Raw genomic sequence first — 57,671 nt, 5'->3', positions numbered from 1 at the left:
AGGATCTCGCCCAGCCACCCCACCGCTGCCGGGTTCGGGCCGGGTCTGGTCACGAACGAGACCCGACGCTGACCCAAATCCTGCTTGGCCGGCCTGAGGACGACGTCGAAGTCGGTGTCCACGGCCACCTCGGTGGTCAATGCGCATCCGAGACCTTCGGCCACCAGCCCGTGGATCATGTAGAGGTCGTCGCTGCGCATGAGTTCGCGCAGCTCGTATCCCAGTCCCCGGGAGATCCGCCGCAGCACCCGCACCGAGGCTTCCGATTCGTTTCGGCTGAGCACCCAGTCGACGTCGCCCATCGTGGCGAAGTCGAGGATCTCGTGTCCCGCCAGCTCTCCGTTGCCGGCGACCATGACCCGGTAGGGCTCGTCGAGGAGGGTGCGCAGCCGCAGCTCGGGGCCCGCGAATTCAGGCAGTTCGGGGATGTCGTAGATGAGGCCGGCGTGGACCTCACCGCTGTGGAGCATCCGCACGACCTCGCTGGGTTCGGCTTCGACGACCTCGACGCGCACGGACGTCCGCTGCTGGAGCTCTGCGATTGCGGCCGGGAGCAGTCTTGAGCCGATCGAGGAGAACGACCCGACGCGCAGGGACACCACTCCGGCATCGCGTTGTGCGGTGACGAGCTGCTCGGCCCGATCGATGCGTGCCAGCACCGGTTCGATCTCCTCGGCGAAGGACTCGCCCAAGGGCGTCAGTCGAGTTCCGTTCCGCGCCCGGTCGACCAGCTTGACCCGCAGATGGGATTCGAGGGTGCGCAGGTGATGGGTCACGGTCGGGACTCCGTGTTCGAGCACCTCGGCGGCCCGGTTGAGACTTCCCTCGTCCCTGATCGCTAAGAGCACCCGAAACTGCTGCAGATTCATCATGGCCTAGAGACTATGCCACTGTGAACGATTTCTTGCTATATCCTAGCTAGCTTTCGAGTCCTAGTGTGGGACTCATGCTCGCCGAAACTCATCTGCACCCGGACACCGCGACGACCTCTGCGACCGCGAACGACGCAACGTCAGCCGCCCGCGAAACACCAGTCTCGCGCCCCACCGCGGCCACCGCCATCGACCCTCGCCAATTCACCGCGCCGTATGCCGAGGCGCTGCGTTCCTTGGCCGCCGAGGACTGGCAGCGTCTGCACGTGCCCGCCCACCAGGGCAGCCGCGACCATGCACCGGGACTGGCCGAGGTCGTCGGCGAGGCCGGCATGAGCATCGACTTCCCCATGCTGTTCAGCGGTGTGGACCAGGAGGACTGGCGGATGATCAATCATGACCGCGTGACTCCGATCATGGCCGCCCAGCAGCTCGCCGCCGATGCCTGGGGCGCAGCCCGCACCTGGTTCATCACCAATGGCGCCTCCGGAGGCAACCACATCGCGACGACCGTTGTGCGCGGCTTGGGACGCGAATTCGTCCTCCAGCGCAGCGTCCACTCTTCGGTCATCGATGGCGTCACACACGCCGAACTGCGCCCGCACTTCATCCACGGTCGCGTCGATCCTGGCCTCGGCTCCTCCCACGGTGTGACTCCGGCCCAGGTCGAGTACGCCCTGAGCGAGTACCCGGAGTCCGCCGCCGTCTACCTCGTCTCCCCCAGCTACTTCGGCGCTGTGGCCGACATCGGCGCCATCGCCGAGGTGGCCCATCGCCACGATGTTCCCCTCATCGTCGATGAGGCCTGGGGCTCCCACTTCGGCATGCACCAGAAGCTGCCCGTCAATGCGGTCCGCCTCGGTGCCGATCTTGTCGTCTCCAGCACCCACAAGGGCGCCGGATCTTTGGCGCAGTCCGCGATGGTCCACCTCGGCCACGGACGGCAGGCACAGCGCATCGAGACCCTGGTCGATCGGGTCGTGAAGTCCTATCAGTCAACCTCGTCCAGTGCCATCCTCCTGTCCTCCCTCGACGAGGCACGTCGTCATCTCGTCACCCACCCGGAGGCGATCGACGAAGCACTGGCCACCGCCGAGGAGATCCGAACTCGAGTTCAGAACGACTCGAGGTTCCGCGACGCGACCCCTGACATCCTCGGCGGCCATGATGCGATCGCCAACGATCCGTTCAAGGTCGTCATCGACACCCGCGGTGCCGGGATCACCGGCGCTGATGCCCAGTACAAGCTCATCCGCGACCACCGGATCTACTGCGAGCTGGCGACGCCCTCAGCATTGCTCCTGCTCATCGGTGCAACCTCACCGGTCGATGTCGAACGATTCTGGACCGCGCTGCAGGAACTGCCGCGCTCTGAGTCCGAGCCGGAGCGTCCCATCGTTCTGCCCGGCAGCTGCGAGAAGCGACTGGAGATCAGCGATGCGTACTTCGCGACACCCCGGACGGTTCCCTTCGCCGAGGCGGTCGGCCAGGTCTCTGCCGATGCTCTTGCCGCGTACCCTCCCGGCGTGCCCAATGTTCTGCCTGGTGAGGTGCTCAGCGCCGAGGTGGTCGACTTCCTTCGTACAACAGCGGCCGCTCCCTCCGGCTATGTCCGCGGAGCCCAGGATTCGAGGATGGACACCTTCAACGTCGTGGCTGAGTCGGACTGAACCTCCTGCGGTAGCGTGAGGAGCATGCCCGCTGCCGAGGGTACAGGTTGGCGTCGAAGGCACAGCTCAGCGTCGAGAGCACACTCCCCAGAGTCTGCTCTCGACGCCAAAGTCGCCCCGCGATGCAACGCAGCGGCGCTGCGACCCGGCCCCGCTGACTCACCGCAGGACGACTGTGCGCTTCCCGGAGAGGAACACCCGGCCGTCGCAGTGCCATTTGACGGCATTGGACAGGGCCTTGCACTCGGCGTCGCGACCGGCGGCCACGAGGTCCTGTGGGCCGAAGGCGTGATCGACCTCGACGAGCTGCTGGGCGATGATCGGCCCCTCGTCGAGTTCGCTGTTGACGAAGTGCGCGGTCGCCCCAACGGTCTTGACTCCCCGCTCCCAGGCCTGGTGATAGGGCTTGGCGCCCTTGAACGAGGGCAGGAACGAGTGGTGGATGTTGATCGCCCGCCCCGTCAGCTCACGGGCCAGATCATCGGAGAGCACCTGCATGTAGCGGGCGAGCACGACAAGGTCGACCTCGAAGCGATCGACGAGTTCGAGCAGCTTCGCCTCCGCCTCGGGCTTGGTCTCCTTGGTCACCGGGATGCGGAAGAACGGGATGTGGTGCCATTCGACGAGCTCCCTGTGGTCGGGGTGGTTGGACACCACGGCCGCGATCTCGATGGGCAGTTCGCCGATCTGGGAACGGAAGAGCAGGTCGTTGAGGCAGTGCTCGAACTTCGAGACCATGATGAGTACCCGGCGCTTCTCCCCCTGCGGCCATAGCTGCCAGGTCGCATCGAAGTCTGTGCCGATGGTTTCGAAGTCCCGACGCAGGTCGTCGATCGCTCCGTTCGAGCCTTCCTTGATGCTGAAGTCGATGCGGAGGAACAGACGTTCGGCATACTGATCGTCGAACTGCTTGAGTTCCTTGATGTCACCGCCGTGGGTCAGGAGGGCGCCGGTGACGGAATGGAGAATGCCTGGTCGTTCGTCGCATTCCAGGGTGAAGATGTAGTCCTGCATATCCACTGCTTCCTTGCTCGATAGGGTGTACCTAATCATTGGGTGATTCGGCTCAGACGGTCAACTTCGACCCGCCGAGGTTGTCTGCTCGTTCGTCAGCACTCGATGACATTGACGGCGAGTCCGCCGAGTGACGTCTCCTTGTACTTCGACTTCATATCCGCGCCGGTCTGGCGCATCGTCTCGATCGCCTGGTCGAGACTGACCCGGTGACTGCCGTCGCCGTGCATGGCCAGTCTCGCAGCGTTGATCGCCTTCACCGAGGCAATGGCATTGCGCTCGATGCACGGGACCTGCACCAGGCCCCCGACGGGGTCGCAGGTCAGACCCAGGTTGTGTTCGAGTCCGATCTCTGCGGCGTTCTCAATCTGCTCGGGACTGCCGCCGAGCACGGCGCACAGACCTGCGGCAGCCATCGCACAGGCGGAGCCGACCTCGCCCTGACAGCCGACCTCAGCCCCGGAGATCGAGGCATTGCGCTTGAACAGGATCCCGATGGCCCCCGCGGTCAGCAGGAACTTCACGACGGCGTCGTCGCCGGCTCGTCCGTCATCCTCGGCACCCGCAGCATCGTCACCGGCCTCCCCGTCGCCGACGACGAAGCGATCCATGTAGTGCAGCACCGCCGGGATGATGCCGGCGGCCCCGTTCGTCGGTGCCGTGACGATGCGTCCGCCCGAGGCATTCTCCTCGTTGACGGCAAGTGCGTAGAGGTTGACCCATTCAAGCGCATCGAGGGAACCCGAGGCTCTGTACTCTGCGTCCTCGAGCCGCGCCCGCAGTTCCGGCGCGCGTCTGCGCACCTTCAACCCGCCGGGAAGCTCGGTCTCAGTGCGTGTGCACCCGTTGTGCACGCATTCGCGCATGACCGCCCAGATGTCGAGCAGCTGCTTGCGCAGGAGCTCGTCGTCCTGACGTTCGCGTTCGTTGATGGCCATGAGTTCGGCGATGGACACCCCATGCCGGCTGCACTGCTCGAGCAGCTCATCGGCGGTGGCGAAATCGAGGACGTCGCGGGAGTCCGCTGACTCGACTCCCATCTCATCGGCGGTGACGACGAAGCCACCGCCGATGGAGAAGTACTCGCGTTCGATGACCTCCCCGTCCACCTCGGCGCTCATCCGCATCCCGTTGGGATGCTGCGGCAGGGATTCACGCCGATGCAGCGTGAGGTCGGCCTCCGGATCGAAGGGGATGGTCCTGCGTCCGCCGAGGTTGATCGTCCCCTGCTCTCGCACCTCGGCGACCAGCGGACCCACGGCATCAGGATCGAGAGTCTCGGGCTCGCACCCGCTCAGCCCGGCGAGGACCGCGGAATCGGAACCGTGCCCGATTCCCGTGGCGGCCAGGGAGCCGAAGAGACCGACGCTGACCTTCTCGACTCGAGCGAAGTGACCATCAGCAGCCAGCTCATCGACGAATCGCACGGCCGCCCGCATCGGGCCCACTGTGTGCGAGGAGGACGGGCCGAGGCCGATGGAGAAGAGGTCGAGAACGCCGAGTGCCATCAGCCGGTGCTCTCGGAATCGTCGGCGGGCGCCCTGGCGTCGTCGGCGACGAACTCAGCCATTCCATCGAGCAGCCAGCGGACGGTGAAGTCCGCGAAACTCGCCCGCGGGTACACACGGTATTCACCCTCCGAGGAGTGGTGCAGGATGACCGGCACCGGCCCCAGCTGGGTGACGAGCGCCGTGCCCACGCCGAAGGCACGGGGGTGGAGATCGGCGCGGACACTCTTCTCAAGCACCTCACGGGCCTTCGACCCGGTCAGCTCGATGATCGTTCGGTTCGCGGACAGATCCACGGCCTGTCCGGGCAGTCCTTCGAGGGCCGCCTCGGCGACGAGGGTCTCGCCCGGACGCTGCTGGCGCGAGACATCGACGGCGAGGAATTCGTCGGGGCTCAGCCAGATCGTGTGCAGACCGGTCCCGTCCCCGGTGACTTCGCCGACCTGTTTGGGCAGCGTGATCCCGAGTGCGGACTCGAGGGCATCCGCCGAGGCGGTTCCCGGGGTGCATCTGAGACCGATCTGGACGGTGAACGCTCGTTCGCGCAGGCCCACGGCCCGCCCGCCCGCCTTGGTGGCGGTCGCCATCTCCTCGGTGAGGTGCGCTGCCGGGGAGACGCGGAGGGCATTGATCTCGTCAGTTGCCTCGAGCGTCTGTGTGCTCTGGGTGGTTTCAGCCATCGCGGCGGTTCCCTTCTGGATCGTAGAAGACGGGTGAGGTGATCTCGACGTCGACAAGCTCGCCGCCGACCGGAGACTGGGCGATCTCACCCATCCGGTTCCGGCCGTTCTCAACGAGCGCAAGGCCGAAGGGTCGGTCCATGCTCGGTGAGATATAGGACGAGGTGACGTGTCCGATCATCGGGACCGGGCCCGCCTCCGGGGTCAGAGCTGTGCCCGAAGTGATGAGCTGGGCACCTTCGGCAAGACGGGTCGTACCGTCGACGGGGAGGACACCGACGAGGTGCTTGCGGTCCTCACGTGACGTGTCGATCCGCGAGTACGAGCGCTTGCCGATGAAGTCCTTGAGCTTCGAGACGATCCAGTCCATGCCCGCGTCCTGCGGGGTGACGGTCCCGTCGGTGTCCTGACCGACGATGATGAAGCCCTTCTCGGCACGGAGAACGTGCATGGTCTCGGTTCCGTAGGGGGTGATGCCGAACTCTGCACCCGCCTCGGCGACGGCCTCCCAGACGGTGAGCCCGTAGAAGGTGTCGACGTTGATCTCGAAGGCGAGTTCACCGGAGAACGAAATGCGGCAGATGCGAGCCGGGATCCCGTTGGCCAGGGTGGTCTCCCTGAAGCCCATGAATTCGAAGGCCTCGTTGGACACGTCCAGATTCGGAGCGAGTTTGGCGATGACCTCGCGGGACTTCGGTCCGGCGACCGCGACGGTCGACCATTCCTCGGTCACCGAGGTGAAGACGACGTCGAGTTCGGGCCATTCGGTCTGGTGCCATTCCTCGAGCCATTCCAGTACGGTCGCTGCTCCACCGGTGGTCGTGGTCATGTAGTAGCGGTCCTCCGCCACACGCAGGGTCACCCCGTCGTCGAAGACCATTCCGTCGGGTTTGCACATGAGTCCGTAGCGGCCCTTGCCGACCTTGAGCTTGGCGAAGCCGTTGGTGTAGATCTGGCCGAGGAACTTGCCGGCGTCGGTGCCGCGGATCTCGATCTTTCCCAAGGTTGAGGCATCCTGGAAACCGACCGATTCGCGAACAGCCTTGCATTCGCGCAGCACCGCCGCGTCCATGTCCTCCCCGTCGGCCGGGTAGTACCAGGGCCGCTTCCACTGACCGACGTCTTCGAATTCGGCACCGTGGGCGATGTGCCAGGGGTGGATCGAGGTGACCCGCGCCGGGTCGAAGAGCTCGCCCTTGCGCCTGCCGGCCAACGCCGCGAACGGCACGGGCGCGAAGGGCGCACGGAAGGTCGTGTGGCCGACAGAGCCGAGGTCGGACTCGCCCAGCACCTGCGCGATGGCACCGATGGCGTTGACCGCGCTTGTCTTGCCCTGATCATTGGCCGTCGAGATCGAGGTGTAGCGCTTGATGTGCTCGACCGAGCGCATGCCTGCGTTCATCGCCCGCTGCACATCGGCAACGGACTGGTCACGCTGGAAGTCGATGAAATGCGTGGTCAGCTCGGCGTGATCGGCGCTGGCCGAGGTGACCAACCACAGTGGGCGGGCCTCGGCAAAGGGCACCGACGCCGCTCTCGGAACGCTCAGGGCAGCGGAGAACCCCGTGCGCTTGGCAGCCTCATGGCCAGCCTCCGAACCTTGTCTGAGGGCCGATTCGAGCGAGTAGTCGCCGGTGAGCGCACCGACGGTGAACTGGTCGCGCACGGGTGCAGTCGGAACGAAGGCAGCGATGTCGGCTCGCCAGGCGATTGGGCCCTTGCGCTGTCCGTGCAGATGGATGACAGGGGAGAATCCACCGGCCACGGCCAGCAGGTCCACATCGATGATCTCAGGGTCACCGATGGCCACACCGTCTTCGTCGAGACCGGAGACACTTATCGCGCTGACGCGCCCGGCAGGTCCCTCACCTGCAGTGTCGCTGACCGCGGACCCGAGGATGAGCCGAGTTCCGGTTTCCCGGGCAACGTACTCTGCCATCGCCGAGGCGGTTGTCCGCGAGTCGATGACCGCGGGCACCTCGATGCCTGCCGTGTGCAGATCGGCGAGCAGTTCGTATGCCGAGTCGTTCGTCGCAGCGATCGCGACGGACTGTCCTGCCGCGACGCCGTAGCGATTGAGGTAGGTGCGCACGGCCGAGGCGAGCATGATGCCCGGACGGTCGTTGTTGGCGAAGACGATCGGGCGTTCATGGGCTCCGGTGGCCAGCACGACCTGCTGGGCCCGGATGTGCCAGACCCGCTGGCGGGTGCCCGGGCGGGAAGTGCCGCGCCCCTGTGCACCCGATCCCCCGTTTTCGACGAGGTCGAGCGTGCGGTCCTCGAGCGCGACGAAGTAGTTCGAGTCATAGCTGCCGAACACCGTTGTGTTTCCTCGGTAGGTGAGCTCCTCCGCCTCGGCGAAGGAAGCCACGGTGGACTCGATCCACTTGGCGGCGGGCATGCCGTCGACGCTGTCGGTCGAACTCGACAGCAGTGACCCTCCGGGAGCGGACCTGTCGTCGAGCAGCAGCGTTCTGGCTCCCGACTTTCCAGCCTCACGGGCGGCGGCGAGTCCGGCGGGTCCGGCGCCGATGATGAGCACATCGGTGTGGACATGCTTGTGTTCGTAGACGAGCTCGTCCTGGCCCGGGTCGAGGATTCCGAGTCCGGCGAGGTAGTCGGCCTCGAGTCCTTCGGTGATGGGCACACGGGTGGCGGGCAGCATGGATTCGCTGACGTCGCCGGGGATGCGTCCCTTGACTCGGACGAGGGCGTTCGACTCCTCGATTCCGGCGCCGAGGATGCCACGGGCCCGGCCCAGGTAGGTCGAGTTGCCGCAGTCGATGCGTCCGGCGGCGATGAGGGCGCTGGCGATCGTGTCACCGGCGAAACCCGAGTACTGCCGGCCGTCGACTCTGAAGCGGATGGGACGCGTTCGGTCGATGCCGTTCGCGTTCTCGAGGCGGGAGTTCGTTTCTGCGGTGGTCATCGTGCACCCTCGCCTTCTGCTGGAGTCGGTGCCGGTTGTGCTGGAGTCGGTTCCGCGGTCGCCGGCTGCTTCGTCGCAGAGTCCGCAGTCGTAGGACGGGCCTCGCCCATGGGGTAGATGGCTTTGAAGTCATAGGTCACGGTGTCGCGGATGGCGTTGAACCATTTGCGGCACCCGAGGCTGTGACTCCACCGTTCGGCGTAGGCACCGCGGTCGTTGTCGCGGTAGAAGAGGAATTCGGCCCACTCTTTGTCGCTGAGCGCGTGGGGGTCGGCCGGGTAGGCGACGTGTGCCTGGCCGCCGTAGTGGAACTCGGTTTCGTCGCGTGGCCCGCAGTACGGGCAGCTGATGAGAAGCATGGCAGGTCCTTCTGTCTCGTATTCGCTCAGTGCGCAACGGCTGCGGCGCCGTGCTCGTCGATGAGGTGGCCGGTTTCGAACCGGTCGAGGGCGTAGGGGGCGTTGAGCGGGTGGGGTTCGTCGTTGGCGATCGTGTGCGCGAAGGTGAGCCCGGCGGCGGGCGTGCCCTTGAAGCCGCCGGTGCCCCAGCCGCAGTTGGCGTAGAGGCCTTGAACCTCGGTCTTCGACACGATCGGCGAGGCGTCGAGAGTGACGTCGACGATGCCGCCCCAGGTGCGCAGCACATGGGCCCGGGCGAAGATCGGGAACAGTTCGACAGCGGCGGCCAGCTGCTCTTCGATGACGTGGAAGCCGCCTCGTTGGCCATAGCCGTTGTAGGAATCAACCCCAGCACCCATGACGAGTTCGCCTTTGTGCGCCTGGGAGACGTAGACGTGGACATGGTTGGACATGACCACGGTCGGGTGCACGGGTTCGAAGAGTTCGGACACGAGCGCCTGCAGCGGGTGGGACTGGATCGGCAGACGGATGCCGGCCATGTCGGCGAGCACCGAGGAATCTCCGGCCACGCACATGGCGACCTTCTCGGTGGCGATGTGGCCGCGGGTGGTCTCGACACCGACGACCTTGTCGCCGATGCGCTCGATCCCGGTGACCTCGCAGTTCTGGATGATATCGACGCCCATCTCATCGCACTTGCGGGCGAATGCCCAAGCAACGTGATCGTGCTTGGCGATGCCGGCGCGCGGCTGATAGGTCGCGCCCATCACCGGGTAGCGCAGGTCGTCGCCGATGTTGATGATCGGGCAGACTTCCTTGACCTGCTGAGGGTCGAGCCACTCGGCATCGACTCCGTTGAGTGCGTTCGCATTCACCCGCCGCTGGGATTCACGCACGTCTTGCAGGGTGTGGGCGAGGTTGAGCACACCACGCTGGGAGAAGAGGAAGTCGTAGTCGAGCTCTTCCGGCAGCTGTTCCCAGAGTTTGAGCGACTTCTCGTACATGGCTGCGGACTCGTCCCACAGGTAGTTCGAGCGGATGATGGTCGTGTTGCGGGCCATATTGCCGCCGGCCAGCCAACCACGTTCGAGGATGGCGATGTTGGTCATGCCGTGATTCTTGGCCAGGTAGTAGGCAGTGGCCAGACCGTGCCCGCCTCCGCCGATGATGACGGCCTCGTAGGACTTCTTCGGTTCCGGGTTGCGCCACAGGAAGTCGGGGTGTTCGGGGAGTTGATCAGCCATCAGCGTGCTCCGATTTCGTTCATGGTGGGGTAGAGCGGGTGGGCGGTCGCCAGAGCCGACACACGGTCGCTGAGCTCGGCGATGACCTGCGGTTCGGCACCGGACTCGGCACCAGCTTCGGCAGCACCGGCCTTGAGCACCTCGGCGATGATGTCGGCCACCTCGGCGAAGGCAGCGGAACCGAACCCACGGCTGGCCAGGGCCGGGGTGCCGATCCGCAGGCCGGAGGTGACCATCGGCGGACGCGGATCGTTCGGTACGGCATTGCGGTTGACGGTGATGCCGATCGAGGCGAGCAGATCTTCGGCCTGTCCACCGTCGAGGACGGAGTTGCGCAGGTCGACGAGGACGAGGTGGACGTCGGTACCGCCGGTGAGGACGGTGATCCCGAGGTCGGCAACATCGGATTCGCCGAGGCGTCGAGCGAGTTCCGCGGCACCGGTCAGAGTCCGCTGCTGCTTCTCGACGAAGGTCTCGGAGGCAGCGAGACCGAAGGCCACGGCCTTGCCTGCGATGACGTGCTCAAGCGGCCCACCCTGCTGACCGGGGAAGACTGCGGAGTTGACCTTCTTCGCGATGTCGGCGTCGTTGGTGAGGATGATCCCGCCGCGAGGACCGCCGAGGGTCTTGTGCGTCGTCGAGGTCACGACGTGGGCATGTGGGACCGGAGAGGGGTGCAGCCCTGCCGCGACGAGCCCGGCGAAGTGAGCCATGTCGACCATGAGGTAGGCACCGACGGAATCGGCGATGCGACGGAATTCGGCGAAGTCGAGCTGGCGGGAGTAGGCCGACCAGCCGGCGACGATCAGTTTGGGCTGGTGTTCCTGGGCGAGGCGATCGACCTCGGCCATATCGATGCAGTTGGTGTCCTCGCGCACACCGTAGGCGGCGATGTTGTAGAGACGACCGGAGAAATTGATCTTCATGCCGTGGGTGAGATGCCCGCCGGCGGCGAGGTCGAGACCGAGCACGGTGTCGCCTGGCCGGATGAGTGCGTGCATGACAGAGGCGTTGGCCTGAGCACCGGAGTGGGGCTGCACGTTGGCGAATTCGGCGTCGAAGAGTGACTTGACACGGGCGATTGCGAGGCGCTCGACCTCGTCGACGTGCTCGCAGCCACCGTAGTAGCGACGCCCGGGGTAGCCCTCTGCGTATTTGTTGGTCAACACCGATCCCTGCGCGGCCATGACGGCGGAGGCGGTGTGGTTCTCCGAGGCGATCATCTCGAGCCCCTCGCGCTGACGAGCGAGCTCGGCATCGATGAGTCCGGCGATCTCGGGGTCGAGTTGCCCGAGGGGGGTGCTCAGTTCGACCGGCTCCCGGCTGGAGAAGTCCACGGACGAGGGCACGAGCGACTGAGCAGACGGCTGCGCCTGCGACTGGGTGGGCGACTCGAGAGGCTCGACGAGCTGTTCTGTCATGTGATCTCCTTCGACCATTTGATCGTCAACTAATATATCAGATGCGTTCCTGTAGTCTATGACGAGAAAACACGAAAGTGCAATGGGTGATTTCAGGAGATTGATAATGTCGTCGTCGGCTACCGTGAGCTCACCGAAGGTTTCCCTGGCCGAACGCGCCTATGAGATCCTTCGGCACCGCCTCATCATGCTCGACATCGCCCCGGGTGACCCCATCAACGAGGCTGCCCTGAGCGCAGAGCTCGAGGTCGGACGAACCCCGATCAGGGAAGCGCTCAAGCGTCTGGAGAGCGACCATCTCGTCGTCTCCTACTCCAGACGCGGAACCTTCGCGAGCAATGTCGACCTCAAGGACCTTTCGACGATCTCCGAGATGCGCGAGGTCCTCGAACCCATCGCCGCCCGCAAGGCCGCCCTCAACCTCACCCCTGAACGCCGTCGCGAGTTCGAAGCCACGATCGCTGACCTACGGTCGCTCAAAGAGACCGACGCACCGCGGGCCCTCATGGAGCGCGACCTCGAGGTTCACCGCCTCATCTATTCCTCGGTGGACAATCCGCATCTCATGGAGACCCTGGTGCGCCTCGATGACCTGGCGACTCGGATCTGGTGCCTGGTCATCCCCCGCATCCCCGACCTCATCACCCACATCCGCGAGCACATCGATCTGCTCGAAGCGATCCTCGAGGGCAAGGAGTCGGCCGTCGAAGCCCACGCCGCCGAGCACGTCCGCGAGTTCGACAAAACCCTGCGCGCCGCCCTGCGCTGAGTTGCGCTGAGTTGCGCAGAGTTGCGCAGAGTTGCGCTGCGTTGCGCAGAGTTGCGCTGGCGCTCGAGCGGTTGCGCTGCGTTGCGCTGAGTTGCGCTGGCGCTCGAGCGTCAGCGCCGAAGCCCTGACCCCAAGGGAGCCGCCGCCAACCACCCCGCGCCCCCGCCAACCGCCTCGCGCCAACGGTTGGTAAGTTCGCTTCGAAAAATCGGTCTTGATCGACACGAACTTACCAACCGTTGCACCAAGGCCGTGCCATAGGGCGCGAAAAAGGCCCTGCGGGGCATGATCGTCCCGCAGGGCCTTCGCCTATGCCGCGTTTTCCTGCCCGCGTGGCGCGCGACCCGATACCAGATTGCGCCGCCGGAGCCAGACCACCGGATTGCGCCGCCGGAGCCAGACCAGCGGAGCCAGCTTCGCTACCGGCTGGACACGCGGCCGAACATATTCGCGATCGGTGCCAGCAGCATCGGTCTGGCGGCGAACCAACCACCGACGACGACTGCCAGCGAGACCACGAACCAGATGAATCCGACCCAGTTATCCGCGTGCGTGCCTGCGAACATGTGGTTGAGATTCTGTAGGATCCCCGTCGTGAACACGAGGAACACATGGATGAGGACGAACACGACGAAGAAGATCATCGTCGGGAAGTGGATCGCACGAGCCAGGGGTGCAGGGTAGAACTTGTTGAGCTTGGTGGCGTCCTTCGGCCACCATTCGCTCATCCGCACGCCCGTGATCGCAGCCAGGGGAGCCGCGATGAAGATCACGATGAAGTACATGAGCTGCTGGAGCGAGTTGTAGTTGACCCACGCGTTCTCAGCGGGCCACTCGAGAGTCATGTACTGCAGCATCGCGGATACAGCATTCGGGAAGACTTCCCAGCTGGTCGGCACGATCCGCGCCCAGTGTCCGGAGATGAACAGCAGGACGACGAAGACAACACCGTTGGCCAACCACAGCAAGTCCAGGCTCGTGTGCAGCCACAGGTTGATGCTGACCTTCTTGCCACCCTTCTTCGGGGTGTAGAAGGCCGGCGGTTTCTGCTGGTGACGCACCTGCAGACCCGAACGGATGATGAGCACGATGAAGAAGATGTTGAGGAAGTGCGTCCAGCGTGCCCACGCTGGGAACCCTGGGTCGACGAACTCGGGCAGGTGGTATTCGCCCGGGTAGCGTTCGAGGAACTCGGGCACACCGGGCAGAGTCGTGACTCCCCGAGCCGCGAGGATGATGATCCCGGCAGCCACGATGAGTCCGCCGAGGCCAAGGCCACCGAGCTTCGCCCACTGACCCACGGACCTCGAACCGACCATCGTCGGTTCCTTCTTCTTCGCGGCAGCAGGCTTGGCTGCGGCCGGGCTCGGGGCAGAGGCCGATTTCGCCGGTGCGGAGCTCGACTTCGCGGCAGGCTTGGCTGCCGGCTTGGCTACTGGCTTCGCAGTCGGCTTGTCCGTGGCCTTAGCAGCAGGCTTGGCCATCGGCTTCCGCTGCGCCGGTCCTGTGGACTTCGGCAGTCCGGATCGGGAAGGCTTGTCGTCCGCCGAGGTGGCTGCTGGCTTCTCATCCGAGCTCGACGAGGCAGCCGCGGCACCGGCTGCACCTGCACCGACGGCCGCGGCTCCCGCTGCGGCGGCCGGAGCGGCCGAAGAGGAGTCGGAATCCGCCTGTGCGGAGGAATCCGCCTGTGCGGAAATGCTTGCCTGTGCAGACGAGTCCGTTGCTGGTTTTTCAGCCTGGGCAGCAGAGTCCGCGTCTTTAGCAGCAGGCGTCGAAGCGGCGCCGGTCGACGTGCTGTCGGCCGAGTCTGCGCTGGTCGAGGCAGAAGTCGACGCAGAGGTGGCACCGGCACTCGCTGGAGCAAAGCCCTCGGGCGGCCATGGGTCGCCACCGGCGACTCGCGGCAATCCGCGGCGAAGTGGTGTGTCACTGAGTTCGCCGGAGGACTTCTTCCCGGACGCGGCAACCGCCGCACCAGCGCCGACAGCAGCACCGGCGACACCGGCAGTTGCTGCAGCGGCTGGAACCGCCGACGACTTGTCCGCCTCAGCAGGCTGTTCACCTGCAGTTGGAGCTTCTTGATCTGTCGATGCGCTTGAGGTTTCGGCGGCCGGAGCAGCCGCAGCTGCCGGCGCCGATGAGGATGCAGATGTGGCCGAGGCGGCTTTCGCACCAGCCGGAGCCAGACCTTCTGGTGGCCACGGATCTCCCCCGGAAACGCGAGGCAGTCCCCGACGCAGAGGAACTTCGCCAGCAGGTGCAGGCTCAGTCCCTGCGGACTCGGTCGCTGCGGACTCAGCAGGTGCGGACTCAATCGGCGCAGGCTCAGCTGCAGCAGGTTCATCCGACGCGGCTGCGTCCTGAGCGCCGGAGCCTGATGCCACTGCGGCTGTGCCGACAGCTGCTCCTGCACCCGCGGTCGCGACAGCGGCGGCCGGAGCAGCAGAGGACTCAGAGTCGGACTGAGCTTCCGGTTCGCTCTCGGCATCCGAAGCGACTGGTACCTGCCCGGAGACAGAGTCTGCAGAGGCAGAAGCAGCCGAGCCGCTGGACGGAGCCTTCACACCGGCAGGTGCGAGGCCTTCCGGCGGCCACGGATCGCCGCCTTCGACGCGGGGCAGACCACGACGCAGCGGAACCTCACGGCTCGCCTCGGCGACAGATTCGGACGACTCAGACGGCTGCTCCAGCGTCTCAACGGGCGCTGAGCCCTCAAGAGATCCTGGGCCTTCTTCAGCCTCCGAGTCATCAACTGAATCCGCTTCCGGATTCGAATCGGAGGCAACGGCGGCCGTACCAGCAGCTGCACCCGCCGCGACACCAGCCGCGCCAACGGCAGCACCAGTTCCAACGGCCGCACCGGTCCCGACTGAGCCGGAATCCTCGGCGGGCTCTTCGGTCTCAACCGCCTGCTCGGCGACTGCGGGTTCACCCGCGTCTACCGAGCTATCCACCTCGGCGCTGGCATCAGTGGAATCCGGCTCGACGGATTCGTTCGGGGCAGCCGAATCTTCCGGCTCGAAGGACTCTTCCGACACAACTGAGGCGCCCGGCTCGAGCGGCTCACCGATGGCACCTTCAGGTGGCCACGGATCACCGCCCTCAACTCTGGGCAGGCCCGAGCGCAGCGAACTGGAATATGTGGCCATATCAGGACTGTTTCGCTTTCAAGGTCTCGATCGACTGCGGGACGACCTTGAACAGGTCGCCGACGACGCCGTAATCGGCGATGTCGAAGATCGGCGCTTCGCCGTCCTTGTTCACAGCGACGATGGTCTTCGAAGTCTGCATGCCGGCCTTGTGCTGGATCGCGCCGGAGATGCCGAGTGCCACGTAGAGCTGCGGCGACACGGAGACACCGGTCTGTCCGACCTGATGGGACTGGGCGATGTAGCCGGCATCGACGGCCGCGCGTGAGGCACCGACTGCGGCACCGAGGACATCGGCGAGTTCGCCGACGAGTTCGAAGGACTCCTCTGAGCCGACACCGCGGCCACCGGAGACGACCTTCGAGGCACCGCGCAGCTCGGGTCGAGATGAGGTCTCGACGACGGCATCGAAGGAGTCGATCTGGGCCGAGCGCTTGCCGGAATCGGCAACCTCGAGAGCCTGAGAGTTCGCCGACTGTGCTTCGCCACGGGTCTCGATGGATCCCTGACGAACGGTGATGACCGGGGCGCCGAAAGTCGGTGCCGACGATGCGGTGTAGCCGCCACCGTAGACGGAGTGGTTGGCCACGACGCCTTCGCTGTCACGCTCGACACCCAGGGCATCGACGGACAGAGCCGAACCGCTGCGGACCGCGAAGCGTGCGGCGATGTCGCGCCCGTCGATCGAGTGCGAGAGGAGGACGGCGTCGGGGGCGACGAGATCGCTCGCAGCACCCAGGGCGTCGACTGCGAAGGTTCCGAGAGCTGAGTTGCCCTCGGGCACCTCGGCGGTGAGAACCTGCACGGCGCCCAAAGATGCGGCCTGCTGCGCAGCTGCCTCGCCCTGGCCGGCAGGTGCAAGGACCAGCGCGACAGGCGAACCGATCTCACCGGCGCCGCCGAGCAGCTCAGCGGCAGGCTTCTCCAGCTGACCTTCGGCATCGGCGGTGAGGACGGCGAGAATGGAGTCTTGTGGGAATTCGGACATATCGATTCTCCTTAGGCCAAGCGGTTCTTGATGAGGTATTCGGCGAGCTCTGCTCCGCCGTTACCTTCGTCGACGATCTTCTCTCCGGCTTCACGCGGCGGCTTCTCGGCCACCGTGACCATGATCGATCGTGCTGTGGACTGGTCGTTGGCATCGACCTCGAGGTCGGACAGGCTGATGACCTCGAACGGCTTCTTCTTGGCCGCCATGATGCCCTTGAAGTTCGGGAACCGGGCCTCGGGAAGCGCCTCGGTGATGGAGATGACGGCTGGAAGCTGCGCGCTGACTTCCTGCTTGCCGCCCTCGACTCCGCGGGTTCCTGCTACCTTGCCGTCGCTGATCTCAACCGAGGTCAGGCCGGTCACGTGCGGGAAGTCCAGGTGCTCGCCGAGCATTGCGGGAATCATGCCGCCGTTGCCGTCGGTGGAGACGTTGCCGGTCACGACGAGGTCGAAGCCGCCACGGCGAATGGCTGCTGCCAGGACTTCGGCGGTGAGGCCGAGATCGGCACCGAGGAGCTCCTCGTCAGACACGTGCACGGCGTTGTCTGCGCCCATGGCCAGGCCCTTGCGAATCGTGGCGGTCGCGGTGTCGGGTGCCATCGAAATGACGGTCACCTCGGTTCCGTCGCTGCCATCCTTATACGAGAGAGCGACTTCGAGGGCACGCTCGCCGATTTCGTCGAGGACCGCTTCCGAAGCGGAACGATCCGCCAAACCGGTCTCCAAATTCAGTTTCCGATCCCCGTATGTGTCCGGGACCTCTTTGACCAACACCGCGATCTTCAAGGATGACTCCTATTTCCGTGAGGCAATTCATCTGCAAATGAGACTTCTGCCTCATAATCTACAGTCAGCACGTTCTCGTCCGACACCCGGGTCCGCGAGGAAGCCCGGAAAAGTACTCAGTCAGACATCTTACTTCCTGTGTGCTGCAGCTAACATGCTTATTGTACGAACGTTCGAACAAATTCTACCCGCACAGACCGATTGCGCCCTCATCGTGGCGACTCAAGCGATTGCAGAAGGAGTGAGAGCGCGCTCAAGGAACGGGCCCTAGAATGGAGCCACCGACCGTGACCAGGCAACGACTGCCCTTGGGAACGGAAGCGACCCGGTGAGTCCGACGCCCGCATCAACGCTGAAGGAGCGCCTCGTGGCATTCGACCTCGACGACATCGACCGCAGCATCATCGCTGCCCTTGTCGACGACTCGCGCCTGAGCGTCCGCCAGCTGGCCGAGCAGGTGCACATCTCGCGATCGGCCGCCCACAAGCGGTTCTCCCTTCTCGTCGAATCCGGAGCGATCAAAAAATTCACCGCCGAGGTGGACCGCAGCGCCCTCGGAATGACCGTGACCGCTGTGGTCGTCGTCAAGATCGGTGATCGGCCGTGGCCAGGGGTGCGAGATGACCTCGCCGAACTGCCGTTCGTCGAGAAGGTCCAAGCCGTCAGCGGTGACATCGATGCCCTGGTGACCGTGAATGCCCCCGACAACACTGCACTGTCCCAGGTCATTCTGCGCAGGATCCACGAAGTTCCGGGTGTGGTCTCCTCCCGCTCGCTGCTCATCCTCGATGAGGCGGAAGGACACCGTCCCGGTTCGGGTCACTGATCCTCGGGCTCAGCCCTTCTGGTAGTCCCGGATCGCCTTCTCGGCCATGTCCACTCCGTACTTCGCATCGGCGTATCCGGCGATCGTGGCCTTGCCGTGCGGGTAGACGTGCCCAGCCTTGGCTGCAGGCAGATCTTTGAACACCGCAGAGTCGAGCATCTTCTGTGTCAGTTCGTCGTACTCTCCGCGCATATTCGAGGTGACGAAGATGATGTCGGCATCGGACAGGCTCTTGTCGAGGACCTCCATCGAGATCTGTGCCTCCGGCTCTTTGATGCCCGACTTATTTCCGCCCTGAGTGGCTTTCGCGTACTTCTTGATGGACTCATCCTCTTTGGCCGACCAGTCGAATCCGAGTGGCGTGAAGAGGGAACTGACCATGTTCTCACTGCCCCACAGATAGGCGGAGTTGTCTTCGTAGGAGGAGACGACGCCGAGCTTCGTGCCCTCGATGGCGTCACCGTATTCCTTCGCGATCCGCTTCTGTTCGGCTTCGAAGTCGGCATCGAGCTTCGCGAGCTGGTCGGTCTGGTTGATGGCGTCGGCGACTTCTTGGACTCGCTGCTGCCAGTTCGCCCGGTCGCCGCCGCGCAGGGTGAATTGGTAGACCGGCGCGATCTCCTCCATCTGCGTGATCATGTCGGGCTCAAGGATGTTGGGGGCGAGGATGAGGTCGGGCGACACCTCGGCGAGCTTCTCCAGGTCGGGCTCTTCCTGGGCCACGACCGGAATGTCACTGAGTTCATCCACCCAGTCCTTGGGAACGGTGGGCTCTTGGTAGCCGCCCTGCCCGACGGGAGGCAGTTCGAGGTCCATGAGGGTCTCGGTCGCAGCGTAGTGCAGGGTCGCCACATTCTTCGGGTCGGCAGGGACTTCGACGTCGGCGCCGCTGGAATCAGTGACAGTGCGGGTCTCGGCGCCGCCAGAGGCCTCGGAGTCACCTTTTCCATCGCCTGAGCACCCGGCGAGGAGGCCGACGCTCGCCACTGACGCGATCACAGCTGTGATGATGCGATTGAGTTTCATGTGTTCCTTTCAACGTCGAGCCTGTGGCTCGCGACTGATGAACCCTCTAGGGCAGAGGGAAGATTCAGGCCCTGCGGGCGATGACGGCGCTGCGGAAGCGTCCGAACCCCCACCCGATGTCGACGACCTCGACCGCAGCGACGCCGAGATCGCTGAGACAGTCGCGCAGCTCCTCGCTCGTCCATGACGCATTGCCTGTCATGGCGTATGTTGCGACGAGCTCTTCTGCCTGATGATCATCGCGCTCGGCCTCGTCGGTGAGGGGTTCGACGATCACGATGCTGGCGCTGGATTCGAGGATGCGTGCCAGGAGAGCCTGTGCTTCTGTGCGGCAGCGTCCGGTCAGGCCCGCGAGCATCAGGGTGCAGTCGACGACTGGCCAGGGCTGATCGCCGCCGACGCTCGCGGTGCCGGGAATGTGGACGCTCCGGTCGGACTCCGATGCCTTGCGCGTGAGGGCGGCCGACACCTCGGCTTCGACATCACCCGCCAGGGCAACGCTTGCAGCTGTGGCAATGGGCTCGAGCTCGAGGATGATATCGAGGACGTAGCGCAGGTGATCGAGGGTGTGAGATCGGTGAGCGGTGTCGAGGGCGGCATCGACTCCACGCTGGGCCCTCCAGGTGGGAGCCTTCAGCGTCGGGGTCAGAACCTCGCCCGCCGGGGTCAGAGCCTTGCCCGCCGAGGCGGGTGCGGGCTTGTCGCCATGTCCGTTCCTGAGAACGTCGAGCAGATTGACGATTGAGAACAGATCTCGAATTGCTGGATCGTCGAGATTGAGTCCGTCCCCTGCGCCGTCACCGATGAGCACCGCGCCGGCCTGGGTGTTGCGATACGTTGCACCGTCACGTTCGAGGAGTCCGAGAGCACACATCGCAGTGAGGACGACGCGTGCGCCTTCGGTATCGATGCCGGCCGCCGTGGCGATCGCCTCGGCGGTGGTGATTCCTCCTGCCACGAGATCGCCGATGCCGAGAGTGACCGCGATCCGAGTGATGATCGGGGGCAGGATCTCGGTCATCTCGTGGACGTTGCCGACGATGCTCTGGCTGCTTTCGGACACGTCCGCGACCTCATCGCCGCCTGCGGTGGTCACACCGTCGGACGCAGCGGCTTGGGAGGTGGCGGCCTGGGAGCCAGCGGTTTGAGAGGTGACGGTTTCGCTCGTGGCATCTCCAGCAATCTCGCCCGATGCCGACCCGGTCTTCGTGACGGCGGATACCTTGCGCCAATACCCGATCACTTCGACGTCCTCCTTGGGCAGGCCGAGTTCGCGGCGCAGGTGACGGCGGATGGGCGCGATGGTCAGGGCCTCGCCTGCGCACCACGCGTAGGTTCGCCCGACCGGGAGAACCAGGTTCTTCACGGCCTCATACATGAGGGTGGAGTCCCCAGGAGAGGTGCCGCTGCGGATCAGCCAATCGATCTCGACGTCTGCGGCGGTGGAGATCTCCTGGATGTCCTCGGCGATCGGGACCTCGACGATGACGTGTCCGCTAGTTCCGACAGGTGCGGTCTCGAGCCAGCGGCGAACTGCGGGCAGGGCGGTCTCATCGGCCACGAGCAGGTGGAAGTCGATGCCTTCGCTGATGCCGGCGCTGGTCTTCGGGCCCGCGAACTTCAGAGAGTCGCCGACAGAGGCGCTGAAGGCCCACTCAGCGGCAAGGCCCGAGTCGTGACGGACGACGTCAACGGTAAACGAATTCGAATCTGCATCGACACTGCTGACCGTGTAATCGCGGGTGAAACGGAGAGCTTCTCGGTTCCAATTGAACCGGAACTCCCCCTGCTCACCGATGTCAAGGGATTCGGTCTCGGGAGTCGGTATGACGAGCTTCACGTGATCGTCGAAACCCTCGGAGTGGAATTGCGGCCGCGGCATCCCGTTCACCACACCTGCCGACAATTGGTCGCCCGCTACTGTCAGGCGCCGCATGTTCGGCGTGATATCCGCGATGCCGGTGACTTCCACCTCACGCAGGACGATCGGCAACACCTGCATGGGCCTGGAAGTACGCGGCATGAATTCGGCTCCGAGGGTCTCTTGACGGATGAAACATCGAGACCAGGGGTTCGCAGCTTCAAGCAGGTGTCAACCGCCTTCATGCACACAGATGCCCCTTGAGTCTCAGAGGTCAGCCTAACCTAAGTTAGGAGCGGCTCACAACTGATCATTCGCGGCTTTCGTCGCCCAACACCGCGATGTTCGTCGCCGAGGAGGCCCTACGTTGCGCTCAGTGTTTTCCTGACTGCCCGGATCGTCAGGTCAAGAGCTAGGGCGCGGTTTCCTGGGTCTCGACGTCCAGAACGAGAACTCACATCGAAGAGGTGCCCCGAGCCGATGGTCAGGAAGACATACATCGCGGCCCATTCGACCGGCAGATCAGGGGCGATGGACCCATCGGCCTGGCCCCTGCCGATCACCGCCTCCAGGGGGTCCCGCTCACCCGGCGTCGACGTGTCGAAGCCCGCAGCATCGGCGCTCGGTTCGCCGTCCGCCTCACCCTGACGCTCAGGTGCAGCCTCGGCGAAGGAGTCGTCGGTGATGATCGGGTTGTCGGCAAACATGAGGGTGAGGGCATCGGGGATGGTGAACAGCTGTGCACATACGCGCTCCACGGCCTCGAGACCGGGGCCGACGTGAGGGCGAGCGCTCACGAGGGCATCCATGAACCGGCGTGCCCCCTGCCGCGCCACCTCGGCGATCAAGGTTTCGCGGTCACCGAAGTGCCGATAGAGAGTCGTCCGCCCGACGCCGATCTCATTCGCAATCTCGATCATCGACGCCCGAGAATTCTCGGCCAGCACCGACATCGCCTCTGCTACCAGGGCATCTTTCCCCAGCCGGCGCATTCCCCTGCCCCCTGAACTCACCACAACCACTCACCCCTTCGGCCAGCCTTGGCTTCAACCCATCATGCCCGATCACATTCATTGTGGTACATGCGTGTTCCACTTTGGTACAATTTTATCCCACATAGGAATTCGACATACCAGCACTCCTCAAGCTCGACGACATCGAGAAGCGCTGGAACATAACTCGGAGTAGGACCATGGCAAAGCGCGATCACGACATCGATCACACAGAGACACACAGGGATCCGACCTCGGACGGCGGCTCCACAGGGAACACCATGAACAGCAGTTCCGCAGCGCGCACGTCCGCCGAGGTGTTCGCACTGAGCCGGGCCGACATCCTCGTCGTCGGCGTCGTCTGCGTGGGCGTCGGCATCGCCCTCGGATTCTTTCTCCCGGCAGTGGGGGCCTTCGCGGCGCGGTTCCCGATCCCGTTCGGAGACGTCATCGAGAAGCTGAGTAAGTTCGACCAGGCCTGGGTCGTCATCGCCCGTCCGATCATCGGCGCCGTCCTCGGCGTGATCACCGCTGTCGTCATCAGCGTCTCGACCACTCCCCTGGCCGTCGCCGATGACGAGATCGTCATCGGCAGAGCCGATGATCACCCATTGCGGATCACCCGGGCCTCGTTCTCGACCGCCTATTTCGACGACGGCAAGCTGACCATCCTCACACAAGGGGGACACCAGGCGTACAGGGGCGACGTCGAAGGGAAGAAGGACAAGGTCGCCGAGACATTCACCTCACGCGGCTACCGGTGGGGCGAAATCTGACCAACGAAGACTGAGTTCGATCCCCGAAACCTGCGTCCACCACCCGGGCCAAACGTCCCTCTGCTCACGGGGCAACCGAGCACTTCGTCCACTCTTGCCGACACAAACGACAACACGTCCGGGCCTGCTCGCAGACCCTGGATCGGTGATCCGGCTCACGCCACCATGGGGTCATGACCATTGACGTTCCCCTCTCCCGCTCTCAGCGTTCATTGCCCCAGCTGCAGCCAATCAGCTTCATCGGTGCAGACGGTCAGCCCACCGATGTTCCCACCGATGGGCTGACGATCCCGAGCGATCGCACCCTTCTGGGTCTGTACCAGAAGATGGTGCAGGTCCGACGATTCGAGGCTCAGGTCACACACCTGACCAGGCAGGGGCGACTCGCGACCTACCCGTCCGCCGCCGGCCAGGAAGCCATCGAGGTCGGTGCCACCACTGCTCTGGCACCGGGCGATTGGCTGTTCCCCACCTACCGCGACTCTGCTTCGCTGCTGACCCGCGGGGTCCCCGTGACCGAGATCCTCTCCGCCTTCCGCGGCGACTGGCACTGCGGATTCGACCCGAACGAATATCACACCTCACCTGCAGCGACACCGCTGGCAACGCAGACTCTGCACGCGACCGGCTACGCCATGGCCGCCAAACTCAAGGGCGAAGACGCCTGCACCCTGACCTTCCTCGGCGACGGCGCCAGCAGTGAGGGTGACACTCATGAGGCTTTCAACTTCGCTTCGGTATGGCAGACCCCGACCGTCTTCGTGCTGGCGAACAACCAATATGCGATCTCGACACCGCTGCGTGAACAGTCGAATGCGACGATGCTCGCCGACCGCGCCGCCGGATACGGAATGCCCGGCATCCGGGTCGACGGCAACGACATCGCCGCCGTGTTCGCCGCCGTCACAGCAGCTCTCGAACGCGCCCGCAACGGCGAGGGCCCGACCCTCATCGAGTGCCTGACCTACCGGATGGAATCGCACACGAACTCCGACGATCCCACGAAGTACCGTGACGCCGAAGAGGTCGAGCACTGGAAGCAGTTCGATCCCATCGACCGCCTCGAGAAGCACCTGCGCACAGCCGGGGTCCTCGATGACGCGACCGCCGCAGACATCACGGCAAGCGCCGAAGAGCTTGCCACCTCGGTCCGTGACGCCATGAATACCGATGCCGCGGTCGATCCGAGCGAACTCTTCGCCTACGTCTATGCGACCCCGCGTGCGAACCTTGCCACACAGCAGGAGAAGCTCGAGGCCGAGCTGGCAACGGCGGCGCAGTCATGACCGTCACCACTGCCACCACGGCAGAAGACGTTCCGACGCCGGCCTCGGTGACGATGACGAAGGCGCTCAACCAGGCTCTGCGCGACAGCCTGAGCGAAGACGAGAATGTCCTGGTCTTCGGTGAGGACGTCGGTCGCCTCGGCGGGGTATTCCGTGTCACCGAGGGCCTGCGGAAGGAATTCGGTCCCGAACGGGTCTGGGATTCTCCACTTGCGGAGTCGGGGATCGTCGGCACCGCGATCGGCATGGCGATGGCTGGGATGCGCCCGGTCGTCGAGATGCAGTTCGACGCGTACGCCTATCCTGCGTTCGAACAGATCGTGTCCCACGTGGCGAAGATGCGCAACCGTACGAAGGGCAAGGTCAGCCTGCCGTTGACGATCCGGATTCCCTATGCGGGCGATATCGGCGGCGTCGAGCACCACTCGGACTCGTCCGAGGCCTACTGGTGTTCGACCCCGGGCCTGACCGTCGTCACCCCGTCGAATCCGGCCGACGCCTATTCGCTGCTGCGCGAGTCCATCGCCTCCGACGATCCGGTGATCTTCATGGAGCCGAAGTCGCGGTACTGGATGAAGGACGAGCTCAGCTTGCCCGTGCAGACCGCACCGATGGATCGTGCTCAGGTTGTACGCGTTGGGTCGGACGTGACTCTTCTGGCCTACGGGCCCACCGTGCGCACCGCTCTGGCCGCGGCCGAGGAAGGGGCCGAGCACGGACTGTCGATCGAAGTCATCGACCTGCGGTCGCTCTCGCCCTTCGACGATGAGACCGTGTCCGCATCGGTGCGCAAGACGTCCCGTGCCGCAATCATCCATGAGGCAGCCCAGTTCGGAGGCTACGGCGCCGAGGTGGCCGCCCGGGTCACCGAAGCCAACTTCACCCATCTGTCGGCCCCGATCCTGCGGATCACCGGATTTGATGTGCCCTACCCGTCCCCGAAGCTCGAGGAGTACTTCTTGCCGACCGCCGAACGCATTCTCGATGCTCTCGAATCCTGGGATTGGGAGCTGTGATGAGTGCCGAGACGAGTGTGTCCGGTGCTGCCGGCACTGGGAATTCCGCACGCACGACGAGCGCCCGCGATTTCATCCTCCCCGACCTGGGCGAGGGACTGACCGAGGCCGAGCTCATCAGCTGGCTTGTCAATGTCGGCGATGAGGTCCACGTCGACCAAATGGTCGTCGAGGTCGAGTCCGCCAAGTCCGTCGTCGAGTTGCCGTGCCCGTTCGCCGGCCGGATCGAGGCGCTGCATGCGAACGCCGGCGACACGGTGTCCGCAGGTCAGGCCCTGCTCTCCGTCGCCGAGGCGGGTACTGGTTCGAGTGCGGACATGGACTCCAGTGCCGGCCCTGTCTCGAGCAAGGCATCAGTTTCGGGGGCCGCGACTGACAACGGCGGTGCGAACCTCATCGGCTACGGAACGTCCGAGCCCAAAGCACGGTCGACGAAGCAGCGGTCCTTCGGTGCGAAGAACGGTGGGACGAAGAGCAGTGGAGCGACAGCGCCCTCAACGCAGAAACCGTCCTCACCGGGCCCGACAACACTTTCGTCGGCGGCCACTCCCCCGGCCTCCGATTCCGAGCCCACACCCCAGTCCGGTGCAGTATCCGGCACCGAAACCTCTCCGGTGTCCTCTCCTCTCGTTCGCAAGCTTGCGAAGGACAATGGACTCAGTGCCAAACACCTCCCGGGCACTGGGCCTGGCGGCATCGTCACCAGGGCAGATGTGCTCACAGCCATCGATTCGGGCACCACAACCTTGCCGGAACCAGCACCCACGACCGGAACGACTGCCTCGGTCCCGAAGAACATGACCCTGACCAGTGCCGACCAGGGCGGCCCCACCACCTCGGCGGGAGCGGCCCCTTCCGGGGCGTCTGCCAACCGCGATACCCGGACCCCGATCACGGGACTGCGCAAGGTCGTGTCCGAACGACTGACGAAATCGCGGCAGGAGATTCCCGAGGCCACCATCTGGCTCGACGTCGACGCCACGGAGCTGCTGAGCACCAAGCGCACTCTCGAAGCCAGGACCGGAGAAAAGTACTCTCTTCTCTCATTGGTGGCCCGCTTCGTCGTTGCGGGGCTGAAGAAGCACCCGATCATCAACTCCTCGATCGACACCGGAGCCAACGAGATCGTCACCCACGGTGACATCAACCTCGGCCTGGCCGCGCAGACCCCGCGTGGCCTTATGGTTCCCGTCGTCCACGGCGCCGATGAGATGAGCCTGCGGCAGCTGCGCGACTCCGTGTCCGAGACCGTCGGCAAGGCGTCGACGGGCAAATTCAACACGGCCGAGCTGACTGGCGGCACATTCACTCTCAATAACTACGGCGTGTTCGGGGTCGACGGCTCTGCGCCGATCATCAACCTGCCGGAGGTCGCGATGCTCGGACTCGGGCGGATCAAGGACCGCCCCTGGGTTGTCGACGGGGAACTCACCGTCCGCAAGGTCATGTTCCTGTCATTCGTCTTCGACCACCGCGCCTGCGACGGTGCCGAACCGAGCCAGTTCCTCACGTTCGTCGCCGACTGCATCGAGAACCCGATCTCGCTGCTGCCGGAGCTGTGATCAGCTGATTCGCCTTATTCTCTGCGCATACTGACCTCGGAGACACCCCCGATTCCACATTTCGGACTGATCTCCACCTTCCGTGACACGCACCACTAGCCTGGCGCAGGCCGCTCACCAGCGGTGTCCATTCGAGGCGGAAGAGGTTGCGCATGTCGGGAGTTCACGATTCACCACCGCCGTCGAGGCCACCTCGGCGGCGGTACTCATTGCTGCTCCTCATCGTTCCCGTCGTGGGCTACGTCCTGACGCCGTTCGTCGCGAATTCGATCGAGCCACGCATCTTCGGGATGCCGTTCATCCTCACCTACACGATCGGCGTCACGATCCTCACCTGGTTCTTCGTCTGGATGGCCGCCCGCGGTGATCATTACTACCGCGGTGACAAGGCCGAATACGTCCCGGCCGATGTCGCTTTCGGTGAGGATCACCCGATCGAGGAGGCCGACAGATGAGCACTTCAGCGATCATCGCCTGCATCATCTTCGGCGTTGCCATGCTCGCGACCATCGGCATCGGCATCTGGTCGGGCCGCGGGCGTGAGAAGTCACTCGACGAATGGTCGGTCTCCGGGCGCGGACTCGGGTTCGTCTTCATCCTACTGCTCATGGCGGGCGAGACCTATACGAGCTTCTCGTTCCTCGGTACAGCCGGCTGGTCGTATTCCTATGGTGTGCCGATCCTCTACCTCATCGGTTACCTCAGCGTCGGACTCGTGGTCGCCTACCTCGTCGGCCCGCTGTTCTGGACCTATGCGGCCAGGCACAAGCTCGTCAGCCTCTCCGACATCGTCGAGCACCGCTTCCGCTCGCGGGGTCTGGCGATCCTCGTCGCCGTGCTCGCGACCGTGTTCATCGTTCCCTACATCCAGCTGCAGATCCAGGGCATGGGTGCCGTCGTCAACGCCATGAGCTATGGGGCGATCGACCTCAAGGTCGCCGCCATCATCTCCTTCATCGTCGCCGAGGCGTTCATCCTCTTCTCCGGTCTGCGCGGTTCCGCATGGGTCAGCGCCCTCAAGGACGGCCTCGTCATCCTCGCCGTCGCCTTCCTCGCAATCTACGTGCCGCTGCACTACTTCGACGGGTTGGGCGAACTCCTTGACCGGCTCGTGAGTGAGAAGTCTCAGTGGCTGACCTTCCCCGGTGCCGGCGAAGGAACGTATGGAAGCGCCTGGTTCATCTCGACGATCATCCTCAACGGAATCACGATCACCGTCTTCCCCACGTCGATCGCAGGATACCTGTCCGGCACCTCGGCGAACACCCTGCGCCGCAATTCCATCATCCTGCCCTGGTATCAGCTGCTGCTCCTCGTGCCGATGATGGTCGGCGTGGCCGCGCTCTTCGTCATTCCCGCCCTCAAGGATGCGGACCTGGCACTGTTCTCCGTGGTCATCGACTCACTGCCGGCCCCACTCGTCGCCGTCATCGGTGTCGCCGGTGCACTGTCAGCCATCGTGCCGATGAGCGTGTACATGCTCTCGATCGGTTCGATGTGGGGTCGCACGGTTCTTGGCGGAGGGCTGTCCGGCCCGAAGAACTCCGCGTCGATGACGAAGGAACAGCTGGCCGCGCGGGGTCTGCGTCAGAAGACGCTGTCCCAGTGGGTGTGCCTCATCGTCGGTGTGATTGCGCTGGTGATGAGCCTGCTCATGCCCGATGCCCTCGTCGAGCTCTCCGTGCTCAGCTACGAAGGTCTCGCCCAAGTCGTGCCCGCCGCACTGCTCGCACTCTACTGGCCGCGGATGAGCAAGCAGGCCGCTGCCGCCGGCCTCATCGTCGGCTCGGTGACCATGGTGGCCCTGCACTACACGGGCCACGATCCGCTGGTGGGCATCAACGGCGGCCTGTGGGCAGTCGCAGCCAACCTCATCATCGTCGTCATCGTCACCGTGGCGAAGCCGGACCCACGGTGGGTCCCGGCCACCGAGCGGGTGCCGGTGAATGCCTGAGGCAGTGACCTAGGCACACCATCCACCGCCGAGGTCGGCCCTCAGCTGGGGCCACCTCGGCGAGATTGGGGCCCACCTCGGCGAGGGTGGTTGTCACACTGCTTCCGTCAGTGCTGGTCCCTGTTGCTTCTTCGTCGACTGTGAGTGCCTGAAGTGCTGCACAATTGTGAACAGCACCGCAATGGCGAGCACGGCATAGATTCCGATTGTCAGCGGGCTGCCCACGAGCACAGCGGCGTTGCCGTCAGCGACTGCCAGCGCGCGCCGCAGCTCGGTCTCGGCAAGGGGCCCGAGGATGACGCCGATGAGCAGTGGCGCGACGGGGATCGCGTAACGGCGCATGAGCAGACCGAGGAACCCCAGGACGATGAGGATGATCAGGTCGACTAACGACGCCGAGATGGCATAGGCGCCGAACATGGCGATGACCGTGATTCCCGCGTAGAGATAGTGCTGTGGAACGCGGAGCAGCCGGGCCCAGGCCGGGGCTGCCAGCAGGTTGATCACGAGAAGGACGACGAGGCCGATGAAGAGTGAGGCCAACAGAGTCCAGACAAGATCACCTGATCGTTCGAACAGCAGCGGTCCGGGTTGCAGACCGTACTGCTGAAACGCCGCGAGCATGATGGCTGCGGTGGCAGAGACCGGCAGGCCGAGTGCCAGCATCGTTCCCATCGCAGTTCCGGCGGTGGCATTGCCGGCAGCCTCAGGTGCCGCCAGTCCTCTGATCGAACCGACCGTGCCGAACTCCTTGTCGCCGCGCATAGTGGCCAGGCGCTTCTCCGTGCCATAGGCCAGGAAGGTGGGGACCTCGGCTCCGCCTGCAGGAATAAGCCCGAACGGGGCTCCGAAGGCGGCACCGCGCAGCCATGCTGGCAGTGCGGCACGGAAGTCCTTGCGGCTCAGTCGGGCGATTCCCTCCGATGAGACCTTGAGCGATTCCGGATCCCGGTGGATCCGCGAGGCCACGTGGAAGACCTCGCCGAGGGCGAGCAGCCCGATGGTGATGACGACGATGTTGACGCCGTCGAAGAGCTGCGGAACATCGAAGGTGAACCGCGAAGTTCCCGATGGTCCGTCGATGCCCACGAAGGCCAGCGAAACACCGATGCCCAGCGATGCCAGGCCGCGAACCACAGATTCCGATACGACAGAGCTCACCGCGATGAAGGCGAAGACCGCCAGAGCGAAGTATTCGGCGGGGCCGAACATGGTCGCCAGTCTGACCAGGTAGGGCGAGAAGAACACCACGATCGTCGTCGAGATCAGACCACCGATGAACGCTCCGATCGCGGCAGTGGCCAGAGCCGCTGCCGCACGACCGCTCTTAGCCATGCGGTGGCCTTCGAAGGTCGAGGCGATCGCCGAGGACTGTCCCGGAGTATTCAGCAGGATTCCCGCTGTGGAGTCACCGAACAGACCGCCGAAGTAGACTCCGGCGAACATGATGAACGCCGCCGTCGGGTCGAGTGAGAAGGTGATCGGCAGGAGGAGTGCGACCGCCATCGACGATCCCAGACCCGGGAGCACACCGACTGCTGTGCCCAAGACAGCACCGATGAAGACGAAGAGCAGATTCGCGGGCGTGAGCGCGGCGCCGAACCCTTCCAGAAGAAGATGCAGCTGTTCCATCACAGACCCCCGATGAATCCGGCAGGCAATGGTAGGCCCAGCAGGCCGCCGAACAGCAGCTGGACCGTCGAGGACAGGAACACCGCCACCCAGATATCCATGATCGGGTGCACAGAGCCCAAGGCACGGGCAATCGTCCAGAACAGAGCTGCTGCGGTCAGAATCCACCCGAGGGGCTGCAGCAGAACGACGAACCCGATGCATGCCGCCACGACGATGCCGATGGTCTTCCAGTCACTGTGCATCCGCTTATCGGCAGGACCCTCGCGGTCGCCCACCCGGTGCACCGAGTCATCTGAATCTTCCATACGCCCCAGATCGTGGAGCATGTCGGTGGAGAAGTTCGCGCGATCGGGAACGCCGGAGGACTGATCGGGTTCGGGCCGCCGATACACGTCGAGGGCGAGCACCACAGCGTTCGCGATGAGGAGCACTCCGAGAATCCTGGGCACGAACTCCGGACCGGGAACCGAGTCACCGAGGATGTCCATGGTCAGCGACCCCACCACCAGGGTGACGCCTATCGCCAGCAGAATGCCGACGATGACGAATTCGCTGCGGCGCCAGAAGAAGGTGGTCGCGGCGGGGGGTGAATCCGTCGCCTTGTCTGTGGTCTTAGTCTTCGTACTCATCACATTCCCAGTTCGTCGACGGTGCGTTCGGCGGTTTCGGTCTCGTCCGCGATGAAGCGGTCGAGTTCATCACCGACCATGTACGAATCCGTCCAGTTGTTTCGCTTCAGCGTCTGCTTCCATGCCTTGCTCGAATGGAGTTCGTCGATGATTTCGAGGTATTCGGCCTTGGTCTCGGAGGAGATGCCGGGAGCAGCCACGAAACCGCGCCAGTTCGCCATCGACACATCGGCGCCCAACTCTTTGAAGGTCGGCACATCGACTCCTGGGACCCTCTCCTCCGAGGAGATCGCGATGGCACGAAGGGTACCGGCATCGATCTGGTCGGCAACCTCGTTGTAACCGGAGACTCCCACAGTCGTCGAGTGCGACAGGAGCGAGTTGAGCGCTTCGCCGCCCCCGGAATAGGCGATGTAATTGACCTGCGCCGGATCGATGCCGACCTCTTTCGCCAACATGCCGGAGAGCAGATGGTCGATCGACCCCAAGGAGCCACCCGAGATGGAGAGTCCCTGCGGATCCTTCTTCCACTGGGCAATGAAGTCATCGAGTGTCTGAATGTCAGAATCAGCGGGGACGACCAATGCGGAGAAGTCGTCGGCCATTCGGGCGATCGGTGTGACATCGCCGAGGTCGTACTCGCTGTCATTGAGCGCGATCGCGCCGACCATCACTCCGCCGCTGGTCATCAGCGTGTCGTCGCTGCCCTCCTGTTGGACGAATTGGCTCAGTCCGATCGTTCCGCCGGCACCGGGGATATTGACGACCTGAACATTGTTGACGATCCCATCGGAGCGCAGCACCTGCTGTGCCTCGCGGGTGAATCCATCCCATCCTCCGCCTGTGGCTGCTGGGACGATCGCCGTGAGGTTGCTCCTCGCTGAGGCCTCTCCTGCAGATGTCGCTGCGCTGACGCCGGCCAGCACAGTTACGACGGCAGCCACTGCGGCGAACCCTGTCTGTACCCATCGTGTCTTGATCATGTCGTAGGGAACCTCCTCGTTCCATCGCCGTTCCTTCGGGCGGCACCTGTGACGCCACTCGAATTTCGTGTATACATTGAAGCGTAAGCGAGTACACTCGTATACTGCAAGTACTTTTTCTGAAGCGTCTGCATTTTTCTCAGACCATTGATACACATAAAGGGAGGCTCGTTGTGAGCACAGAGAATCAGGAACTCGATGCTGAGGTGATCGTCGTCGGCGGCGGCAATGCCGGCTTCACTGCAGCACATGCCGCCCGCGAAAGAGGACGTTCAGTCATCCTTCTCGAGGCAGGAAGCGACGGCAGTGCGGGCGGAAACAGCTTCTACACTGCGGGTGCCACCCGCATCGTCCACAACGGGATCGATGACCTGACCGACCTGGTGGAGGCCGATGACCGCCACCCCGTCAGTGAGGTCCCGCCCTATTCGAAGGACGAGTACATCGCCGACCTTGTCCGGGTCACCGAAGGACGGACCGACCTCGAGCTCGCCGACGTCCTCGCCGAGGAGTCTCACTCGACCCTCAGGTGGCTGAAGTCGCTGGGTCTGAAGTACCGCCTGATGTATGAACGACAGGCCTATGAACGTCCCGACGGCTCCTACCTGTTCTGGGGCGGACTGCACGTGGGCAACGTCGACGGCGGCCAGGGCCTCATCGCCGACCACACCGAAGTCGCGACGCAGATGGGCACCGACGTCCGATACGGCCATCGCGCCACGGAACTGCTCGTCGAAGACGGTCAGGTGCGCGGAGTCAGCGCCGAGACCCCGGACGGAGTGGTCACCCTGCGCGCCGAATCCATTGTCCTCACTGCGGGCGGATTCGAAGCCAATGCCGAGATGCGCGCCGAGCACATGGGCGAGCGCTGGGCCAATGCCAAGGTCCGTGGCACTCCCCTCAACAAGGGAGACATGCTCCGTGCCGCCCTCGATCTGGGGGCCGCACGCGGTGGAGACTGGTCGACCTGCCACAGCGTCCAGTGGGATGCGTTCACCCCGAAGAACGAATCCAACCGGGAACTCACGAACCGTCTCACCCGGCAGTCCTACCACCTCGGCGTTCTTGTCAACAATGAGGGCCAGCGGTTCCTCGATGAGGGGGCGGACTTCCGCAACTACACCTATGCGAAGTACGGCAAAGTGATTCTGGAACAGCCGGACTCCACCGCGTATCAGATCTTCGACCGCGATCTGCGCCCGATGCTGCGCAGCGAAGAGTACGAAATGCCGGAGATCTCCGAGGTCATCGCCGATACTCTGCCTGAGCTCGCCGAGAAGCTGAATATCGATCCGGACGCGTTCACCGCCACGATCGAGGAATACAACGTAGGAGTTCGTCGCGACGTCGACTTCGACCCGACGATCAAGGACGGAAAGAGCTCCGATGTCACTCCGGTCAAGAGCAACTGGGCGGCACCGATCGAGTCGGGCCCCTTCTACGCCTACCCGGTCACGTGCGGAATCACCTTCACCTTCGGAGGCCTGAAATCCGATCTCGAGGGACGTGTGCTCAACGAATCGGGTCAGCCGATTCCCGGGCTGATGGTGGCTGGCGAGATGCTCGGTGGCCTCTTCAGCCTCAACTACCCCGGCGGTTCCGGACTGGCCGCAGGCTGCGTCTTCGGTCGCCGCGCCGGTTCCATCGCCTGAGCAGGATCGCACTGTTTCCAGAGCGATCCGTCTATCGGTTCGCTCTGGAATCAGGTGTTCGGTACGCCATGGCTTCTCGTTCTCGCACTGTCGAGTCGGGAGCCATGGCGTACTGTATACATAGTGCTTGAATGCGATACAAACCAGCCAGAAGGGACGTGCGGTCGTATGAAGAACTCCGCTGCCGCTCAACTGACAGATCGCGATTCGATCTTCGAAGCGCTGAGGATGGACATTCTTGACGGAACCATCTCCCCGGGGACTCAGCTCAAGGAAGTTGCCCTTGCCGAGCGCTTCGGAGTCTCACGTACCCCCGTTCGGGAAGTGCTGAGCCGACTGGAGGAAGCCAGCCTCGTCTCTCGCAAGGCGCGTGGATTAGAGGTCGCGGCCATCGATACCGAGAAGATCGTCCAGGTCTATGACACCCGGATCCTGTTGGAAGAGGAAGTGGCCGGACAGGCCGCGATGGAGCGCTCAATCCGCGACGTGTTCCAGCTGCAGGCGCTGCTCGAACGAGACCGCGGCTTAGATGACGCCAGTGACCGCACACTGATCCGCAGCAATCTGGAATTCCACGCCGCGGTGTGGTCCGCTGCCCACAATCCCGTGCTCGAAGATCTGCTCAACAGGCTGACGACCCACTTGGTCCACGCCCCGCATTCCACACTCTCGATCGGCAACCGCTGGGCGGAAGCGCTCGACGAGCACGAAGCCCTCATCGGCGCCATCGAGAATAGGGATCCCGTTCGGGCTCGCGAGATCGCCCGCGGCCACTTCACCACCGCGCGCTCAATCCGTCTCGACATGCTTCGCCAGATGGTGCTCGAGCAGCAGGTCTCGACCCTGTCTTAGGACGTGGCCAGCTGTACGAACACCCTCTGGGCCTCAGCCCCCGTACACCTCACTCCCACCGACATACGTCGCGCGCACGTCGATGTCCGCAATTCCGTGAGGGTCGACTGTCAGTGGGTTATCTCCGAGGACGGTGAAGTCGGCGAGGTATCCCGGTGCCAGTCTGCCCTTGCAGGACTCCTCCCCTGAGGCCTCGGCGGATCCGAGAGTGAAGATCGACAGCGCCTCGGCTGCTGTGACCTTCTGCGAGGCTCCGACGGTGATCCCGTCGTCGACGCCGGTCCTCGTCACCAGCGACTGCAGTCCGAAAAGCGGCTGATAGGGCCCGCACGGATAGTCCGATGATCCGGCCACCGTGACTCCGGCGTCGAGGAACGAGCGGTGGGCGAACATCCGCTCCATCCTCTCCTCGCCGTACCAGGAGTTCAGCGCCCCACCGTGATAGCCCGGATATCCGGCGAAGGGGACAGCAACGGCGCCGAGGCGGTTCATCCGATTCAGGATGTCGTCGTCGATGAGGCTGCAGTGTTCGATCCGGTGCCGCAGACCAGGGCGCGGGATCCGGGCAGCAACGTCTTCGAAGGCATCGAGGACGAGGCGGATCGCGGCGTCGCCGTTCGCGTGGACGCCGATGCGGTTGCCGTCGGTATGGACGCGCTCGACGTCGGCTCGCAGCTCCTCGGTCGAAGTGGTCTGCACACCCTGATAGCTCGGGTCGTTGAACGGCTCGGAGAGCAGGCAGGTCCGCCCACCGATCGCCCCGTCGAGGAAGGCTTTGACACCGATGAGCTTAAGACGATCGTCTCCGAAACCGCTGCCGATTCCGAACTCGGCGGCCTTGTCATAGTGGTCGATGGACAGAAGCATGCCGATGCGCAGGCCGAGTGCATCGTCGGCGCGCAATGCTGAGAGGATCCCGATGTCCTGGGGGCTGATGAGTGCGTCGCAGATCGAGGTCAGGCCCGCGGCATTCCACTTCGCGATCGTCCGCGCGGCGCCGAGCTGCAGGTCCTCGACCGTGTCCCCGGGAATGAAACGCTCCCCGCGGGCAGTGGCCGGCATGAGGACGTTCATCAGCGCCCGCTCGATGAGCTTCCCGTTGAGCCGACCGTCGGAATAGCGGTCATTGCGGCCGCCGTCCGGGTCGGGTGAAGACTCGTCGATGCCGAGGAATCGCAGTCCGGCCGAATTGACCACGCCCCAGTGTCCGGCGACGTGGTTGACGAGAACCGGGGTCTCGGGCGCGATCCGGTCGAGTTCGTCGCGGAGGACGATCCCGGTCTTCTCATCGTCATAGCGACTGCCTTTGACCCACACCCCCGCCGAGGCTGCCCTCACCTCCGCGGCGATCGTGTCCAACAGGGTGGGAACGTCTCTGACTGCTTCATGGGACAGGTCGAGGTGGAGGGCGTCACCGGCAGTCAGGGCGAGGTGGATGTGGGCGTCGTTGAGACCGGGGATGATGGTCGAGTCGCCGAAGTCGAGCACCTCGGCGGCGGGGAACCTGTCTCGCAGTTCTGACACTGAGCCGGTGGCGGTGATGGTCTCGCCGGTGATCGCCAACGCCTCAGGTTCGAGAGCCGAGCTGGCGGCTGAGCCGGTGAGGGAATCAGGCGTTGCTAGGGACCTGTGGGCGCCCTGCCGCGTCCTCGCCTGCGACACGATCGAGTTCGCGCGCACGATCGTCGGTGTTCTCTCGTCCATCGGATGCTCCGTCTCTGCAGCTGGTGTGAGTTACCCACCATCGTGCCACGCCAGACCCGACAGCGCCGTTCAACCTTCAGCCTCGTTCAGCACCCAGCGCCGTTCAACCCTCAGCGCCGTTCACCCCTCAGCGCTGTAGACCCGTCGCGCCGCCCTGACAGCTTGCCCGGTCGGACGAACACCGCTCGGGCCGCTCAGTCGTCGAGGAGGGCTGCCGCGTACATCGGGCGGGCGGCGTCAGCGCTCGGCGGATGGAACAGACCGGCGGTCGCATCCCGGTAGAGGCGCGAGAGTTCGTGGCTGTTGTCGAAGCCGCCGCCACCGGAACACATGAGAGCCGTCTCAGCCGCGTTCCTGGCCGCATCGGAGGCCTTGATCCGGGCTCCCACCAATCGCAGCGGCCAACCGGCCCCGTGGTCGACCAGTGCGTCGAAGTCCCTGGTGTAGGCGTCGAGCATGGCGGGGACGGCGAGGTAGTCCAGGTGCGCGTCGGCGAGGCGAGCGCGAGTCTCGGGCACCTCGGCGAAGGTGGTCCCGGACTTCGCAGACTTCCGCTTCTTCAGCCCGGCAGCGCCGAGTTCGAGCGCGCGGGCGGCCACGCCGGCATAGACGGAGGCGATGAGCAGTTGGAAGTTGCTGGTGATCGCGAAGGTCAGCGGGTCGGGGTGCTTGCCTGCCGGGATGGTGCGCGAGACCCGTTCGGGGCGCATGGGCACCTGGTGAAGCATCGTCGCCCGTGACTGGGAGGCCCGCATTCCCATGACGTCCCAATGGTCGGAGACCGTGATGCCCTCGGCTCCGCGTTCGATGAAGCCGTAGACCAACTGACCCTCGGCTGGCTGGTCTGCATCGGGGCCGGCGATTCCCTCCTCTTCGGAGGCGATCTCTCCGTGGACGATGAGGCGCGTCCACACGGGTGAGAGTGAGGTGAAGATCTTCACGCCGGTGAGCAGGTAGCCGCCGTCAGAGGTCGGTTCAGCCTCAGTGTTCGACCCCTGCATGACCCAGTCGTTGGAGGGTTCGGAGATGCCGAAGGCGAAGATCTCCCCCGCCATCGCCTCGTCGAACACCCAGTTCAATGAGGCATCGCCGCGGTCGTTGAGTGCCTTGACGACACCGGTGCACATGAGGTGCATGTTGATCGCCAATGCCGTGGCCGGAGCCGCCGAGGCCAGGCGCTGCTGCAGACGCGAAACCTCGTGCAGGCTCAGCCCCGGACCTCCGTAGGCGTCCGGAACGAACAGAGTGAGGTAGCCCAGAGACTTCAGCTCCTCGAGGTCTTCGTCGAAGAAGCGGTTCTCACGGTCGTAGACGCCCGCACGTTCGCGGAAACGCTCACACACCTCGGCGGGAAGGTATTTCTCGGCCAGTTCTCCGAGGCGGGTCTCACGGTCGGTCATCATGTCTCCTAGCGGACGGGGTCAGATTCCCCATTGGATCGGGGGCAGCGAGTCGAAGTCCCACGTTGATCAGCGGGGCCGACGCAGAATGATCGCACCGTTGTGCCCGCCGAATCCGAACGAGGTCGACAGGACTGTGGCGATCGGCGCATCGTCGACACCGTCACGGCCGATGTTGCGTGCTTGACCTGAAACGATGTTCCATCCGTCGAATTCGCAGGTCTCGAGGTTGAGAGTCGGGGGCAGCGTCTGCTCCATCATCGTTCGGATGGCAATCATGGCTTCGACGACCCCCGAGGCACCGAGGAGGTGGCCCGTGGACGACTTCGTGGCGCTGATCGGAATCGAGTGGGCGGTGGCGCCGAGTGCGGCGTCGAAGGCCTTGAGCTCTGCCGCATCGCCGGCGGGGGTGCCGGTGGCGTGGGCGTTGATGTGGTCGATACCCTCCGGGTCCAGCCCAGCGTCGGCCAGGGCCTGGCTCATCGCTGAGGCGGCACCTCGGCCATCGGGGTGCGGGTTCGTCGGGTGGTGGGCGTCGCTGGCGGCTCCGAATCCTGCCAGCTCGGCGAGCACGGTGGTCCCGCGGGCGGCGGCTCCGGCCTCGGATTCGAGGAGGATCGCACCGGCGCCTTGGCTCATGACGAACCCGGATCGCGCACTGTCGAAGGGCCGGCTGGCGGATGTGGGATCGTCTTCGAAGCCGGCGGCGAGCGCTCGCATGTTCGCGTTCGAGGCCAGGTTGACCGCGTTGAGGCAGTCCTCCATTCCGACGACGAGCACCGCATCGGCGTATCCGTGACGGATGCGGCGCATTGCTTCGCCGAGGGCGATGGCCCCGCTGGCGCAGGTGGCCGAGATTCCCTGCCCGGGCCCGCGGAAATCGTAGCGCTGGCTCAGCAGCGCCGCGGCCGAGTCGGGTGCACCGTGGATCGCCAATGTCAGGGGAACCGAGCGGGGGCCGCCGTCGAGCAGTGAGCGTGTGGCGTTCTGCATGGCATCGACGGGGCCGGAGCCGGTGGCAGCGATGACGGCTGCGCGGGATCGGTCCCAAGGGAGGCCGTCAGCGTCATCGGCCTGCGCCCCTGCATCCGTTTTCGCCCCCGTGTCCGGGCGTGCGATCCCTGCCTGCACCAGGGCCTGGTCTGCGGCGGCGATGGCCCAGTGCTGGACCGGGCTGAGTCGGCGAGCGAGAGATCGGGGCAGGACCGCCTCAGCGTCGAAACCTGTCACCTGGCCACCGATGCGCACCGCCAGATCCGCAAACTGCTCCCCCTCGAGTCGACCGATTGCGCTGCGGCCGGTGACCACAGAATCCCACAGCTCGTCGACGTCGTTGCCGCTCGGCGTGATCGCGCCCATTCCGGTGATGACGACGCGGCTGCCTTCGGTGGTCGGTGCGCCCCGGCCTGTGGAGACCTGTCCGCTCACAGTCGCTGTCCTAGTCCGTCCATAATGAGGTCAACGGTTTCGACGCGCCGAATCTTCCCGCCGACCGTCCTTGGCAGGTGCTGGAGACGATAGACGCGACGGGGAACGAACTGCGGCGCCAGGCGGGCACGTGCATGTTTCAGCAGCGCGGTCTTGTCTGCGCTCACTTCGATGACGAGGGCGATGAGGCTGCCCAACGCCGGGTCCTCGAGGGCGATGGCGCATACCTCGCCGAGGTTGTCGTACGTTTCGAATGCCCGCTCGACTTCCGGCAATGAGACCTTGTGACCACCGGTGATGGCGATATCGCCGGCCCGACCGGCCAGCTGCAGCCTGCCGTTCTCGATCCGCCCCTGGTCATCGACTGTGGCCCAACCGTCTGCTCCACGCAGCACCGCGTCGGTGGTGCCGGTGACGTAGCCGTATGAGCAGGCCGCGGCCCGGATCCACAGCGTGCCGAGTTCTCCCTCGAGAACCTCGGCGCCGGACTCGTCCCGAATCTGAGCACCGATGGTCGGATAGACGGTGATCCAGGTGCCATCACCATCACGGCTGTCGCCGATGAAACCGATCTCTGCGGCACCGTAGTAGCTGATCAGTCGTGTGTCCGGGAGGATCTCGGCGAGGCGGTCGCGGATGCTCGCCGGCAGATTGGCTCCGCCGGTGACGACGAGGTCGAGGTGAGTGAAACGTTCGGGGTCGCGACGGGCCGCCTCGGCGAGGGCGCGGACGACTGCGGGAACCGCGACGACACGGGTGATGGCCTCGGATTCGATGCGCCGACCCATTGTGATCGGGTCGAACTCGTCGGCGACGTGCACGCTGCCCCCGGTCGCGAGGCTCTCGATGATCGCGTAGAGCGTGAGGCTGTAGGACACAGGGCCAGGTGCCAGTGTCGCGACTCCGGGCAGCGGTTCGAGGTGGGCTGAGGAGACTGAGACATTGTCGCGATACTGCTGCCGCGTCTTGATGAAGGCCTTCGGGTTGCTCGTCGTGCCCGAGGAGAAGAGCATCAGGAAGGGCTCGGACGCATCGCGGACGGCGGGTGCGGGGGTCGGACTCGCGGGCGGCTCACCGGCGGCGACGGTCCCGTGAATGGAGGCGGTGGCGTGTGTGCGGGCGGCTTCGCGGGCGCGGAAGTCGGCGAGGCTGATGACTGTACCGGTCCAGGAGGAGGAGGCGAGCGCCTCGGCGAGAGTGGGTGAGTCACTGATGATCACACCGATTCCGGTGGCCCGGATGACACCGACCTGGTGGGTCAGCGGCCAGCGCGGATCGATGGTCGCGGACACGGCGCGGTACCCGGCAAGCCCGGCGATGATGCGCGAGGTGTGAAACGCCGAGGTGATGCTGATGGCGGTGATAGGGATGCCGTCGGTCTCCGGCGCGGGCATTGGCGAGTCGGTCTGCGCTCGATGAAGTTCATCGACGACGGCGAACATCCGGCGAGAGTCTTCGACGAGTTCGGAGTAGGTCAGCCGCTCGTCAGCGCCGACGAGGGCGAGCTGCTCGGGATGGCTCCCAGCGACGTCGAGGATCGTCGAGGTGATCGGCACGTATGACCTCCAGATAGCTGCGGCCTGACTGGATCCGGGTGTGTCCTCAGCCGGCCTGTGGGCCCGGTCTGGGCCGCTTCCCCAGTATAGGAGTCACCGGTTTCAATTCTTAATCTGTAATCATTCAATTATCGGGCTTCGGTCGATCGGCGCGAAAACGCGCAATTGTCTAACCGGAGACGACAATCCGAAATATCGGATTAAATTTCGACCTGACCCTGCTACCAGCGCAGACGTGGCGCATCATCCATTTCCCCTTGCTTTCGATAACCGCCCGGAACTACTCAGCAAAGCAGGCTCTTTGACATTCCATTAACTGCCGTTATACGTTGACCTGGCTCTAACGAAATACCATTTCCATATCGTGGAATCATGGGCGTTGCCGCCCCGGAGTCCATTCCCATGCCGCTCGGTCATTGACGACCGAGACACCAATACCGAAATACCAACGAAGGGACTCACTGTGGAGCCTCAGCCCCAGCCGAGCGGCGCCGATCCGGACGAGCTCAAGTTCACCCCGCAGGAAACCCACACTCCGGGGGTGAAACCCAACCGGTCGGGCATCGGCAAGATGCGGTGGGCGATTGCGATTCTGCTGTTCTTCGGTGTGCTCATCAACTACATCGACCGCAGCTCGATCGCTGTGGCAGAGGGCCATATTCGGGAGGACTTCGGGCTCACCGCTGGTGAGATGGGCATCGTCCTGTCCAGTTTCGGCTGGTCCTACGTGCTCATGCAGATTCCTGCCGGTCTCCTCCTCGACAAGATCGGCATCAAGTGGGTCTTCAGGGTCGCGACGATCATGTGGAGCGTCTCCTGTTTCATCACTGCGATCATCAGCGGCACCGGTCTGCTCATTCTGGCTCGCATCATCCTCGGCATGGCCGAATCACCGATCTTCCCCGGAGCGATGAAGGCAACGGGCTATTGGTTCCCGCGCTCCGAACGCGGAACGGCGACAGCGATCTTCGACTCCGGTCAGCGCCTGTCCAATGTCATCGGCTTCCCACTCGTGGCCATGGCCGTCGTGTCCTTCGGCTGGCGCGGAGCCTTCGTGGCCATGGGCCTCCTCAGCCTTGCCTATGTGTTCGTCTTCTTCTGGAAGTACCGCGACCCCAAGGAGATGAATCGCCTCGGTAAGCTCAAGGACTCTGAGCTCGAATACATCCGTGAGGGTGGAGCGCAGGACGAGGACGCACCTCGCCCCAACCCTCTGGCCAACCTCGGCTACATCCTCAAGCAGCGCAAGGTCTGGGGTATGTCCCTGGGCCTCGGGTGCGCCGGCTATACGCAGTGGATGCTCCTGACGTGGCTGCCCGGCTACTTGCAGTCGGAGATGGGCATGAGCGTGATGTCCTCGGGTATCTTCACCGCCCTGCCGTGGCTCGTCGCCGTGGCCGTCGAGTTCATCTTCCCCGGCTGGCTGCTTGACCACCTGATGCGGATCGGGAAGTCAGGCACGGCTGTCCGCAAGACCTTCATCATTGCGGGGATGCTCCTGGCCATGACGGTGATGGGGGCAGCATTCACCGAGGACCCGGGCTGGGCACTGTTCTGGATCACCCTGGGCACCAGCGGGATCACGGTCTCCTTCTGCGTCACCAACTCCCTGCCTGCGCTCATCGCCCCCGAGGGCGGGGTCGGTGCGACAGGCTCGATCATGAACTCGGTGAACAACCTCATCGGCGTCTCGGCACCGATCGTCACCGGTTTCGTAGTTCAAGCCACCGGCGGTTTCGGAGCCGCGTTCATCGTCTGCGGAGTCATCCTGGGCATCGGCATCTTCTTCTACACGGTGGTGCTCGGACCGATCGTTCAGATCCCAACCGCCGAGGAGCGCACCGCTGCAAAGTCCGCCGGAAACTGACAGCTTCTCGACGAGCTCCCCGCGCACCACCGCACTCGCCCGCGCCCTGAGATCTGGAGGCACGGGCGAGTTCGCGTCGATGACCATAGATTTGAATTTAATATACTTTAAAGTATTCAGATACTTTGATGTATCCTGAATGCATGGCATCATCACCCAAGCGTCCCCGCCTCACACGCAGAGAGAGCCAGGAGAGAACTCGCAGCGACCTCATCGCTGCGGCAATCGACCTCTTTGCCACGAATGGCGTGGCGGGCTCCCCGCTCAATGCGGTCGCCGAGCACGCAGGCTTCAGCCGGGGTGCGATACATGGGAATTTTGCCGACAAGGTCGAACTCGCCAGCGCCGTGGTCCATTCGGTCGCGATTGACCTGGGCACACAGCTGACTGAAGTTCTGTCCCGCCCCGCCTCAACCAGAACACGGCTGGCGAACTACATCACCACCTCGATGGACTACTCCCGAACCAAACCGGCCTCGGCGGCAGCCATCGTCGCCGCGGTCGAGTACCTCAGCCGCAGCGGCGCCGAATCTTATGACGATCGGGCCAAGGACTCCGCCGGCGATCTGGTCGCACTGTTCGAGGAGGGACAACGACTCGGGCAGATGCGCAGATTCGACCCGCTCACGATGGCTCTGGCACTCCGTTCGGTCCTCGACACGACGGCCGCGAGCCTGAGCCGCAGAGGAGGATCCGCCCATACAGAAGCCATGACCTCTGAGTTGTTGGCACTCTTCGACCACGCCACCCGCAGCACCACAACCGCAGATCCACAAGGAACACATTCATGATCCGCACCTACCGCACTACGGTCCGAGGCCGCTTCGCCGACCTCAACGACTCCCAGCGCACAGCACTGCGAGCGGCGCAGGACGATCACGATATGTTCACCGCGCGCTTCACCTCGGAGGGCACGTTCCTCTACACGTCCGAACTGGTCACTTATCAGCACCGGTTCGAGATCGTTGTCGAGGAGGAATCTCCCGACGATGCCGAAGTGATCGCCCATCTGCGCGCCGAAGAGCTCGCGAAGGCCGACCTCGACAAGAGGGGCCTAAGCGGCAGACTCGTCGACATCTCATCGGTCTGCGTCGAGGACGTCAAGCTGTGTCGAAGGGTGAGTCGATGAGCCTCGCGGCTGCACTGCTTGTGTCTTGCTCGAAGAGCGGACTGGACATGCGCATATCCGGAGCACTCGAACGGGTCGGCTTGTCCTTCGACGATCTGCGACGCCTGCGGGCCATCGGCCGCCGCGACGACGGCTCGAAGACCTCGGACGAAGGGCTGACCCGCTCCGAGCTCGCCGAGGCGATGGATGAGTCAGCTTCACAGGCTCTGCGCGCAGTGCGGCCCCTGGAGAAGCTCGGCTGGGTCGAGCGATCCGAGAGCGGCACTTTCGTCCTCACCGAGAGCGGAGCCTTCCTCATCGACCAGGCCGAAGGGCTCGCGGAGGCGGCGGCTCAGAAATGGTTCGCCGACACCAGCACTGATCCCGCCCAGGTGACGACAGCACTGGGCGGGCTGCGCTCTCACCGCATCGCGACCAGCTGAAACTTCTGTGCCGCCCCACACACATGTCGAGGCTCCGACTATATTCACTCCCATCGTCCGCGAAAGAGAGTAGAGGAGCAATCGGTGCGAGAATCACGTCGGATTCCGCACTGATTGCTCCTTTACTCAGCAGCGATCGACGTTACGCGCCGGTCAACTGCAGCTCAGCGTGACGGTCAGTCAGCGACGTAGTACATGCGCTTGTTGACGAACTCGTCCATGCCGTAGGGGCCGAGCTCGCGGCCGAAGCCTGAACGCTTGGTGCCGCCGAACGGAATCTCCGCACCTTCGCCGCCTGGTGTGTTGACGTTCGTCATGCCCACGTCGAGACGCTGAGCCAGCTTCGCAGCACGCTCTTCGTCCTTCGAGAACACGGCGCCGCCGAGACCGAAGCGGGTGTCATTGGCCAGCGTGAGTGCTTCGTCGTCGCTGCTCACCTTGTAGACGGTGGCCACGGGTCCGAAAAGCTCCTCGCGGTAGGCGTCCATGTCCGAGGTGATCCCGGTCAGCACGGCTGGCGATACGTAGGCGGAACCGTCGCTGGCGAGCTCGCCGCCGACGAGTTTCGCACCCTGCTCGACTGCACGGTCGAGCTGCTTGCGCAGGTTCTCCGCAGCACCACGTGAGGACATGGGCGAATACTTGCCGTCGCCCGCCTCGTCGGGGGTGCCCTTCGTCCAATCCTGGGCGCGCTTGGTCAGTCCGGACACGAAGTCATCGTAGATGTCATTCATGACGATCATCCGCTTGTTCGCGTTGCAGACCTGACCGGTGTTGTAGAGGCGGGTGCCCCACGCCGTGTCCACAGCTTCGTCCATGTTGTCAGTGTCGAGGACGATGTAGGGATCGGAGCCGCCGAGCTCGAGGACAGCCTTCTTGAGGTTCTTGCCCGCTGTGGCGGCCACGGCCGAACCGGCACGCTCGGAGCCTGTCAGCGAGACGCCTTCGACCCGGTCATCGGCGATGACGGTCTCGATCTGCTCATGCGTGGCGTAGATGTTGTTGTACACGCCCTCGGGAACTCCTGCCTCCTTCATGATGTCGGCGATGATCGCCGATGAACGGGGGCAGATCTCCGCATGCTTGAGGATGATCGTGTTTCCCAGCACCAGGTTGGGCGCCGCGAAGCGGGCGACCTGGTAGTACGGGAAGTTCCAGGGCATGATGCCCAGGAGTGCTCCGACGGGTCGGCGCTGGATGAATGCCTTGCCGCCCGACATCGATTCGATCGGCTCGTCCGCGGCGAACTTCGGGCCGTTGTCCGCGTAGTAGTTGAAGATGGCCTCGCAGAACTCGGCCTCTTCGATGCCTTCGGCGACGGGCTTGCCCATCTCCAAGGCGATGACCGTCGCGAGTTCTTCCTTGCGCTCACCGAACAGGGCGGCGACCTTATTCACGATCGCACCGCGCTCCTCAATCGTCTTCTCGCGCCAGCTCAGGAAGCCCTTGTGAGCTGCGTCGAGAGTCTCCTCGATCTGCGCGTCAGTGGCGTTGTCGAATCTCTCGACGACCTCGCCCGTGGCTGGGTTCTCGACACGGTAGCCGCCTGCAGCACTGCCTACATTGCTCATTCCAGACTCCTTTGACTAGTGGCGCCCTGGTGGCGCCGGATAAGGCGTTTGCATCGCTGTTCACCGCCGAAATCGACGGATCGCGTATGCCTGCCTCTCACGCTATCAACACGTGACGTGCGCAACAAGTGGCGGAACCTGGGGGAATCATCAGTTCGCGACAGCCCGGACCACCCTCGCCGAGGTTGTGCGGATTTCGCGGGTGATGTCACGAAATCCGCATCCACGGCACGACGCGCTCACGATATCTGCACCGCGCCGCGGCGCTCATTCAAGGCCGAGTCAGGTTTTTGCGTCAAGGCAACAGCGAAATTCTGACTCAGCGTTGAACGAGGCGGCCAACCCTTCGTTGTGACGGAACGGCTCAGAAGATCGAGCTGTAGGCATTGAGCGCAAGCTGTCCGCCGAGGTGAGCGTAGAGAACCGTCGAATCCTTCGCCACTGCGCCCCGGTCTCCGGCATCAGCCTGGCCTTCGTCTTCAGCCTGACCGTCGGCACCAGCTGGGCCGCCGGCATCAGCTGAGCCGACGAGGTCGAGGAGGCCAGCCATCGACTTGCCCTCGTAGACAGGGTCGAGGATGACACCTTCGAGTTCCGCGGTTGTGCGGATCGCGTTGATGGTCGATTCGTCGGGGATGCCGTAGGCCGGGCCTTCCCAGCCGGAGCGGATGTCGACATCCTCATCGGTGATCTCCCGACCGAGTCCGATGAGACCTGCTGCGTTGTTCGCGATGCGTTTGACCTGATCACGGGTCTTGTCCAGGGTTGCAGAGGCGTCGATGCCGATGACCTGGCGATGTGGACCTCCTGCCGCCTCGAGTGCGGCGAAGCCCGCGATCATTCCCGCGTGGGTGGAGCCGGTGACCGTGCATACGATGATCGTGTCGAAGAAGACGCCGAGCTCCTTCTCCTGCTCGGCGACCTCGTAGGCCCAGTTGACGAATCCGAGTGCACCGAACTTGTGCTCAGAGGCACCGGCCGGGATGGGGTAGGGCCTGCCTCCTGCAGCCTCAACCTCGGCGATGGCATTCTCCCAGCTGGACCGGATGCCGATGTCGAATCCAGCCGAGTCGAGATGCACATCGGCGCCCATGATGCGGGAGAGTTCGATGTTGCCGACCTTGTCGTTGACCGGGTCATCCCAGTCGACCCAGCGCTCCTGCACGAGGCGCGACTTCAGCCCCAGGTGCGCCGCGACGGCAGCGACCTGGCGAGTGTGGTTCGACTGGTAACCGCCGATCGAGACGAGCGTGTCCGCGCCGGAGGCGAGGATGTCGGGAACGATGTATTCGAGCTTGCGGGTCTTGTTGCCCCCGAACGCGAGACCGGAGTTCACGTCCTCTCGCTTGGCCCACACCCGAGCCCCACCGAGGTGGTCGCTCAGTCGCTTCAGCTCGTGGACCGGGCTGGGCCCGAAGGTCAGCGGGTAGCGTTCGAAATCGGTGATTGGCATGGTGTCCTCTTCGTCTGGTGGTGCTGGAAGCTGGAGAGCAGCTGCTTCAAGCCGCTGCCGATAAGTGCCGGCGATATGCAATATATTGCATTCTGGTGAGGACTACAATGGGGCCAGCGCCCTGTCCCACATGCCAGGACTGCCGGGCGCGTCCACCCTGTAGACATCCACCCCATAGATCAGGATCGAGAGGTCGAGAGTGCCGATTCCCACGAATGCGCCGATCCCCCAGCGGAGGCTGCTGCGCGATGACGTCTATCGCTCGATCCGCGACGCCATCGTTCGGGGCCAACTGGCTCCCGGGGAACAGCTGCGTGACCAGGAGCTGGGCGCATGGCTGCAGGTCTCACGCACTCCTGTCCGCGAGGCTCTTCAGCGCCTGGCACAGGCCGGATTGGTCGTGGCCGAACCGGGACGCATGACCCGCGTGGCACCGGAGAATCCCGAGGCAGTCGTCCACGCCCGCCAGATCGCGGCTAAGCTGCACGCTTTAGCCATGAGCCTCGCATTCCCGCACCTCAATGAATCCGATATCTCCGGAATGGAAGCCGCCAACGAAGAGCTGAGATCGGCCCTGCGCAATGCCGACATCGACGCTGCCATCACCGCCGATGATGCATTCCATGAGGTCGCACTGGCTCGCAGCGGCAATCCCCTCATTCCCGATCATCTGGAAGTCGTCACCGCGACACTGCGGCGAGCCGAATACCTGCATTTCGACTCCGTCAAGGGATCCTCCTCGCCCCAGCAGCACGCGGAGATCGTTGCCGCCGTCCGTGCCGGCGACGCCGACCGGGCGATGGCACTGACATGCGAGAACTGGTCAACACTCACCAGCGATAGGGCCGACTGACCCCGCCTGCTGACCCAACCGGGATAGTGCGCGTTCAAATTAATTCATCAAGTGATTAGATGACTCGTGTATTGTAATGCCCACGATCACCGACGATCAAAGGAAGAACATTGCATTCGATGATGAAACGCACACTGCCCATCAGCTTGATCCTGGCCCTCGTGCTCGGCCTGGCACTTGCACTCACACCGCGAACCGACGCCGCCGCCTCCCCGCCCAGCCAGGACCAGAGTCGCACCTCATCGGGGTGCGGGGTCGAGAATAAGCCAGGGAACGACCAGGGCACGATCACCTCGGCGGGCGAGGAACGAACCTACCGGGTCAACATTCCCCGCGACTACGACTTCACCGCCCCGCTGCCGCTGATCCTCGGCTTCCACGGCAGGGGCTCCGACGGAGCGGAGTTTCAGAACTACACCGGACTCCCCGCACTGCCTGCCATCACGGTCTTCCCCGACGGCATCGCCGAGGACGGAAAACGTGCCTGGCAGGGCGCGCCATACGCCAGCGGAGCCGACGACGTGCGCTTCGTCGCCGATCTGCTCGACTCGATCGAAAGTGAATACTGCATCGATCTCGATCGCGTCTACGCGACCGGAAAGTCTAACGGCGGCGGGATGGTCTCGGTCCTCGCCTGCCAGCTGCGGGACAGATTCTCCGCCTTCGCCACCGTCGCCGGCGCCTACTACCCGCAGTCCTTCGCGGGATGTGATTACTCCGATCCGACGCCGATGCTCGCCATCCACGGCACCGGCGACGCCACCATGCACTATGAGGGGGGCGAGCGCCAGGGTGAGATCTATCCGGCAGTGCGAACCTGGCTGGAGCCATGGACAGAGGCCGCAGGCTGCACAGGCTCGAAGGACAGGAAAGTCGGCAAGAAGGGTGAGAAAGTCGTGCGCACCCAGTGGCAGAACTGCCAGGACGGGGCCGATGTCGAACTCTATTCTGTTGCCGACGGCGGGCACGTCTGGCCAGGTGAGACCATGTACAGCGGAGGCGGTTATGTCACCGAGCACTTCTCCGCCACGGAAACGATATGGGCCTTCTTCGAGAATCACCCACGCATCGATGAGTGACCCTTGACACTCGATTCACTAAGTGATTAGATGACTTAAACACTTGAAGGAGAGTGCCATGACAACACCCATCGGACTCGTCGAACGACTCACTCGTGAGATCGTCGAGACCATTCGCTCACAGAACCTGCAACCCGGCCAGACCCTGCCCTCGGCCAAAGCCCTGGCAGAACGCTTCGAGGTCACAGTCCCCACCGTCCGCGAGGCCCTGCGCCGCCTCGAGGCCACCGGATCGGTCGAGCTCAAGCACGGTTCCGGGACCTATGTGCGGGAGGCGATCAACCGCCGGATCCTCGACAACCCGCACTATGTGCCCGTCGACCTCGCCGCCGCCATCGAGCTGCTCGATGCTCGCATCGCCATCGAACCCGGCATCGCAGAGCTTGCGGCGAGCGTTCAGGGCAAGGATGCCGTGCAGACGATGGAGACCGCGGTCGACAATGCACTGCAGCTGCACACCGAGGTGCCTGCGGGACACTTCCACGTGGAGCTGGCTAAGGCCTCGGGGAACCGAGCCCTGCACGAGATGCTCGTCTCGCTGCTGGCCATCCACTCCCGCACTCAGCAGGCGGCCCGGTTCACCTACGACCGTCTCCGCGACCACGATGAGCACGCCGACATCCTCGATGCCATCAAGCGCGGCGACGGACTCGAAGCGTCACATCGGACCCGTAAGCACCTCGAGAGCATCAGGGCCGCCGTCCTCGCCGATTGGTCGGAACGCACCGACGCCGAGGAGGCCACGGCCGCCGAGTCCCTCGCTGCGACCGATTCGCCCGCACTCACCGAAGGAACCGAGCAGTGACCCGTCAGAGCGTGACCGTGATCCGACCACAGGTTCGCAAGTACGGGCAACTGACCTCGCTCGAGGTCGAAGTCGCGAAGGAGGACAACGCTCTCCTCATCCTGCCTGTCGGTGCCTGCGAGCAGCACGGCGACGGACTCCCCCTGAGCACCGACAGCATCCGAGCCGACCATGTGGCCATGGCGGTGGCCGAAGAACTGGCAGTGGCCGAAGAACCGGCGGCGGCCGAAGATCTGGTCGGCAGTGACAGAACCGTGCCTGGCCGGGCCTTCGTCCTCCCGAGCATCGACTACGGAGTGTCTCCTCATCACGGGAATCTGCCCGGGACGGTCAGCCTCGATCCGCGGACCTTCGTCGACGTCGTCACCACGATCGCCGGCCAGCTCTGCGACTCCGGTTTCACCCGCATCCTGGTGATCACCGGCCACGGGGGCAATATCGCCGCCCTCGGCGTCGCCCAACAGGTGCTGCTGAGCTCCCACCCGGAACTCGCCTTCGCCTACTCACCGGTCAGCGGCCTGGCCACCGAGACCACGGCGGCACTGCCCCGCACCGAAGTCAGCGGGCACTCCGGGGAATCAGAGACCTCGCAGATGCTGGCCATCGACGACCGCCTCGTCGACTCGGCCCATCTGAGCGCCGGAGCCACAGCATTAGACGAACTGTCTCCGCGGGCGCGACTGACCCGGACCAAATCACCGTCGAGCGCCGTCACCTTCGACCAATACTCTGACAACGGGGTCCTCGGGGATCCACGTACCGCCACGGCTGCGGCAGGGCAGGACATCCTCGGCGAGGTCATCTCTGCACTAGTCGCCTACTCCCGGGAGATGCTGCGCCTATGACAGCCTTCGCCGCCTGATCTCAGCGGTCGTCTGCCCCAGCAGACTTCCGCCACCGCCACACCTTCCCCATCTCAGTCCCACCTCTCTGACCAATGGAGTTCACGGGTAGCGCCGAGTCGTGCCCAAATGCTCCTTCATCACCTGGACAAACAGGAGCCAGCCATGGAAACGACCACCACCGACAAACCCACTCAGGAGCGACTCCCAGGCGTCATCCGATTCCTCAACGTCATCGAGAACGTCGGCAACCGACTCCCGCACCCCTTCTGGCTGTTCTGGATCCTGGCAGGCATCCTCGCCGTCCTCAGCCTCGTCCTCTCCTTCATGGGAGTCGGGGTCAACGACCCCGGCACCGGAGAATGGACACCGGTGAACAACCTGCTCAGCGGCGACGGGATCGCGATGGCGGTGAGCACCTCGCTCGACGCCTACCAGGCCTTCCCACCGCTGATCACGATCATGGTCGTCATCATGGGCGTGGCCCTGGCAGAGCGCACCGGACTCCTGTCCACGGCGATGAAGGTCTCGATCGCACGGGTACCCGCATCCCTCATCGTCTTCACCGTCGCGTTCATGGGGACGGTCTCCCACGTTGCTTCGGCCGCGGCCTACGTCATCCTCGTCCCGCTGGGCGGCATGGTGTTCAAGGCGGTCGGCCGCTCTCCCGTCCTCGGCGTCATCGTCGCGTACACCTCGATCGCCTCGGGATATGACGCCAGCCCGATCCCGACTCCCAATGATGCGATCTTCGCAGGAATCACCTCGGCGGCGGCCCACATCATCGATCCCGACTATCTGGTCACCCCGATCGGCAACTGGTACTTCAACATCGCCAGCTCAATCCTGTTGGCCATCGTCATCACCATCGTCACCGAGCTCGTGCTCACGAAGCGGCAGAACCTCGAGGCCGACGAGGACGCCGAGCACGAAGACCTCGTCATCACCGACAGGGAACGCTCAGCCCTGCGGTACTCGATGTTCGCAGTGATCGCGATGCTCCTCTTCGTCGTCGTCCTGGTGGTCCCGGACAACGCTCCCCTGCGCGGAGACGGTCCCATCGGAGAGTCCCCGTTTCTGACCGGCATCGCGTTCATCATCGCCATGCTCTTCGGCGTCGGCGGCATGGTCTACGGGTTCCGTGAGGGCACGATCGAGAAGTTCGCCGACGTCCCCAAGCTCATGAGCCAGGGCATCGTGTCCATGGCCCCGGTACTCGTCCTGTTCTTTGCGATCGCGCAGTTCCTCGAGTACTTCGAGTGGACGAACATCGGCATGCTGGTTTCCGTGTCGAGCTCGGAACTGTTCACCGGCCTCGGCCTGCCGACATGGGTCATCTTCATCCTCGTGCTGCTCGTCCTCTCCGTCGTCAACGTCCTCATCACCTCCGGATCGGCCATGTGGGCGATCATGGCCCCGGTCATCGTGCCGATGCTCATGCTCCTCGACGTTCCGCCTGAGACCTCGCAGGCGATCTTCCGCATCGCTGATTCGGGCTCGACTGCGATCACTCCGATGAGCCCCTACTTCATCCTTGCCCTCGGCTTCATGCAGCGTTATCAGAAGTCCGCCGGCATCGGCACCCTTGCCTCACACACCCTGCCGCTGGCGGTGTGCATGACGATCATGTGGAGCCTGCTCTTCTTCCTCTGGTGGGGCCTGGGCATCCCGCTGGGCCCAGATGCTCCGGTACGGTGAACTTCGCCCAGACTGTGATGTACTCACCTCGCTGGTCACGGGTCCATGACCTGGTCACATGTTCTGCATCCTGGGCAATCAGCTAGAGCTCAAGGGTCCTTTCAACAGATCGCCGTGAAACCGTGTGAAGAAAAAGTTATTGACTCGACACAATTGACCGATATACTCGTCGGTAATACCCCGCAGTAACATACATCACAACGCGACGAGATACGTCACGATGCGATGCTGACATAGCTGTCGGCATCCGGAGGAGGATCAATGAAGTTCCCAAAGCTCGCCAGCAGCATCAGCGCGGTCGGCAAATCCCACGCGGGGCGGATCGCTTTGGTAGCGATTCCTACCGGCGTTGTCTCCGCCATCCTTATGGGTGGGGTTGCTCAGGGTGCAGTACCTGTTTCATTCGCCATATCGGGAAGCCAGTTCAAGATCAGCTCCACACAGCTCGAGGGAACAGATTTCTCCCAGTACAGCGGGGTCGCCAAGGACGCAGAGGGTGCAAAGCACTCCGTCGTGACCGCCAACATCGGCAACGCCACGCTCGAAAATCTCTGCCAGTCTGCAGTCGCGGACACCCCGATGGGCAAGGTGGGCGTTCTCATCAAGGCTGGCGGAAAAGGCGAGCCAGCATCGGCCAAGAACCTTCAGATCGGCATGACGGGACTCAAGGGCGACGCCGAGTTCAAGAACATCCGCATCGGCGTGGACGCTTCCGACGTCAACACCAAGGAAAAAGGGTCCAAGGGTGACTTCGCCCAGGACGCCGACACGGTCTCGATCAAGGACTTGAAACAGGACTCATGGAGCACCACGGCCTCGGTGTTCACCCTGAAGGACATGGAGCTGAAGCTCACTGACGGATCCGAGAAGTGCTTCTGATGAAGGAGGCCGCAATCAACGATCAGCAGACCGACAAGCAGGAGGGCTCCGAGCAGCGAACGAGCCTGCTCGCGCTGTCCCGCCGGTCGCGCCGTGATAGTGAGCGCGAGGAGGCCAGGCCCGAATCGACCGTTGAGACGGCCGAATTCGACGCTGCAACGGCCGGTCGTGAGGATGCCAGCAGCGAAGGCGCCGGTCGTGAGAACGCCGCGCGCGAAGAAGCCGGTCATGAGGATGCCCCAAAGCGTCGCCGCTTCCGGAACTGGCGTCGGCAGCGCCCCTTCATCGGCGGAGTGCTGGCCGCACTCGGAGGAATCGAGCTCTTCTTCTCCGGGCAGCTCGACACTGGCAACCTCCAGATCCAGTTCGGCATCGAAGGATTGCAGGCCACGGTCATTCCGATCGCTCTCGTGGTGCTCGCGCTCTTGACGATCTTCAGGCCAACGCATCACGTGTTCTACGGGATCATCGCTCTCGTTCTTGCGGTCTACTCGCTCGTCGGGGTCAACCTCGGCGGATTCATCCTCGGAATGCTGCTGTCCTCCATCGGATCGATCCTCATTGTCGCCTGGATGGGACCGCGGGCGCCGAAGTCCGACGCTCACAGCTCGGACGCTCAGGCACCAGCTGCCGGGCGGAGGGAAGACACTCAATCCGCAGGTGACAAGGACGTTGCATGAGGGCGCCCAGCCGCCGCACGGCGTCGCTCTTGGCGGCAGCTGCCCTCGTCGTCCCCTCGGCCGTGGGAGTGACAGCAGCAGCACCCGCTCACTCTTCTCCGCTGTGCACTCCGCTGCTCGGATGTGAAAGTTCGGATTCGACTGAGCCGGGTCCGGATGACACGAAGCCCAAAGCACCGATCTCTCCGGAGGTTCCGGTGAAGCCGAAGACCCCCGCAACGCCGGGGCCCACGGACGAACCGACTGAGACGCCCACAGACGGACCGTCCGAGACACCTACGGACGAACCGACTGAGACGCCGACGGATGAACCGACGACGGAGCCCACCGACCCCGGTGGGTTGGGGGTCAAAGACCCGGACGAGAAGTCGGATGAAGAGCTCAACGGTGACTTCCCGAAGGATGCTCAGCTTGATGAGGATGCTCCGATCTTCACGAAGACTCCCGCGGCGATGGGGTCTGAGTCACTCTCCTTCAAGGGGCTCAAAGGGATCTCGTTCGCCGCTGTTCCGACCGCCGACGGCGGAAAGATCACCACGTTGAAGATCCAGGCTGACGAGATAACAATCTCCGGGTTCTCACTCACGGTGCGCCCGCCGGAGGAGAAAGAAGGGCTGTTGACCCTGGCCGATACGATGACGCTCAAGGGCGATGTCACGGTGTACATCGGTTCGATCACCGCCACGACGAAGAACGGCGATTCGCTGACCCTGGGTCCCGAAACGCCGCCGACCATGGACGATGTCGAACCGGGACTCCTGCGAGTCACGATGGGATTGGTCGGTACCACAGCCGATTCGATCAACTACTCGAACACCGACCAGGAGCTCAAGGAAGCTTGATCACTCCCGCGTCGACTCGTTCGTCGCAGGCGCGTCACCCAACAGAGGCCCGTCGTTTCCCAGCACTGCATACTGCTGGGAAACGACGGGCCTCTTCGGCGTCAGGATACGCGGAACTTTTCAGCTGCCGTTCCTCAGCTGCCGTTCTTCAACCGCCGTTCTTCAACCGCCGTTCTTCAGCTGTCCTTCTGGGCACGCGCCAGCTTCTTGGCTCTGAGCGAATCCCGCACCTCACGCAACTTGTCGCGCTTACGACGACGGCCCGCCTCCGCGGCTCTGATCTGCTCCATCGTCGGCTCATGATCCCCCATGCCGACCTGCAGCTCGGCGGGTGTGATCTCACGCATGATGCCGACGTCGATGCGCTTGCGCAGCCGCAGAATCTCAAGGCGCAGGATTCTGGACAGAAAGTACAGGCCCAGAAGGTTGGGGAAGGCCATGAGGAAGAAGATCGCGTCTGAGAACGCAATGACAGACTCCAGCGACATCGACGCGCCCACAATGACCGCCAGGATCCAGAAGACCTGGTATGCCTTGTCTGCCTTCTTCGAGTTCCCCGTCAGGTACCCCAGAGCCTGCTGGCCGTAATAGCCATAGGCAAGGATCGTTGAGAAGGCGAAGAGCACGACACAGATCGTGAGCAGGACCGGGAACCACCCGGCGACACTCGCGAAGGCCTCGGACGTCAAGCCGATTCCATCCTCGGACGTCGAATCGTAGAGGCCGGTGGTGATGATGGCCAGGGAAGTCAGGGTGCAGACGATGACGGAGTCAATGAGCGGCTCCCACATCGCAACGAAGCCCTCGGTCGCCGGCTTCGTCGTCTTCGATGCGGCATGGGCCATACCGGCAGAGCCCACGCCTGCCGCATTTGAGAACAGGGCACGCTGGATGCCGACGATGGCGACGCCGATGATTCCGCCGGCGACACCGTCGGGGCTGAATGCACCGGTGAACATCAGCACGAATGCGTGCGGGATCTCGCTGGCATTCATAGTGAGGATGACGAGGACGCTGAGGAAGTAGAGGATCGCCATCATCGGGGTGAGCTTCGAGGTCCACTGCCCGATCTTCTTGATTCCGCCGAGGATGACCAGAGCTGTGAGAGCCGCGAACACGGTACCGATGAGCCACGATTTTCCGTCGAGGAAGCTGCCTTCAGCACCGGTAGCCTTGACGAGGATCGAGGCGGCCTGATTGGCCTGGAACAGGTTGCCTGCTCCGATCACACCGATCACAGTGGTTGCGGCGTAGAAGACTGCGAGGAATTTTCCCAGCCTGGGGCGACCGATCTCGGCCAGCCCGTCACGCAGGTAGTACATGGGGCCACCGGAGACTGTCCCATCGGCATGGACCTTTCGGTACTTCACGCCCAGGGTCGCCTCGGCCATCTTCACGGTCATGGCGAAGAAGCCGAAGATGATGATCCACAGAGCGGCCCCGGGTCCGCCGATGGTGATGGCGACGGCCACACCGGCGATATTGCCCAGACCCACCGTGCCGGAGAGCTCAGTGGCGAGCGCCTGGAAACTCGATACCTGACCAGGGTCGGTCTTGCGTGTGAATCGCCCGCGGATGATTCCGAGCGAGTACTTCAACCCTGTGACCGGCTGAAATCTCAGATAGACGGTGAGGAAGACGGCGGCTGCCATGAGCCAGACGACGATGAGCGGAATGGCCAGGTCGCCGATCGTGAGCTCGAAGAAGACGATGCTGCTGAAGGCCTGCGCGATCGGACCGAAGAACGATTCGATTGCCTGGTCGACGCCTGACGCTGTGATGTCAGAGCTTGCTGTGACTACAGGGCTTGCTGTGACTACAGGGCTTGCTGTGATGTCAGAGCTTGCTGTGATATCGGGGCTCACTGAACCGTCAAGAGCTTGGGAAGCGGTGGTCATCCGGTCGGCACTGATCGGGATGGAATCCAAGACAGCGATGTCGTGGACTTGGTCAGAATTTTCAATTATGGGATTCATTCTCACGGGCGCTTGGTTGCGATTCGTCCGGAGGATCGGTCCGGCACCGGCGCCTGAAGACAACCTAGCAAGAACGCCTCAAGCTGTCAGCTGATATTCAGCTTTCAACGAAGCCTGGGGCCACCGCGCTCCTCCACAGTTCGCTGGCGTCCACGCAGGAAGTCGACGAAGCCGTGCGCAAGTGTCTGGTTGATCCGTATCAGATCGGCGTCCGCCTCGGCCACCTCCGTCGTGATCGACTCGTTGGTTTTGCCGTCGGGCAGCCGTAACGGGTCCGAGCTCAGCCACTGCTGAACCTGCGCGGCGTCGGATTCGGGATGGAACTGTGTCCCCCACGCGAATTCCCCTACCCGGTAACCCTGGATCGGAGCATCGGAACCGGTGACCAGGAGTTCACCGCCGTCTGGCAGCTCCATCTCCTCCTGGTGGAAGAGGACCGCGGGAAATGTCTCTCCTGCGATGGCGCAGAACACTGGATCCTCCTCCCCCGCCGAGGTGGTGTGCAGATCGTAGATCCCGATCTGCGGATGTTCCCGGCGGATGATCTTCGCCGAGGTGGCCGCTGCCAGGAGCTCCCCGCCGAGGCAGATGTTGAAGCTCGGGAACTCCCCCACCGCCGATCGCTGCAGCAAGTCCCTGACCTGGGGCAGCCATGGATTGACGGTGTCCTCGAGTGGACCGGCAGACCCGCCGAGGACGAGAAGAGCGGAATAGCGGTCACTATCAGCCGAACCGACGGGCGGAGCCGAGCCGTCGAGAGCGGGAGGAATCTCATCGCCCAGGTAGGGACGAATGACAACCACCTCGGCGCCAGCTTCGCTCAGCCACTCGCCGAACCTCTTCGGGCCAGCGCCGCTTTCATGTTCGATGACCAGGATTCTCACTTCGCTCATGCCGACCATTGTCACCGATCCGAACCAACGCCGTCGACAAGGTCTCGAATCCGAGAATGGGATGAAGCCGACAAGGTCTCGAATGCAACAGAACCGTGAATCCGACAACGTGACAGATAGCCAGACGAAGCGGGGGGGGGGGGGGGGGGG

At 64.0% G+C, this 57,671-nt stretch carries 48 protein-coding genes (1 of these 48 cut by a window edge); 23 read left to right on the top strand and 25 right to left on the bottom strand.

Features of this window, described 5'->3' with window-relative positions; all coding sequences use genetic code 11:
* Window positions 1–872, bottom strand: partial view of a LysR family transcriptional regulator gene (locus tag ACE03M_RS16460; protein WP_143922848.1) — the 5' portion only. The gene continues 43 nt to the left of window position 1, outside the view; only the first 872 of its 915 coding nucleotides appear in the window; the start codon lies at window positions 870–872; its stop codon lies beyond the left edge, outside the window.
* 74 nt (window positions 873–946) lie between these two features.
* Here ACE03M_RS16460 and ACE03M_RS16455 point away from each other — a divergent pair, with 74 nt between their 5' ends.
* On the top strand, window positions 947–2,542 hold the full coding sequence (locus ACE03M_RS16455; RefSeq protein WP_485935108.1) for an aminotransferase class I/II-fold pyridoxal phosphate-dependent enzyme: 1,596 nt from the start codon (window positions 947–949) through the stop codon (window positions 2,540–2,542).
* Window positions 2,543–2,701: 159 nt separating this feature from the next.
* On the opposite strand, the gene purU is transcribed toward ACE03M_RS16455, so the two are convergent.
* The 7 genes from purU to glyA all read right to left on the bottom strand — a co-directional run bounded on the left by purU (window position 2,702) and on the right by glyA (window position 11,697).
* A complete protein-coding gene (gene purU, locus ACE03M_RS16450; RefSeq protein WP_143922922.1) occupies window positions 2,702–3,556 on the bottom strand; it encodes a formyltetrahydrofolate deformylase in 855 nt (284 codons plus the stop codon).
* A 95-nt stretch (window positions 3,557–3,651) separates the two neighbouring features.
* Window positions 3,652–5,064: an L-serine ammonia-lyase gene (locus ACE03M_RS16445; RefSeq protein WP_143922846.1), complete on the bottom strand. Its 1,413-nt coding sequence runs from the start codon at window positions 5,062–5,064 to the stop codon at window positions 3,652–3,654.
* A complete protein-coding gene (locus ACE03M_RS16440) occupies window positions 5,064–5,744 on the bottom strand; it encodes a sarcosine oxidase subunit gamma (protein WP_143922845.1) in 681 nt (226 codons plus the stop codon). Before ACE03M_RS16440 ends, ACE03M_RS16445 begins: the two co-directional genes overlap by 1 nt.
* On the bottom strand, window positions 5,737–8,673 hold the full coding sequence (locus tag ACE03M_RS16435; protein ID WP_485935107.1) for a 2Fe-2S iron-sulfur cluster-binding protein: 2,937 nt from the start codon (window positions 8,671–8,673) through the stop codon (window positions 5,737–5,739). The genes ACE03M_RS16440 and ACE03M_RS16435 overlap by 8 nt, the downstream gene beginning before the upstream one ends.
* A complete protein-coding gene (locus tag ACE03M_RS16430; protein ID WP_485935106.1) occupies window positions 8,670–9,032 on the bottom strand; it encodes a sarcosine oxidase subunit delta in 363 nt (120 codons plus the stop codon). The genes ACE03M_RS16435 and ACE03M_RS16430 overlap by 4 nt, the downstream gene beginning before the upstream one ends.
* Before the next feature lie 26 nt (window positions 9,033–9,058).
* Window positions 9,059–10,276, bottom strand: coding sequence for a sarcosine oxidase subunit beta family protein (locus ACE03M_RS16425; protein ID WP_143922842.1), 1,218 nt, complete (start codon window positions 10,274–10,276; stop codon window positions 9,059–9,061).
* Window positions 10,276–11,697: a serine hydroxymethyltransferase gene (gene glyA / locus ACE03M_RS16420; protein WP_143922841.1), complete on the bottom strand. Its 1,422-nt coding sequence runs from the start codon at window positions 11,695–11,697 to the stop codon at window positions 10,276–10,278. Before glyA ends, ACE03M_RS16425 begins: the two co-directional genes overlap by 1 nt.
* 106 nt (window positions 11,698–11,803) lie before the next feature.
* Here glyA and ACE03M_RS16415 point away from each other — a divergent pair, with 106 nt between their 5' ends.
* A complete protein-coding gene (locus ACE03M_RS16415; protein ID WP_485935105.1) occupies window positions 11,804–12,466 on the top strand; it encodes a GntR family transcriptional regulator in 663 nt (220 codons plus the stop codon).
* A gap of 419 nt (window positions 12,467–12,885) precedes the next feature.
* Here the strand turns inward: ACE03M_RS16415 and ACE03M_RS16410 are convergent, their stop codons facing one another.
* Genes ACE03M_RS16410 through ACE03M_RS16400 form a run of 3 tightly spaced genes read right to left on the bottom strand, consistent with a single transcriptional unit; the run spans window position 12,886 to window position 17,394 of the window.
* The gene (locus ACE03M_RS16410) at window positions 12,886–15,618 is read right to left on the bottom strand and encodes a cytochrome b/b6 domain-containing protein (RefSeq protein WP_485935104.1); all 2,733 of its coding nucleotides are present in this window, start codon (window positions 15,616–15,618) and stop codon (window positions 12,886–12,888) included.
* 1 nt (window position 15,619) lies between these two features.
* Window positions 15,620–16,606: an electron transfer flavoprotein subunit alpha/FixB family protein gene (locus ACE03M_RS16405; protein ID WP_143922838.1), complete on the bottom strand. Its 987-nt coding sequence runs from the start codon at window positions 16,604–16,606 to the stop codon at window positions 15,620–15,622.
* An 11-nt stretch (window positions 16,607–16,617) separates the two neighbouring features.
* Complete coding sequence (locus tag ACE03M_RS16400; protein ID WP_485935103.1) at window positions 16,618–17,394, bottom strand: electron transfer flavoprotein subunit beta/FixA family protein; 777 nt, start codon at window positions 17,392–17,394, stop codon at window positions 16,618–16,620.
* Between the two features lie 367 nt (window positions 17,395–17,761).
* On the opposite strand from ACE03M_RS16400, the gene ACE03M_RS16395 reads away from it, so the two are divergent.
* Window positions 17,762–18,220 (top strand): Lrp/AsnC family transcriptional regulator, encoded by a 459-nt coding sequence (locus tag ACE03M_RS16395; protein ID WP_485935102.1) that lies wholly within the window; start codon window positions 17,762–17,764, stop codon window positions 18,218–18,220.
* A 9-nt stretch (window positions 18,221–18,229) separates the two neighbouring features.
* Here ACE03M_RS16395 and ACE03M_RS16390 read toward each other — a convergent pair whose 3' ends face one another.
* From ACE03M_RS16390 to ACE03M_RS16380, 3 genes are all read right to left on the bottom strand, one after another.
* Window positions 18,230–19,246, bottom strand: a complete 1,017-nt coding sequence (locus ACE03M_RS16390; RefSeq protein WP_143922835.1) for an ABC transporter substrate-binding protein — start codon at window positions 19,244–19,246, stop codon at window positions 18,230–18,232.
* Between the two features lie 64 nt (window positions 19,247–19,310).
* On the bottom strand, window positions 19,311–21,269 hold the full coding sequence (locus ACE03M_RS16385) for a siderophore-interacting protein (protein ID WP_485935101.1): 1,959 nt from the start codon (window positions 21,267–21,269) through the stop codon (window positions 19,311–19,313).
* A gap of 200 nt (window positions 21,270–21,469) precedes the next feature.
* Window positions 21,470–22,099, bottom strand: coding sequence for a TetR/AcrR family transcriptional regulator (locus tag ACE03M_RS16380; RefSeq protein ID WP_143922833.1), 630 nt, complete (start codon window positions 22,097–22,099; stop codon window positions 21,470–21,472).
* 200 nt (window positions 22,100–22,299) lie between these two features.
* Between ACE03M_RS16380 and ACE03M_RS16375 the strand changes: the two genes are divergently transcribed.
* From ACE03M_RS16375 to ACE03M_RS16350, 6 genes are all read left to right on the top strand, one after another.
* Entirely contained in the window at window positions 22,300–22,875 is a 576-nt protein-coding gene (locus ACE03M_RS16375) for a YqeB family protein (protein ID WP_485935099.1), read from the top strand.
* A gap of 173 nt (window positions 22,876–23,048) precedes the next feature.
* Complete coding sequence (pdhA, locus tag ACE03M_RS16370; RefSeq protein WP_485935097.1) at window positions 23,049–24,161, top strand: pyruvate dehydrogenase (acetyl-transferring) E1 component subunit alpha; 1,113 nt, start codon at window positions 23,049–23,051, stop codon at window positions 24,159–24,161.
* A complete protein-coding gene (locus ACE03M_RS16365; protein ID WP_485935095.1) occupies window positions 24,158–25,177 on the top strand; it encodes an alpha-ketoacid dehydrogenase subunit beta in 1,020 nt (339 codons plus the stop codon). The genes pdhA and ACE03M_RS16365 overlap by 4 nt, the downstream gene beginning before the upstream one ends.
* On the top strand, window positions 25,177–26,739 hold the full coding sequence (locus ACE03M_RS16360) for a 2-oxo acid dehydrogenase subunit E2 (RefSeq protein ID WP_485935093.1): 1,563 nt from the start codon (window positions 25,177–25,179) through the stop codon (window positions 26,737–26,739). Before ACE03M_RS16365 ends, ACE03M_RS16360 begins: the two co-directional genes overlap by 1 nt.
* A 152-nt stretch (window positions 26,740–26,891) precedes the next feature.
* On the top strand, window positions 26,892–27,194 hold the full coding sequence (locus ACE03M_RS16355; protein ID WP_143922829.1) for a DUF3311 domain-containing protein: 303 nt from the start codon (window positions 26,892–26,894) through the stop codon (window positions 27,192–27,194).
* Complete coding sequence (locus ACE03M_RS16350) at window positions 27,191–28,693, top strand: sodium:solute symporter family protein (protein WP_485935091.1); 1,503 nt, start codon at window positions 27,191–27,193, stop codon at window positions 28,691–28,693. The genes ACE03M_RS16355 and ACE03M_RS16350 overlap by 4 nt, the downstream gene beginning before the upstream one ends.
* A 93-nt stretch (window positions 28,694–28,786) precedes the next feature.
* Here ACE03M_RS16350 and ACE03M_RS16345 read toward each other — a convergent pair whose 3' ends face one another.
* From ACE03M_RS16345 to ACE03M_RS16335, 3 genes are read right to left on the bottom strand one after another with little or no spacing between them, the layout of a single operon-like run.
* A complete protein-coding gene (locus ACE03M_RS16345) occupies window positions 28,787–30,325 on the bottom strand; it encodes a tripartite tricarboxylate transporter permease (protein WP_485935089.1) in 1,539 nt (512 codons plus the stop codon).
* Window positions 30,325–30,957 carry a tripartite tricarboxylate transporter TctB family protein gene (locus ACE03M_RS16340; protein WP_485935087.1) on the bottom strand — a complete coding sequence of 211 codons (633 nt, stop codon included), beginning with the start codon at window positions 30,955–30,957 and terminating at the stop codon, window positions 30,325–30,327. Before ACE03M_RS16340 ends, ACE03M_RS16345 begins: the two co-directional genes overlap by 1 nt.
* The gene (locus ACE03M_RS16335) at window positions 30,957–31,940 is read right to left on the bottom strand and encodes a Bug family tripartite tricarboxylate transporter substrate binding protein (protein ID WP_143922825.1); all 984 of its coding nucleotides are present in this window, start codon (window positions 31,938–31,940) and stop codon (window positions 30,957–30,959) included. Before ACE03M_RS16335 ends, ACE03M_RS16340 begins: the two co-directional genes overlap by 1 nt.
* A gap of 173 nt (window positions 31,941–32,113) precedes the next feature.
* On the opposite strand from ACE03M_RS16335, the gene tcuA reads away from it, so the two are divergent.
* Window positions 32,114–33,592 carry an FAD-dependent tricarballylate dehydrogenase TcuA gene (gene tcuA / locus ACE03M_RS16330; protein ID WP_143922824.1) on the top strand — a complete coding sequence of 493 codons (1,479 nt, stop codon included), beginning with the start codon at window positions 32,114–32,116 and terminating at the stop codon, window positions 33,590–33,592.
* A gap of 168 nt (window positions 33,593–33,760) precedes the next feature.
* Window positions 33,761–34,444, top strand: a complete 684-nt coding sequence (locus ACE03M_RS16325; protein WP_485935084.1) for a GntR family transcriptional regulator — start codon at window positions 33,761–33,763, stop codon at window positions 34,442–34,444.
* A 33-nt stretch (window positions 34,445–34,477) separates the two neighbouring features.
* Here ACE03M_RS16325 and ACE03M_RS16320 read toward each other — a convergent pair whose 3' ends face one another.
* The 4 genes from ACE03M_RS16320 to ACE03M_RS16305 form a co-directional block, all read right to left on the bottom strand.
* Window positions 34,478–36,148, bottom strand: a complete 1,671-nt coding sequence (locus ACE03M_RS16320) for an amidohydrolase (RefSeq protein ID WP_143922822.1) — start codon at window positions 36,146–36,148, stop codon at window positions 34,478–34,480.
* Window positions 36,149–36,342: 194 nt separating this feature from the next.
* Window positions 36,343–37,548, bottom strand: coding sequence for an acyl-CoA dehydrogenase family protein (locus ACE03M_RS16315; protein WP_143922919.1), 1,206 nt, complete (start codon window positions 37,546–37,548; stop codon window positions 36,343–36,345).
* A gap of 69 nt (window positions 37,549–37,617) precedes the next feature.
* A complete protein-coding gene (locus tag ACE03M_RS16310; protein WP_485935350.1) occupies window positions 37,618–38,907 on the bottom strand; it encodes a beta-ketoacyl-[acyl-carrier-protein] synthase family protein in 1,290 nt (429 codons plus the stop codon).
* A gap of 65 nt (window positions 38,908–38,972) precedes the next feature.
* The gene (locus ACE03M_RS16305) at window positions 38,973–40,532 is read right to left on the bottom strand and encodes a class I adenylate-forming enzyme family protein (protein ID WP_485935083.1); all 1,560 of its coding nucleotides are present in this window, start codon (window positions 40,530–40,532) and stop codon (window positions 38,973–38,975) included.
* 463 nt (window positions 40,533–40,995) lie between these two features.
* Between ACE03M_RS16305 and ACE03M_RS16300 the strand changes: the two genes are divergently transcribed.
* The 4 genes from ACE03M_RS16300 to ACE03M_RS16285 all read left to right on the top strand — a co-directional run bounded on the left by ACE03M_RS16300 (window position 40,996) and on the right by ACE03M_RS16285 (window position 43,950).
* Window positions 40,996–42,399 carry an MFS transporter gene (locus ACE03M_RS16300; RefSeq protein ID WP_485935082.1) on the top strand — a complete coding sequence of 468 codons (1,404 nt, stop codon included), beginning with the start codon at window positions 40,996–40,998 and terminating at the stop codon, window positions 42,397–42,399.
* A 143-nt stretch (window positions 42,400–42,542) separates the two neighbouring features.
* Window positions 42,543–43,190, top strand: a complete 648-nt coding sequence (locus ACE03M_RS16295; RefSeq protein ID WP_143922820.1) for a TetR/AcrR family transcriptional regulator — start codon at window positions 42,543–42,545, stop codon at window positions 43,188–43,190.
* Entirely contained in the window at window positions 43,187–43,528 is a 342-nt protein-coding gene (locus tag ACE03M_RS16290; protein WP_143922819.1) for a DUF6204 family protein, read from the top strand. Before ACE03M_RS16295 ends, ACE03M_RS16290 begins: the two co-directional genes overlap by 4 nt.
* 47 nt (window positions 43,529–43,575) lie before the next feature.
* Window positions 43,576–43,950 carry a helix-turn-helix domain-containing protein gene (locus tag ACE03M_RS16285; RefSeq protein WP_143922818.1) on the top strand — a complete coding sequence of 125 codons (375 nt, stop codon included), beginning with the start codon at window positions 43,576–43,578 and terminating at the stop codon, window positions 43,948–43,950.
* 176 nt (window positions 43,951–44,126) lie between these two features.
* Here ACE03M_RS16285 and ACE03M_RS16280 read toward each other — a convergent pair whose 3' ends face one another.
* Both ACE03M_RS16280 and ACE03M_RS16275 read right to left on the bottom strand, forming a co-directional pair.
* Window positions 44,127–45,521 (bottom strand): NAD-dependent succinate-semialdehyde dehydrogenase, encoded by a 1,395-nt coding sequence (locus ACE03M_RS16280; protein ID WP_143922817.1) that lies wholly within the window; start codon window positions 45,519–45,521, stop codon window positions 44,127–44,129.
* Window positions 45,522–45,885: 364 nt separating this feature from the next.
* Window positions 45,886–46,974, bottom strand: coding sequence for a 1-aminocyclopropane-1-carboxylate deaminase (locus ACE03M_RS16275; RefSeq protein WP_485935081.1), 1,089 nt, complete (start codon window positions 46,972–46,974; stop codon window positions 45,886–45,888).
* Between the two features lie 199 nt (window positions 46,975–47,173).
* Between ACE03M_RS16275 and ACE03M_RS16270 the strand changes: the two genes are divergently transcribed.
* The 8 genes from ACE03M_RS16270 (at window position 47,174) to ACE03M_RS16235 (ending at window position 54,652) form a co-directional block, all read left to right on the top strand.
* A complete protein-coding gene (locus tag ACE03M_RS16270) occupies window positions 47,174–47,827 on the top strand; it encodes a GntR family transcriptional regulator (protein WP_485935079.1) in 654 nt (217 codons plus the stop codon).
* 119 nt (window positions 47,828–47,946) lie between these two features.
* Complete coding sequence (locus ACE03M_RS16265) at window positions 47,947–48,906, top strand: CE1 family esterase (protein WP_485935078.1); 960 nt, start codon at window positions 47,947–47,949, stop codon at window positions 48,904–48,906.
* Window positions 48,907–48,964: 58 nt separating this feature from the next.
* Complete coding sequence (locus ACE03M_RS16260; protein WP_485935076.1) at window positions 48,965–49,711, top strand: FadR/GntR family transcriptional regulator; 747 nt, start codon at window positions 48,965–48,967, stop codon at window positions 49,709–49,711.
* Window positions 49,708–50,556 (top strand): creatininase family protein, encoded by an 849-nt coding sequence (locus ACE03M_RS16255; RefSeq protein WP_186293082.1) that lies wholly within the window; start codon window positions 49,708–49,710, stop codon window positions 50,554–50,556. The genes ACE03M_RS16260 and ACE03M_RS16255 overlap by 4 nt, the downstream gene beginning before the upstream one ends.
* A gap of 162 nt (window positions 50,557–50,718) precedes the next feature.
* A complete protein-coding gene (locus tag ACE03M_RS16250; RefSeq protein ID WP_485935075.1) occupies window positions 50,719–52,251 on the top strand; it encodes an AbgT family transporter in 1,533 nt (510 codons plus the stop codon).
* 261 nt (window positions 52,252–52,512) lie between these two features.
* Window positions 52,513–53,130, top strand: a complete 618-nt coding sequence (locus tag ACE03M_RS16245; protein WP_204235408.1) for a DUF6230 family protein — start codon at window positions 52,513–52,515, stop codon at window positions 53,128–53,130.
* Complete coding sequence (locus tag ACE03M_RS16240; protein WP_485935074.1) at window positions 53,130–53,810, top strand: DUF6114 domain-containing protein; 681 nt, start codon at window positions 53,130–53,132, stop codon at window positions 53,808–53,810. Before ACE03M_RS16245 ends, ACE03M_RS16240 begins: the two co-directional genes overlap by 1 nt.
* On the top strand, window positions 53,807–54,652 hold the full coding sequence (locus ACE03M_RS16235; protein ID WP_485935073.1) for a hypothetical protein: 846 nt from the start codon (window positions 53,807–53,809) through the stop codon (window positions 54,650–54,652). Before ACE03M_RS16240 ends, ACE03M_RS16235 begins: the two co-directional genes overlap by 4 nt.
* A 176-nt stretch (window positions 54,653–54,828) precedes the next feature.
* Here the strand turns inward: ACE03M_RS16235 and ACE03M_RS16230 are convergent, their stop codons facing one another.
* Together ACE03M_RS16230 and ACE03M_RS16225 are read right to left on the bottom strand one after the other, a co-directional pair.
* Window positions 54,829–56,628: an alanine/glycine:cation symporter family protein gene (locus ACE03M_RS16230; RefSeq protein ID WP_485935071.1), complete on the bottom strand. Its 1,800-nt coding sequence runs from the start codon at window positions 56,626–56,628 to the stop codon at window positions 54,829–54,831.
* Between the two features lie 104 nt (window positions 56,629–56,732).
* Window positions 56,733–57,521 (bottom strand): type 1 glutamine amidotransferase, encoded by a 789-nt coding sequence (locus ACE03M_RS16225; RefSeq protein WP_485935069.1) that lies wholly within the window; start codon window positions 57,519–57,521, stop codon window positions 56,733–56,735.
* Between the last annotated feature and the right edge of the window lie 150 nt (window positions 57,522–57,671).

It is taken from the genome of Brevibacterium sp. AGC70 (assembly GCF_057334195.1).
Note: the sequence above shows the minus strand (reverse complement) of the source record. Positions and strands in the feature narration are given on the sequence as shown.

What these genes read in the sequence shown, in the direction of transcription:
- ACE03M_RS16455 (WP_485935108.1), top strand. Translation starts at nt 947, where the DNA reads ATGCTCGCCGAAACTCATCTGCACCCGGACACCGCGACGACCTCTGCG.
- purU (WP_143922922.1), bottom strand. Translation starts at nt 3,556, where the DNA reads ATGCAGGACTACATCTTCACCCTGGAATGCGACGAACGACCAGGCATT.
- ACE03M_RS16445 (WP_143922846.1), bottom strand. Translation starts at nt 5,064, where the DNA reads ATGGCACTCGGCGTTCTCGACCTCTTCTCCATCGGCCTCGGCCCGTCC.
- ACE03M_RS16440 (WP_143922845.1), bottom strand. Translation starts at nt 5,744, where the DNA reads ATGGCTGAAACCACCCAGAGCACACAGACGCTCGAGGCAACTGACGAG.
- ACE03M_RS16435 (WP_485935107.1), bottom strand. Translation starts at nt 8,673, where the DNA reads ATGACCACCGCAGAAACGAACTCCCGCCTCGAGAACGCGAACGGCATC.
- ACE03M_RS16430 (WP_485935106.1), bottom strand. Translation starts at nt 9,032, where the DNA reads ATGCTTCTCATCAGCTGCCCGTACTGCGGGCCACGCGACGAAACCGAG.
- ACE03M_RS16425 (WP_143922842.1), bottom strand. Translation starts at nt 10,276, where the DNA reads ATGGCTGATCAACTCCCCGAACACCCCGACTTCCTGTGGCGCAACCCG.
- glyA (WP_143922841.1), bottom strand. Translation starts at nt 11,697, where the DNA reads ATGACAGAACAGCTCGTCGAGCCTCTCGAGTCGCCCACCCAGTCGCAG.
- ACE03M_RS16415 (WP_485935105.1), top strand. Translation starts at nt 11,804, where the DNA reads ATGTCGTCGTCGGCTACCGTGAGCTCACCGAAGGTTTCCCTGGCCGAA.
- ACE03M_RS16410 (WP_485935104.1), bottom strand. Translation starts at nt 15,618, where the DNA reads ATGGCCACATATTCCAGTTCGCTGCGCTCGGGCCTGCCCAGAGTTGAG.
- ACE03M_RS16405 (WP_143922838.1), bottom strand. Translation starts at nt 16,606, where the DNA reads ATGTCCGAATTCCCACAAGACTCCATTCTCGCCGTCCTCACCGCCGAT.
- ACE03M_RS16390 (WP_143922835.1), bottom strand. Translation starts at nt 19,246, where the DNA reads ATGAAACTCAATCGCATCATCACAGCTGTGATCGCGTCAGTGGCGAGC.
- ACE03M_RS16385 (WP_485935101.1), bottom strand. Translation starts at nt 21,269, where the DNA reads ATGCCGCGTACTTCCAGGCCCATGCAGGTGTTGCCGATCGTCCTGCGT.
- ACE03M_RS16380 (WP_143922833.1), bottom strand. Translation starts at nt 22,099, where the DNA reads ATGCGCCGGCTGGGGAAAGATGCCCTGGTAGCAGAGGCGATGTCGGTG.
- ACE03M_RS16375 (WP_485935099.1), top strand. Translation starts at nt 22,300, where the DNA reads ATGGCAAAGCGCGATCACGACATCGATCACACAGAGACACACAGGGAT.
- pdhA (WP_485935097.1), top strand. Translation starts at nt 23,049, where the DNA reads ATGACCATTGACGTTCCCCTCTCCCGCTCTCAGCGTTCATTGCCCCAG.
- ACE03M_RS16365 (WP_485935095.1), top strand. Translation starts at nt 24,158, where the DNA reads ATGACCGTCACCACTGCCACCACGGCAGAAGACGTTCCGACGCCGGCC.
- ACE03M_RS16360 (WP_485935093.1), top strand. Translation starts at nt 25,177, where the DNA reads ATGAGTGCCGAGACGAGTGTGTCCGGTGCTGCCGGCACTGGGAATTCC.
- ACE03M_RS16355 (WP_143922829.1), top strand. Translation starts at nt 26,892, where the DNA reads ATGTCGGGAGTTCACGATTCACCACCGCCGTCGAGGCCACCTCGGCGG.
- ACE03M_RS16350 (WP_485935091.1), top strand. Translation starts at nt 27,191, where the DNA reads ATGAGCACTTCAGCGATCATCGCCTGCATCATCTTCGGCGTTGCCATG.
- ACE03M_RS16345 (WP_485935089.1), bottom strand. Translation starts at nt 30,325, where the DNA reads ATGGAACAGCTGCATCTTCTTCTGGAAGGGTTCGGCGCCGCGCTCACG.
- ACE03M_RS16340 (WP_485935087.1), bottom strand. Translation starts at nt 30,957, where the DNA reads ATGAGTACGAAGACTAAGACCACAGACAAGGCGACGGATTCACCCCCC.
- ACE03M_RS16335 (WP_143922825.1), bottom strand. Translation starts at nt 31,940, where the DNA reads ATGATCAAGACACGATGGGTACAGACAGGGTTCGCCGCAGTGGCTGCC.
- ACE03M_RS16325 (WP_485935084.1), top strand. Translation starts at nt 33,761, where the DNA reads ATGAAGAACTCCGCTGCCGCTCAACTGACAGATCGCGATTCGATCTTC.
- ACE03M_RS16320 (WP_143922822.1), bottom strand. Translation starts at nt 36,148, where the DNA reads ATGGACGAGAGAACACCGACGATCGTGCGCGCGAACTCGATCGTGTCG.
- ACE03M_RS16315 (WP_143922919.1), bottom strand. Translation starts at nt 37,548, where the DNA reads ATGACCGACCGTGAGACCCGCCTCGGAGAACTGGCCGAGAAATACCTT.
- ACE03M_RS16310 (WP_485935350.1), bottom strand. Translation starts at nt 38,907, where the DNA reads ATGGGCGCGATCACGCCGAGCGGCAACGACGTCGACGAGCTGTGGGAT.
- ACE03M_RS16295 (WP_143922820.1), top strand. Translation starts at nt 42,543, where the DNA reads ATGGCATCATCACCCAAGCGTCCCCGCCTCACACGCAGAGAGAGCCAG.
- ACE03M_RS16290 (WP_143922819.1), top strand. Translation starts at nt 43,187, where the DNA reads ATGATCCGCACCTACCGCACTACGGTCCGAGGCCGCTTCGCCGACCTC.
- ACE03M_RS16285 (WP_143922818.1), top strand. Translation starts at nt 43,576, where the DNA reads ATGCGCATATCCGGAGCACTCGAACGGGTCGGCTTGTCCTTCGACGAT.
- ACE03M_RS16280 (WP_143922817.1), bottom strand. Translation starts at nt 45,521, where the DNA reads ATGAGCAATGTAGGCAGTGCTGCAGGCGGCTACCGTGTCGAGAACCCA.
- ACE03M_RS16275 (WP_485935081.1), bottom strand. Translation starts at nt 46,974, where the DNA reads ATGCCAATCACCGATTTCGAACGCTACCCGCTGACCTTCGGGCCCAGC.
- ACE03M_RS16265 (WP_485935078.1), top strand. Translation starts at nt 47,947, where the DNA reads ATGATGAAACGCACACTGCCCATCAGCTTGATCCTGGCCCTCGTGCTC.
- ACE03M_RS16260 (WP_485935076.1), top strand. Translation starts at nt 48,965, where the DNA reads ATGACAACACCCATCGGACTCGTCGAACGACTCACTCGTGAGATCGTC.
- ACE03M_RS16250 (WP_485935075.1), top strand. Translation starts at nt 50,719, where the DNA reads ATGGAAACGACCACCACCGACAAACCCACTCAGGAGCGACTCCCAGGC.
- ACE03M_RS16245 (WP_204235408.1), top strand. Translation starts at nt 52,513, where the DNA reads ATGAAGTTCCCAAAGCTCGCCAGCAGCATCAGCGCGGTCGGCAAATCC.
- ACE03M_RS16240 (WP_485935074.1), top strand. Translation starts at nt 53,130, where the DNA reads ATGAAGGAGGCCGCAATCAACGATCAGCAGACCGACAAGCAGGAGGGC.
- ACE03M_RS16235 (WP_485935073.1), top strand. Translation starts at nt 53,807, where the DNA reads ATGAGGGCGCCCAGCCGCCGCACGGCGTCGCTCTTGGCGGCAGCTGCC.
- ACE03M_RS16230 (WP_485935071.1), bottom strand. Translation starts at nt 56,628, where the DNA reads ATGAATCCCATAATTGAAAATTCTGACCAAGTCCACGACATCGCTGTC.
- ACE03M_RS16225 (WP_485935069.1), bottom strand. Translation starts at nt 57,521, where the DNA reads ATGAGCGAAGTGAGAATCCTGGTCATCGAACATGAAAGCGGCGCTGGC.